Here is a 56308-nt window from a genome sequence, read left to right on the forward strand (position 1 = left end):
TGATGGGGCTTTTGCATTACAGCGCCAGCCGTCGTCGCTTTCGCCTGGCTCCTGGGGTTGTGCGGCTTGGATATGGTGCGCGCAGCGAAGCGCAGATCGTCGAGCTGACGCGCCCCTATCTGCAGGAGATTGCGGACAATTTCCGGGTTCACACCGCTCTTGCCGTAATCGACGGCACCGACGCGCTGCATCTGGAAGTGTGCCACAGCAGCGCCACGCTGGTCACGTTACGCCTGGAGGCCGGCTCGCGTATTCCGCTTGCCGCCTCGCCCATCGGCCACGCGCTGATTTCCTGTCTTGAAGAAACACAGCTCGGGCACCTGATGGCGGCTTTAGAGCGGCATCACGGTGGGGACTGGTCGCACCTGGCGCAGCATGTCGAGCAGGGGCTCTCGGAGATAGAGGAGCAGGGCTTTGCGCTGTCGCTGGGCAACTGGCATGAAGATGTGCATGGCGTGGCGGTGCCACTGCGACCTTCGGGCCAGCTGAACGCGATGTCTATCGCCTGCGGTGCGCCCCGCGCCCATACGCCACCATCGCGTCTCAGGGAGCTGGGGCAGGAACTCCTGCATCTGTCTGCTGCCTTATCGACCCGCGCCCAGAACACCCAGTTTCACCAGCACGCCGTCTGAGGCGAGGCCCTGCCGACGTCAGGCGTGTCCGCCTGACGCAGAAACCGATGCCGTTTCAGGAATCTTCCAGATAGCGCACGCCAAGCGTGGAGCATTTGCGCTGGATCAGCTCGACGGCCGCCAGAAGATCCTTGACCGCCGCTGTCGTGTCCTGGCTGGCGCTTGATCCGGTGGGAACGGCAAGCTCCAGCGCCAGAACGGCATTGCTGAGATGGAGCGGCGCGCCGAGCAAAAGCAGATCGCATTCGGGAAGCGGCGTCCGGAAGCACCCTGATGCACAGAAGAACGCAAAGCTCTCTTCGAGCGCCCTGGTTTCGACCTCGTTGTAGCCGCGCTCTGCAATCGGTTCGTCTGCTGCATTGTGCATGGTGAAGAGCAGGGCGTGTCCGCCCGCCGTGAATTGCAGGGGGTATGTCGAGCCCACATGGCATTCATGGGCATTCTGGCGGGTCGGGCCGCTGCAGGTGACCAGAAGAAGGGCTTCGTCACGGTCCGCCACCACGAGCGTTCCGATTCCGTCATGCTGGTCGGCAAGCGCCTGAAGAACGGGGCGGACGATGTCGGTAACGGGCGTATCGCCAAGAAATTTCTCTGAAAGGGTTCCAGCCATTCTGCCTGGCTGGAAGCGTTTGGCGAACCGTGCGGGTTCGACAAAACCGTGCATTTCCAGCGTTTTCAGAAGTTTGGCGGTCGTGTCGCTTCTCAGGGAAAGGCTCTGTGCCAATTCCTCACTGGTCATCGGACCTTCGTCGGAGAGACGGCGAACCAATTCCAGACCGTTCTGCAATGCGACTGTGCTGCTATTCCCGTCTTCTATCCGTGCTTTCACCGTATGCTTCGCCTTGATGTAGGGCCCCCACGCCTTTTTAAGTGAAAGATCGCCGGTATATCAATATGTTGAGGGCTTCTGACGGTGTGCCAGGCGGCATTCTCTCCAAAATGTGATCAAGGCTGGGGCAGGACTCCTTCCGGTGCATTCCGCTTGAAGGCGATGCGGAGGCAGCGCTATGTCTGCGCTGAGGGGCATATGGGCAAAGGAGGGGCATTTGACCGGAACGGTTTGGGAGCGGCTTGAAGGTTTCCGCTGCACGCTGGGCGAGGGGCCGACTTATGACCGGCACACGGACACGGTCTGGTGGTTCGACATACCCGGCAGGGTGTTGTTTGAGCATTGCTTTACAGGCGGCGTAACGCGCCGGCATGGCTTGCCCGAACTCTCCAGCGCGCTTGCGCGGATCGACAGCGAGCGGCAATTGCTGGTGACGGAGAGCGGTCTTTACCTGCGCAGCATCGCCGATGGCAGTCTCAGCCTGCACATGCCGCTGGAGGCAGATCAGCCGCAGACCCGCTCGAACGATGCCCGCGTGCATCCGTCCGGCGCCTTCTGGATCGGCACGATGGGCAAGGACGAGAAGGAAGGCGCGGGCTCGATCTACTGGTATCGCAAGGGCGCGCTGCGCCGCCTCTTTTCAGGCATCACGGTCAGCAACGCGATCTGCTTTTCGCCGGATGGCTGCCTGGGTTATTTCACGGATACGCCGACCCGGCAGATCATGCAGGTCGCGCTCGACGCGGGGACCGGTCTGCCCATTGGCGCGCCAACGCCATTCGGCGCACCTTTCGAGGACGGCATGCCCGATGGCGCGGTGGTGGATGCGCAGGGCAATCTCTGGGTGGCGTGCTGGGGCGGGCACGGGGTGCAGGTCTACGCGCCAGATGGCGCATTTCTTCGCAAGATCGCGCTGCCGGCCGCCCTGACCACCTGCCCGGCCTTTGTCGGGCCGGAGGCGGAGCGCCTTCTCGTGACATCGGCCTCGGTGAACATCGACCCTGAAAGCCCCGGCGCGGATGCGGCCGGGGGCGTGTTTCTTGTCGATCTGGGTATGCCGACGGGCAAGTTTGAACCCGACGTTCTGATCGGCTGACGCTGGTCTGACCGGCTGACGCCAGCGGGGGCTGAAGTTAGAGCATTCCCGCTTTTCCTGGGATTGCTTTAGTAGCCGCTGAGGCTTGGCAGCCAGGTCGACAGCGCCGGGATGAAGGTCAGCGATAGCAACACGATCAGATGCACGATCAGGAAGGGCGGCATCTCGCGGATCATGTCGCTGACCCGGATCTTCACCGCTGACGACACGACGAACAGCAACGCCCCGACCGGGGGCGTCAAAAGCCCCAGCGTCAGGTTGACGATCACCACGATGGCGAAGTGGATGGGGTCGATGCCCAGCGAATAGGCGATGGGGCTGAGGATTGGCACGAGGATCATGACGCCCGGAAGCGGGTCCATGAACAGGCCGAAAGCCAGGAGCAGCACGTTGACCGCCAGCAGGAACACGATGGGGCTGAGGTCCCATGCCACGATGGTGGCCGCGATGCTCTGCGGGATGCCCTCGATGATGATGATCCAGGCGAAAGCGCGGGCCGCTGCCAGGATGAGCAGAATGGCGACGGTGACGAGCGCGGAGCGATAGATGATGTCCGGCAGGTCGCGTATCCGCAGCGAGCGGTAGACGAACATGCCGCACAGAAGGGCGTAGAACACGGCCACAACCGAGGCTTCGGTGGGCGTGAACATGCCGCTGCGAATGCCGCCGATGATCAGCACGATCAGGAAGATTGCGGGCAGTGCCTGAAAGCTGGTGCGCAGCATCTCGCGCGCGGAGGGGCGCGGGGCGCTGCTCTTGAAGCCACGCTTGCGGCAGACATACCAGTTGGTCGCGGCCATCGCGAGCGAGATCACGACGCCGGGAATGAGGCCCGCCATGAACAGGGCGATCACGGAAACCCGCTCGTCCTGCATGGCGTAGAGGATCATGATGATCGATGGCGGGATGATGGGGCCGACCACCGAGGCCGACGCCGTGAGGGCGCTGGCATAGGACTTGTCGTACCCGTCCTTCTCCATCATGCGGATCATCATTGCGCCGGGGCCGGCGGCATCGGCGAGCGCGGAGCCGGAGATGCCGGCGAACATGGTGGACGACACCACATTGGCGTAGCCCAGCCCGCCACGCAGATGGCCGACAAACTGCGAGGCGAAACGCAGCAGGATCTGCGTCATCGCGCCGCTGGACATCAGCTCGGCCGCCAGAATGAAGAACGGCACCGCCATGAGCGGGAAACTGTCCAGCCCCGAGAACATCTCCTTGACGATGACGATCTGCGGATAGGTGCTGCCGAGGCTGATCGCGGCCCAGACGGCAAGCGCCAGCGCGAAGGCCACCGGCATGCCGATGATGAGAAGGAGGAAGAAGGATGCAAAGAGGATCAGCGCCACGGCCGTCTAGTCCCGGTTGGCTGCGATATGGGTGTCACCGCTCTCGGCGAGCGCGGCGGATGGGGTGTCGGTCTCGATGTCGACAAACCGGTTTTCCATCACGAAGGAGCGCGCGACCAGAAGCAGATGCACGATGAGCAGGCTGAAGCCGATCGGCATCGCGGCGTAGATGTAACGGAAGGAAACGCGGGTTGCCGGCGTGAGCTGAAAACGGGCGCGCTCCATGTAGTTCAGGCCCATCCAGATCATGAGCGAGAAGAAGGCCAGAAGCAGAAGCAGGATGAGAATGCGCACTGCGCGCTGGCCATACTTGCCGAGCATTTCCTGAAAATTGCTGATCGCCACATGGCCACCGGTGCGCAGGGCAAGGCCGGCGCCGATGAAGGTCATCCAGATCATCAGGTAGCGGGCGACTTCCTCGGACCAGGTGATCGAGTAATTCGTCAGGTAGCGCAGCGTAACATTGGCGAAGACGATGACCGCCATGGCGCCGAGAAGCAGCACCAGCGCCCACTTGTTGAGGGCAACAAAATATCGCTCGAACGTTTTCACCGATCTTCCCCGCCTGGCGGCCGGTTGCGCCGCAGCCCGTTGAACGGGCTTTGTTTAGCCCATCCCCACGAGCGGTGGGAACCGTCTGGCCCGAAAAATTACATTCTGAAACAGAATTCGGACGGCGACCACGGGGCCGCCGTCCGGACGTGATGGCGCGAAGCGCTTATTTCGTCGCGATGATCTGGTCGATCAGCGCTTTGTCATACTGTTCGTAGTACTGCTCATAGGCAGGCTGGACGGCCTGCTGGAAGGCGGCCTTCTGCTCGGCGGTGAGTTCGCCGACATCCATGCCTTCTTCCTTGAGCTGTGCGACGCCGGAGGTCTCGACATTGTCGACAAAGGCGCGCATCGCCTTTGCGGCTTCGGTCGCACCCGTCTGGAACGCCTGCTTGTCTTCGTCAGACATGCCTTCCCAGAGCTGCTTGGAGACGAGCAGCATGGCCGGCGAATAGACGTGACCGGAAAGCGTCAGATACTTCTGGACCTCGGAGAGGTTGGTCGACGTGATGACGGAGAGCGGGTTCTCCTGGCCGTCGATCGTGCCCTGCTGGAGGGAGCTGATGACTTCCGGCCATGCCATCGGGGTCGGCGCGGCGCCGAGCGTTTCGAAGGCGGTGATGTGGATCGGGTTTTCCATCGTGCGCAGCTTCAGGCCGGCGACGTCTTCGGGCTTGCCGATCGTGTTGCGGTTGTTGGTGATGTGGCGGAAGCCCTGCTCGCCCCATGCAAGCGCAACCAGGCCGACATCATCGAACTTGGCCAGGATGTTCTGGCCGATCTCGCCGTCGAGCACGTCGCGTGCGTGATTGAGATCACGGAACAGGAAGGGGATGTCAAACACGCCGGTCTCGGGCACGAAGTTGCTGAGCGTGCCGGAGGAGACGATGGTGGCTTCGATCGTGCCGATCTGCAGGCCTTCGATCACTTCGCGCTCACCGCCGAGGCCGGAGGAGGGGAAGTGACGGAAGGAATAGCGGCCATCAGTCTTGGCTTCGACTTCTTCCTGCCATTTGTCGGCGGCGACGCCGTAATGCGAGTTCGGCGCAAGCGCGTAGCCGAGCTTGATTTCCTGCTGAGCCTGCGCGGACTGCGCGCCAGCCAAAATGCCCAGTGCCGTAGCGAACGCTGCCGCAGACGCAAGATTTCTTGCGAAAAGTTTCATCACTCTCTCCCTTTATGGAATTTCATTGCGATTGTTTTCTCCCATTCGCCCAAAGGATCGGGCGTGTCAAACCCATTCGGTCCCCAATTATTCAATCTGACACTGTTCGCCGGGGCGGCGGGATTTGCGGAAATGGCCATGTCCCCCTTGCGATTGTCCGCGCCGCTGCATCGCCGGACCGAGCGCCGGCGGCGCTGTTCCGGGACCCGTCCTCAAGCGCCGTTTCAGGCGATGCGCCACCATCCGGGCCGAGGCTATGGGTGTTTGTGTGATATGAGAAATATATATATCGTATTGAATTAAGTTGCTTTGCAGATGAGAAGCGCATGGACATCCGCCAGATACGGCACTTTGTCAGCGTTGCCGAGGAACTGCATTTCGGTCGTGCCGCAGAACGTCTCGGCATGACCCAGCCACCTCTCAGCCAGAGCATTCAGGCGCTGGAGGCGGAGCTCGGCCTGCCGCTGTTCGAGCGCACGAGGCGCAGCGTGGCGCTGACGCCCGTGGCGCGCGAGTGGCTGCCGCATGCGCGGCGTGTGCTGGAGGAGGCCGGCGATTTGCCGCAGGTGGCGCAGCGTCTGTCGCGCGGCGAAATCGGCACGGTGCGGCTCTCCTTCATCAGTTTCGTCAGCTACAGTTTCCTGCCGGAGCTGGTCAGCCGCTTCAAGGCGCGGTTTCCCGAGGTGGAACTGGTTCTGAGCGAGGCCACGAGCGATGTGCAGATCGCCGAACTGCTCGACGGAACGCTGGATGCCGGCATCGTCATCACCCCGCCGCGCGGTGCGCTGCATTCGCCCCTGCGCTACCGCCCGGTGGAAAAGGACAGGCTGGTGGTCGCCGTGCCGGAGGAGTGGGTGATCTCCGGTCGCGTGCGGCCCCGTGGCGGCAAGCTGGACTTTGCAGCCCTGCGCGACCTTCCGGTCATTCTCTTTCCCCGGCATGGCGCGCCGGTGCTGCACGATCTCGTGACCCGCTATTATGCGGAGCGGGGCGCTGCGCCGCTTCCGGGGCAGCAGGCCATGCAGATGCAGACCATCATCAATCTGGTCTCCGGCGGGCTTGGCGTCGCCTTCGTGCCGAGCACGATGCGGCGAATGGTGCGACCGGGTGTTGCCTATTTCCGGCTTGCCGGCGTGCAGCCTGAAATCGAAATCGGTTTTGCGTGGCGAGAGGCCGGTGCCGGCGCGGCGCTGCAGCATCTGGCGGAAATCGTGGCCGAGATGTTTCCGGCACAATGAGCTTGCAAAAGCCCCGCCCTTCCTCAAGATCGCGCGCATGAAACAGAATTCTTCCGACAATCGCATGGGCCCTGGGGGCCCTGGGGGCCATGGGGGCCATGGGGGCTTTCGGGGCTTCGGCCGACCGGTCTGGTTCGTCGCCGCGTGGTTCGTTCTGGCGCTTGCGACCATTGCCGCGATTGCCGCCAATGAGCGCTGGCGGCTGCTCTCGGAACTCGATGATGAGAGTGCGGCGCTGCATCGCCTTGCCTCGCAGCGGGCCGGTCAGCACGACGCGCACATGACGGCGCTCTCGGCGGTGGCGCTTGCCGGCGGTGAAAGCGGGTTCGATCTCTTTCTCGACGTGGCCAATGCGCTCCGCCGGTTCTATCCACGCATTGAGGCTGTCGATCTCGTGCCCGTGGATGAGGACGGCAAAGGCGTGACGACCCGCGGCTCAGCCGATGCGGCGGTCGATGCGGCGATCCGCGCAGCGGTTCAGGCAACCGATGGGTCGCTGGTTCTGGGGCCAATGCCCGGCGGTGCGCCGGGGCACTATCTTCTGGTCAAGCGCAGCCCGAACAACGATGCGGCGATCTATGGTCTGGGTCTTGAGATCGACGCGCAGGGACTTCTGGAGAGTGATCGCGACTTTTGGCAGACCGCTTCGGCAAGCCAGTCGCTTGTCTTTCCCGATGGCGCGCTTCTGATCGGCGATGAAATCGTCGGGCCACCCGCTTTCGAGAGAACGCTGGGCAGCGCCTCGCAGCCGCTTGTGCTGCGCACGGCAGTCACCCAGCACATGGCGGCGCTGTTCCCCATGTCGAAGATCGTTCCGGCGCTGATCGTGATGTCGCTGCTGTTCCTGGCCGGTCTGGCGCTGTGGCAGCAATGGGCCGGGCGCATGCAGGCGGAACGTGCAGCGAAGCTCTCTGCGCGCGAGACGCGGCTGGCCCATGCGTCGCGGGTCAATTCGCTGGGCGAGATGGCAAGCGGCATCGCCCATGAGCTGACCCAGCCGCTCACCGCCATTCTGACCCAGGCGCAGGCAGGCCGCCGCCTGCTTGGCAAGGGCGATACGCAGGCCGTGGCGTCCGTGCTGGACGAACTTGTCGCGCAGGCACGGCGCGGCGCGGACATTCTCTCGCATCTGCGCCAGTGGATCCGTCCGCCGCGCGGTGAGACCGGCATGACCGACCTGAATGCGGCCATCGGCGGCGTTGAGGCGCTCCTTGCGCCCGAGGCGCGCAAGCGTTCGGTGAAGCTGAAGCTGGACCTTGCCGATGAGGCGCTGGCCGTGCGCGCCGACCGGACGGAGCTCGAACAGGTGATTTTCAATCTCGTGCGCAACGCCTTTGAGGCGCTGGAAGAAACGCAGGACGGGCAGGTGAGCGTCACAAGCCGTCGCGAGGCGGGGCTCGCCATTCTGGACGTGTATGACAATGGGCCGGGCGTGGATGAAGCGCTGGCGGGGCAGGTGTTCGAGCCTTTCGTGACCGGCAAGGAGCAGGGCACCGGGCTTGGCCTCTCGCTCTCGCAACGCATCGTCGAGCGCATGAATGGCGAGATCGAGCTATTGCCCTCGCAAGGAGGCGCCCGCTTTCAGGTGCGCCTCCCTCTGGCGAGCCAACGGCACGAGATCAAGCACGATGACGGGAGGGTTTCGGCATGAGTGGCAGGCCGGTCTATCTGGTGGATGACGACGAAGCCGTGCGTCGCGCTCTGGTGCTGCTTTTGAACACGGTCGACGTCGACGTGAAATCGTTTCCCGACCCCGAAAGTTTTCTGGCCGCGCTCGGCAAGCTGCCGCCCGGCTGCCTCATCTTCGACATTCGCATGCCCGTGATCTCGGGTCTGAAGCTTCAGGAGCGCCTGATCGCGCAGGGCATAGACTGGCCGACCGTGGTGATCAGCGGCCATGGTGATATCGAGGCCTGCCGCCGGGCTTTCCGCAATGGCGCGGTGGATTTTCTGAGCAAGCCCGTCGATGAGCAGGATCTGATCGACGCCATCCAGAAGGCGCAGGACATGCTGGACCGCTCTGAGCGGGAAGCGGCCGAACACGCCGAAACGGCGGATCTTCTGGCGAGCCTGACGGGCCGTGAAAGCGAGGTTCTGGAGCGCATTGCCGGCGGCTTCACCACCAAGGAGATTGCCGCTTCCATGGCCGTTTCGCCACGCACGGTGGAAAGCCATCGCGCTTCCATCGGCGCAAAGCTCGGCACGACATCGGCGGCGGAAATGACGCGGCTCTGGCTGCAGGCGAACAGGCATCCGTAGAACTACGGAGCCCCCCGCCAGCGCTACCGATGCGGTGGAGCGGGGCAGATTGCTAGAAACGGATCATCCAAACCCAAGGAGTTCCCGATGATCCGTTCGATTGTTCTTTCCGCCTCGCTTCTGGCCGCGACCGCCGTTTCGGCTCAGGACCTGCCCACCGCTCCCTACCTGCCGCTCGACATGGCGCAGAAGGCTGCTCAGGCTGCACTCGACGCCTGTGCCGCTGAAGGTTACGCGGTGAGCGTTGCCGTGGTGGAGCGCAGCGGCGCAACCAAGGTTCTCGTGAAAGCCGACAATTCCGGCCCGCACACGACCGGCAGCAGCGTCGGCAAGGCCTTCACCTCCGCAAGCCTTGGCCGCGACACGGCCGGTCTGGCCAACTTCATCGGTGAGAACCCGCAGAATGACGGCCTGCGCGACATGGATTCCCGTCTGGTGATCCAGGCCGGTGGTCTGCCGGTGCGCATCGGTGGCGCTCTGGTGGCGGGCATCGGTGTCGGCGGCGCGCCTTCGGGCGACATTGACGCCACCTGCGCCCGCGCCGGTCTCGACGCCATCGGCGCCGAATAATCACCCCTACGGGTTGAACAGATGAGGCGCGGCCTTTCGGTCGCGCCTCTCTTCGTTTCTGCCAGCTGGTTTATTGATGGAGCATCGGAATGATCCGAAAACCGGACTCCATTTTTCGGTCCGATGCTCTGGCCTATTTGGGCAGTCGCACGGTGAGCGCCGGATTGTGCGGGAAGAAGTTGTAGGGCTTCAGCGTGATGCCCTTCCACATGGTCGACATGACCGGCCAGTCCTCCATCTGCGGCACATGATGGAACCCCATCGTGTACCAGGTCACGATGTCGGTGTTGTCGATGCTGCGGTCCTGCTTCACCCACTCGGCGAGCGTGTCCGACCCGTCGCTCTGGAAAGCGTATTCGCCGCCGGCATAGCGTTCGTTTGCCGCATAGGGCGTGTTCCAGAACGTGTAGTCGATATAGGCGTTGCGCTTTGCGGGCGGATCGTTCTCCGTGTCCAGCGGGCTGTAGGCGACGCTGTTCTGCGGCAGGATCATGTAGCCCGGCGCATGGCCGACGCCGATTTTCCGGCCCATGTTCATGATGTGATACATGGCCGGCGTTGCCGGGTTCACGCGATAGCGCGCTTCCATTTCGGTCTTCGGCATTGTCGCCTCGGTCACCCACATGGAGCGGCGCGGCACGCCATCGGGCATGTCGCCCTTCACGAGGCCGGTGCGCATGAAGACATTGTCCTGACCGTCAATATCGAAATCGAGCCGGAAGTTGAAGAAGTGGTCGTGGTTGGGTGCAACCAGATTGGGCACGATCAGCGTGCCGTAGCGGGTTTCCTGTTCGGCGGTTGCATCCTCCATGGAGGTAGAGGCAACGCCCTTCACCGCATCGAGGCCGGTTGCGCCGACCATCACGCGGATGCGCCCGTTCTGCTCGAACACATAGTCGATGAGGTAGTCGTAATTGCCCACCTGTGAGGCGGAACGCACCACCAGCTCGCTTGCCGGGCGGCCTTCCGCCGGCACGGACTGTTCCTCGCTCTGGGCGAAGATCTCGTAATGCCGCCAGACGGGGTCGCCGATATTGCGTTCGAAGATGCATAACGCATCCGGAATTTCGATCGGGTTGCCCAGATCGTCATGCACGGTGGCGGGCAGGAAGCGCGCATAGGCGGGGCAGTCCACGCCCGCGCGCAGCGGGCTCAGGAAGATGCCGAAACCATATTCGCCGCTGTCCATATAGGTGCGCCAGTACCAGCCTTCGTCCGGGTCCATATAAGGCACGAAGACTTCCGACAGATGGGCCTGATAGAGCACAGAGCGCCAGTCGTCGCGGTCATTGACCTCGATGTTGGACAGAACCACGCCGGGGCGCTTGTCGACGCGCCAGCGGAAGCGCCAGATGTCCCAGTTCACCATGCTGCCGTCGATGGTGAAATTGGGATCGCCTTCCTGGCGAAGCGTGGCGGGATTGCTTTCGGGCCGCAGCGCGCCCGTGCGCGCCTCGACCTCATCTTCCATGTAACCCCAGGTATCCTGCGGCACCGGCACGACGCCATTGTCGATCACCTCGACCACGGATTTGCCGGCGAGATCGACCACGGCGTAAAGCCCCTCGATGGGCTTGGCGTAGAAGTTGGAGCCGGTCGGATTGACGTAGCAGGGCACCTTCATCAGGCGCTGGCCGGCTTCCGCCTCCATGTCGAACGAGCCGGCCGTGAGCGGCAGGCAGAACACGTCGCCGGGCTCCAGATCGCGCTTTGCGAGGGCGGCGACGAAGTTTTCGTCGGAAAGGGCCAGATCCATGGCCCCTATGAATTCTTCCAGAAGCACCATGTGCTGGCCGCCAATGGCGCCGAAATCGCTGATTTCTCCGGAAACGAGATTGACCTCGGCCTTGTAGGTCTCGTCGCCCGAGATGACATGGACGGTGGCGGCGCGTGGGCCTTCATCGCCTTCTTTCCAGGCAAGCACTTCGGCCTTTTCCGGTTCTTTCAGCTCGATCAGCGGAAAGCGGGCCTCGTCGGAAATCCGGTCATCGGATTTCATGATGGTGACGACCTCGGCGATCTCCTCTTTCGACAGGCCGTCCAGTGGGTGAGCCAGAGCGCCGCCGCATAAGACGGTGAGCGCCATGGCCGCGCAGGTGGCGGATAAGTGTCTCTTCATCGTGTCTCCTCCTCTTGAACCGTGCCGTTACATGATCAGGGTCTGGCCGACGGTGTTCTCCATCAGCCCTGCCTCGGCGAACTGCACGCCGACGCCGGATTGCTTGATGCCGCCAAAGGGGGCGTTGGGCTGGATCATGCCGTGCTTGTTGATCCATGCGGTGCCGCATTCGAGTTGCAGCGCCAGCGCCTTGGCGCGTTCGGTGTCCTGCGACCAGACGGAGCCGCCAAGCCCGTTCGGATTGTCGTTGGCCCGTGCAATCACGGCCTCCACATCCGTGTAGCGGATGACCGGCAGGACCGGGCCGAACTGCTCTTCATCGACAAGGCGCATGCCGTGTTCGGCATCGGCGACGATGGTGGCGGGATAGAAATAGCCCGGCCCGCCGGAGGGCGCGCCGCCAGTGAGAATGCGCGCGCCGGAAGCCCTTGCCTCCTCGACCAGCTCTTTCACGCGCTCGAACTGCATGGCGTTCTGCACCGGGCCGAGCGCGACGCCGTCCTGCCGTCCGTCGCCCATGGGAATGGCGGCGGCCAGCGCCGAGAGTGCATCGCAGACGGCGTCATAAATGCTGTCATGCACATAGAGCCGCTTGATACAGGCGCAGGTCTGGCCGTTGTTAAGGAACGCGCCCCAGAAGAGCCCTTCGGCAACCGCCTGCGGATCGACATCGGGCAGCACGATGGCTGCATCATTGCCGCCGAGTTCCAGCGTCAGGCGTTTTACCGTTTCGGCAGCCGAGGCCATGATCTTGCGGCCGGTGCCGGTGGAGCCGGTGAACACCATCTTGCCGATGCCGGGATGGGCGGACATGGCCGCGCCGATTTCATCTGCGCCACACACGATGTTGACCACGCCGGCCGGCAGCACCTGATTGATGATCTCGACGAAACGGATCGTGGCGAGCGGTGTGTTGGGCGAGGGCTTGATGACCACGCAATTGCCGGCGCGCACGGCGGGAATGATGTGCCAGACGGCGATCAGCACGGGAAAGTTCCACGGTGTGATGGAGCCAACCACGCCGATGGGCTTGCGGTGCACCTCCACGCGGCCCTCATTGTTGTCCTGCAGGACGGAGACCGGCAGTTCGAGGCCTGCCGTGTGCCGGGTCCATGCGGCGGCAGCCCCGATTTCCCATTGCGAGCCGAAACCGCCAATGGGCTTGCCCTGCTCAGCCGTCAGAAGGGGCGCAAGCTCCGGGATCGCCTGTTCGAGCCGGTCTGCGATCTTCAGGCAGGCTGCCTGACGGTCCGCATCGCTGGCAGCCGCCCATGCGGGAAAGGCTGCGCGGGCGGCGTCCACCGCCGCTTCGAGATCCTCAACCGTGCCAAGCGGCATCTGGCCGACCGGTGTTCCGGTTGCCGGATCAAGCACGGGCTGGCCTCCCGCGGTTGGCGCGGGGCGGCCATCGATGATGTTCTGGAACGCATCTGCGCCTGTGGCTGTCGCGGTGTCTGCCATCGTCTTCCTCCTCCGATAGCGCCGCCTTTCAGGCGGCATCAATCGGGCATAGTGGAAGCGGGCCGGCCACCGGTCTTGGACTATTGCGTCACGCTTTTGGCCGATGGCGTCGCCGCATGCAGGCGGTATTCGCCGGGCGGCACCCGGTAGCGGGCGCGGAACTGGCGGTTGAAATAGGACAGGTCGTTGAAGCCCGCGTCGAAAGCGATCGTCGAGATGCGGTCCGAGGTTCCCGCCGTCTCCTGCGCCATCAGCCGCTGGCACACATAGTCGAGCCGCGCGCCGATGAGACATTCCGACAGGGAGGAGCCGGCGGCCTGAAACCGGCGCTGCAGGGCGCGCAGGCTGACGCCCATGGCGGCTGCGACGTCTGCCGGCGTGCATTCGGGATCGCGGAAACGCTGCCGGATATAAGCCCGCGCCTTGGCCATGAGCAGTTCGTTGCTCGTCTCCGATGAGGGCAGGTCGCCTGCCTCCATGCCGCAGAGATAGGCCCCCATAAGGTTGAAGAAGGCCTCGCCGATGAAATGCTGTTGCGCGGCAGCTCCCTCGCCATCCACGATGCGGTCGATGGTGGCGCGCAGCGCCATGCCGATATCGGTGGAGCCGGGGATCGGACAGCCACCCAGCGCGCAGGTGCCGAAGCGATGGGCGAATTCGGCGCGGTTGAGGTGCACGGAATATTGCAGGCTGCCGCTGTCGCCATAGAGGAAGCGGGAGGGATAGGCGGAATCGATCATGATGAAGTCGCCGGGCGCAAGCCGTACATCGGCATCGCCCTGACGCATCACCGAATGGCCCGCCTTCTGCAGAACCAGAAACAGGTGCTCGGCGGAATCCTGCCTGATGCAGCGCCAGTCGCGGTTGATCCGGGCCGCACTGTTGCGCACCACGGCAACCGCCAGCGCCTGACGCTGTTTCAGTGTGATGATGCCGCGCATATCCCGTGCGCCGTCCGGCGGCGAAACCAGGAATTGCCCGCAAACATTGCGTACGCCAGCCTGGAAGGCGTCCAGCGGCGCCAGGCTGTTCGTCTCGTCAGACGGCATGTTTCTCCTCCCGCCGTCGCCTGCCATCGCATTGCGGGCAGGAAGCGGCGGGGGAAGCGTAGTCAGCTTTCAGCGGCTCGGCAAGGTGGGGTATGCACCGCCCCTGCCGTCCTCAGTTTTCCGCCGTGACGGTGTCTGCCTTGCGCACCGAGAACTGCCGGACGAAAACCGGTGCGGCGATGATGGCGCCGGCCAGCGTGGCGTAGAGATCCGGCGCGACGAACAGGATGGCGGAGAGCGCGAGCAGCAGCCGCTCATAGACGCGCAGCGGTGCAAACAGCCAGCTTGAGAACGCCGCCGACAGCATCCAGATGCCGAGCATCGCGCCGATGGTCGCCAGAAAGAACTCGTTCCAGGTAAAGCTGTCGGTGACCAGCAGCATGGAGGGCGAGAAGACGAAGACGAACGGCACCAGCGCCTTGCCCATGCCGAGCCGGAAGGCGGTGTTGCCGGCCTTGAAGGCGTTGGCCCCGGCGATGCCGGCTGCCGCATAGGCCGCCAGCGCCACCGGCGGGGTGATGTCTGCCAGAACGCCGAAATAGAACACGAAGAAATGCGCCACGATGGGCTCGACGCCGAGCAGGCTCAGAATGGGGGCCGCCACGGCGATCATGATCAGATAGTTCGCCGTGGTGGGGATGCCGCAGCCCATCAGAACGCAGACGATTGCGGTCATGATCAGGGTGAAGAGCAGGGTGAGCGTGCTCACGCTGAAGAGCTCGAACGGCAGGAAGGCGAGACTGTCGGCCACGCTCTGCGCCCAGCCGGCGGCAACGGATGTGACCATATAGGCGATCTTGAAGCCGACGCCGGTAAGCGTGACCACGCCGATGATGACGCCGACAAGGGCTGCGGCCGCCGTGACGGAGAGCGAGTATTTCGCACCGACAACGAACCCGTCCCACGTCTCGCGCACGCTTTCGCGGATCGCGGTCTTGATGTCGTGGCGGATGAAATTCTGGATGACGAGCACCAGAAGACAGGCGGAGATGCCCCAGAAGGCGGCGAGATAGGGCGTTTTGCCCGACAGGAGAATGGCCACCAGCACGAAGAGCGGCAGCGTGGTGAGCCAGCCGGCCTTGAAGACGGTCCAGGCGACGGGCAGCTCATCCCTGGTGAGGCCGCGCAGGCCGCGACGGCGGGCTTCCAGATGCACCTGCACCAGAACGCCGAAGAAGTGCATGAAGGCGGGCACGAGGGCAGCCGTCAGAATGGTGGTGAGCGGCACGCCCAGATATTCGATCATCAGGAAGGCGACGGCGCCCATGACCGGCGGGGTGATCTGACCGCCGGTGGAGCTTGCCGCTTCCACGGCGGCTGCGAAATGGCGCGGATAGCCGATGCGGATCATCGCCGGGATCGTCAGCGAGCCGGTGGTCACCGTATTGGCGATGGACGAGCCGGAGATCGAGCCGAGCATGGCGGAAGAAAGCACAGACACCTTGGCCGGGCCGCCGGAATAGCGTCCGGCAAGGGCCGAGGCGAGGTCGATGAAGAGCTGGCCGAGGCCGATGCGCGTCGCAAGAACGCCAAACAGCACGAAGTGGAACACATAGGTGGAGATGACGCCCAGCGCGGTTCCGTAAATGCCCTGGCTCGTCAGGTAGAGATGGTTGACGATGTTGCTCCAGCTCGCGCCCGGATGCGCCAGAATGCCGGGCATGGACTGGCCGAAATAGGCATAGGCGATGAAGAGCAGGGCGATGACCGGCAGGGGCCAGCCCATGGCGCGGCGCGTGGCCTCAAGCAGCACGACGATAAGCACCGTGCCCATGAACACGTCGATGGGCAGGGGATCGCCGACACGGAAGGCGAGATCGTTGAAGATCCACGGCACATAGAGCGCCGCCACTGCGCCCGCGATGGCGAGAACCCAGTCGATGACCGGCATGCCGAGCGGGTAGAGCAGGCCCTTACGCGGCTCGCGCGGCTGGTTCCAGGCGGCGAAGAAAACGAAGATCAGCGCCAGCGTGAAGGCCAGATGCACGCCGCGATGCGTGGTCGCCTGCGGAATGCCGAAACCGGCCGTGTAATAGTGATAGCAGGAGAGGACGAACAGCGCGCCGCCGGCGATCCAGCCGAGCAGTTCGGGCAGGGGTCTGAAACGGACTTCCGGATCATAGCGCTCTTCGAGCGCCTTCATCTGTTCTTCGGTCAGCGCTTCCGCGCGTTCGGATTCAGATGGATGGGCCATCCTGCAAAGCCTCTCTGGAAATCACGTTTGGTGCGCGCGTCGACGCCTGAAAAGACGGACCCGGCCCGTGGTGACAGGCCGAGTCCGTTTGCGTTGGCGATGCTTGCCGGCAGGGCTTAGTCGCCCAGCACACCCGCTTCGCGGTAGAACTTCTCGGCGCCCGGATGCAGCGGGATGCCGACGCCGTCAAGCGCGGTGTCGAGCGTGATCTGGCGGCCCTTCAGGTGGCCGGCGTCCAGAAGCTTGCGGCTGTTGTCGTTCCACAGCGCCTTGGTGATCTCGTAGACCATCTCTTCGGGCTGGTCTGCGCTGGTGATCCACTGTGCGCCGACGGAAAGCGTGGTGACGTCTTCACCCACGCCCTCATAGGTGCCGGCAGGAACCGTGTTGGCGGCAAAGAAGCCATGCTCGCCCGTCACCTTGGCTGCTTCGTCGCCGGAGATGGAGACGAGCGTGATGTCATGCTGGCTGGCGAGCTCGGCAATGGCGCCGGCGGGGAAACCGCCAACGAAGAAGAAGGCGTCCATTGCGCCGTCGCGCATGCGCTCGGCAGCCTGGTCGGGCTTCAGGTAATGGGCTTCCACGTCCTTCTCGGTAAGGCCGTAGGCATCGAGAATGATGCGGGCGTCAACCAGCGTGCCGGAGCCCGGCTCGTCGAGGGAGACGCGCTTGCCGGCCAGGTCATCGACGCTGTCGATGCCGCTGGACGCGCTGGCGACCAGGTGGATCGTCTCGGGATAGAGATTGGCGATGGCGCGCAGTTTTTCGACCGGATCACGCTCTTCCCAGATGCCCGTGCCGCTGTGCGCCCAGGTGGCGACATCCGACTGCGAGAAACCGGATTCCAGCGAACCGCCGGCAATGGCGTTCACATTGGCAACCGAACCATTGGCCGAAAGGGCGGTGGCGATCAGGCCGGGAACACCGCAGGAGCCGCCTTCCTCACAGGGGCGCGAGCCGGGCGGATTGGAGATGGCGTTGGCGATGAGGCCGCCGATCGGATAGTAGGTGCCGGCCGTGCCGCCGGTGCCGATGCGGAAAAACTGCGGCTGCTGGGCAAGCGCCACACCGCTCGCGGCGATGCCGCACAAGACTGCTCCAATAATCGCAAAACGCCGTCTGTTCACGGAAACCTCCCAAGAGATAAAAACAAGTAACGTAACGTGAGCTAGCATTCCTGCCGGTCAGCATCAATCTTTCAAGTGAGATGGTGGCAAGATACCATCACATTTATGCCTCAACTCTGTTATTCGGGTGCCTCGACAACGGAAAAACGGGCGCTTGGCAGATTAGCCAGCGCCGCTTGAAACGCTATTGGAGGCATCTTGGCCAAGTGCATTCACACCATGATCCGCGTTCTGGACGAGGCAAAATCGGTCGCTTTCTACAAGGAAGCGTTCGGCCTTAATATTGCGGACCGTCTCGATTTCGACAGCTTCACGCTGGTCTATCTGAGCAATGCGGAGACCGGCTTCGAGGTCGAGCTCACCATCAACAAGGATCAGACCGAGCCCTATGATCTGGGCAATGGTTATGGGCATCTGGCGGTTGTCGTCGATGATCTCGATGCCGAGCACGCCCGTTTCAAGGCGGCCGGTCTTGCGCCGCGCGACATTGTCGCCTTCGAGCGCGAGGGCACGCTTCTGGCGCGTTTCTTCTTCGTGCAGGACCCGGACGGCTACAAGATCGAAGTGCTGCAGAAGCACGGCCGCTTCCATTAACTGCCAGAGAAATTCCGGCAGAACCGGCAACCGGTTTTGCGTCTGGAATTTCTCGAGATCAGGGAAATGGAACGTTTCAGGCCCGTTTCACGACGAGGCTTGCATTGATGCCGCCGAAGGCGAAGGAGTTGCAGAGCGCAGCGTCCATCGTCGCCGGCCGGCGTTCATTGGGCACGGGGTCGAGCGGAATTTTCGGATCGGCCCCGAGCCAGTTGATCGTGGGGGGCGCGATCTGTTCGCGCAGGGCGGCGACGGTGACGATCAGCTCGATTGCGCCAGCCGCGCCGATGCAGTGCCCGTGAACGGGTTTGGTGGATGAGACCGGCAGGTCGGGAAGGCGTGCGCCGAACACGGTGCGCAGCGCCTCGGCTTCCGCAAGATCATTGTAGACCGTGCCCGTTCCATGGGCGTTCACATATCCGATGGCGTCGGGCGCGAGGTTGGCCGATTGCAGCGCCAGCTGCATGGCGCGGGCCGCGCCATCGGCATCGGGGCGCAGCATGTCGCGCGCATCGCTGGTGGTTCCATATCCGGCAAGCAGGGCGAGCGTTTCAGCGCCGCGCTCCCGCGCGCTTTCTTCAGCCTCAAGCACGAGAATGGCTGCGCCTTCGCCCAGCACCATGCCATCGCGGCGACGGGAAAAGGGGCGTGAAGCGACGGGCGTGAGAACGTGCAGCATTTCCCATGCGCGGAAAACGGCGGGCGTGAGCATGGCCTCCGATCCACCGACGATGACCCGGGCCAGCGCACCGGAACGGACTAGCTCGAAACCGAGGCCGATGGCCTGGGCCGATGAAGCGCAGGCGGTGGAGATGGTCAGTGCGGGGCCGGTCATGCCGTATTTCATCGAAAGAAGCGAGGCGGCGGCATTGGGCATGACTTTGGGCACGCTCATCGGCTCGGCGTCCACATCCTTCACATAGAATGCGCGGGCGTTGCGATCCGTGCTGACAGCGCCGCCAGCACCAGTGCCCAGCACAATGCCGCAGCGCTGGCCGAAGGCTTCGCCCGGCAGGTTCGCCTGACCGAACGCTTCCCGTGCCGCCAGAAGCGCCATGGCTGCAAAGCGGTCCGTGGTCGTGTTGGTGTGTTCCGCGATGCGCGCGTCCGTCGCCTCATCCAGCGCCGCAGCGATGTTGACGCGCGCCTTTTCCCGCCCCGGCAGATCGATGGTGCGAACGGCGGAGCGCCCGGCCGCTGCCGCGTTCCACAGCGTGTCCGCACCAATGCCCGCCGCCGTGACGGCGCCCATGCCGGTGATGGCAACCTGCCTTGTCATGTCAGCCGGCTTCGCTTGCGACGGGTTCCGCCAGCGCCTGATGCTCCATGATCCGGCTGGTGAGGAGGCCAAGCAGCTGATCGAGCGTTTCGACATCGGCGAAATCGCTGTCGACGGCGACATAGAGGTCGAAGGTTTCCTCGATGCTCATCAGAACAAGAACGAGATCGTGCGAGGCGATGCCGATCGTGTCGAGTGTGGCTTCGGGAATGAGGCGCTCCGGCGCGATCTCGCCCTCGCGGGCGATGATCCGTGTCAGTTCGGCCCTGATGGCGGTGCCTGTGTGCGGTGGTTTGCTCATGGTGCCTCGCGGGTCGTCTCAGCCAAGACTGTCTCTGCCCCAGATCACGCCGCCATCGGCCACAATGTCGGAGCCTGTGACGAAGGCGGATGCATCGGAAGCCAGGAAAAGCACGATCTCTGCGATGTCGCCGGGCTGGCCGAGATGCGGCAGCGCCTGACGGGAGACGAACACCTTGCCCAGCCCCTGCACGAAGCGCGCGCCGCGCGCCTCGCTTCCGGGAATGGCGGCGGCGTGAATGTCCGTCGACACGAAGCCCGGCGAGATCGAGTTCACGCGGATGCCATCCTTGCCGAATTCCGCCGCTGCGCAGCGTGTGAGATGCTGGAGCGCGGCCTTGCTGACCGAATAGGCGACGGATGATGCGCCGACACGGTGCCCGGCGATGGAGGCCATGTTGACGATGCTGCCGCCGGCCGGGCGCATCAGCGGCGCAAGCGCGGACATGGTGAGCCATGGCGCGCGCAGATGGACGGCGAGTGTGTGATCAAGCGCCTCGGGCGTGGTGTCTTCGACGCCCTGCGGGCTGCCCAGGCTGCCTGCATTGTTGACGAGGATATCCAGCCTCTCGAAGCGCTCGCGCACCGCTTTGGCGATGTGGTCGGCATGGTCCGGGGAAGCGGCGTCGGCGCGCAGAAAGGTTCCGCCCATGCGCTCCTGCGCCTGCCGGCCGCGGTCGGCATCGGTGCCGGTGAACAGCACGCTGGCCCCCGCCTCAAGCATGCGTTCGACCACAATGGCTCCGATGCCGCGCGTGCCGCCGGTGACGACGGCAAATTTGCCGTCGAGGTCGGCGAAGCTCGTCTTCTTGTCCGGCTTCATTGTGCTGCGGGCCGGCTTGGGTATGCGTGTGCTTCCTGTGTGGGCATTGCGCGCGTCGAAGCCTGTTCAGAACTGATAGTTCAGGCCAATCGTGACGTTGGGCGCGTTTTCTTTGTAGCCCGAGGGGCAGGAAAACCCGCCGGTGCAGAAATCGTAATCCTTCTCATTGGAGAAGCTGTAGACGAAACGACCGTCGAGCGACCAGTTGTCGGCAAACATGTATTCGACGCCCGCGCCCACAACGCCGCTGAGATGCGTTGCGCTGGAAGACGTGCCCACGGGGTCTGTGACCTTGACCCGCGCGACGCCGAGGCCGACCAGGCCATAGGGCATCCACTGGCCATAGGCGCGGCCGATCTTCACGCCGGTATAGGTGGCCCAGCGCGGATCGACGTCATAGGTGCCGAAGATCGGCACGTCTGCGTCTTCCTGCGGCTTGAGAAGCGGGACATTGGCGAAGACGCCGAGCACCCAGTTCTGGTCGACGGCAAAATTATAGCCGACTTCCACACCGCCAACCGCACCGCTCAGGTCCAGATCGTCGCCGCAAATGCCGTTGCAATACGTGTTCTCGATATTGCCCCAGTGATAGCCCAGCCATGCGCCGGCATAGAAACCCTGCCACTTCTCGGCTGGCGCTTCACCCGCCGAGGGAAAGGTGTCGGCGGCGTGGACACTGGTTGCGCCGACGGCGAGCAAAAGCGCAGTCGCGATGGTCAGTCGTTTCATGTACCCCCCCGGGGACCCCCTTGAACATTTTCCGGAGCCTTATCAAAAAACGGCCATGCAGGGTGTCTCACGGCTGTGCGCAGGGTCTCAAACGACACAAATGAACCGGCTTATCTGTCGGTTTCCTGATGGCGCTCCCGGAAATCCGAGGGGGTGAGGCCAGTGGCGGCGCGAAAGGCGCGGGCGAAGGCGGCGGCGTCGGCATAGCCGCAGCCATGGGCGATCTGCTTTACCGGCGTGTCGGGGCGATTGACGAGCTGTGTCGATGCAAGCTCGATGCGGGCGTTTCTGATGGCGTCGCCAACGGCCCGCCCATTGGCCGCGAAGACGCGGTAAAGGCGGGCCCGTGAGCAACCAATCGCGTCGGCGATTGCGGCTGCGGTGAGGTCGAGCTGGCTGGTTCTGGCGCGGATGTGGCGCAGCGCAGCGGTGAAGATCGCGCTGTCATGGGGCCTGTCCGGCTCCGCGTCCAGTGCGTCGCGTGTCCGGGAGAGTGCGCCGAGCGCGAGATCGGTGGCGACTTTCAGCGCCAGTTCGGCAGAGCGCCTGTCCATGCCGTCACCCTCACGGGCGATCATCTGCAAATGGGCTTCAAGAATGCGTGACAGGCCGTTTTGCGGAAGAAAGGCGAGGCCGTCTTTCAGGACGCCCGTTTCTTCTCCGGCAATGGCGGCAACCATGTCGCGCGGCAGCGTCATCCAGAGCGTTGCGTGTCCGTAGCTCTTCGTCCGAAAGGGTCTTGTGCCGTCCAGCGCGAGAAGTCCCGACGCGGCATCGACCACATGTCGGCGGTCGCCGGAGAGTTCAAGCTCGGCGCGGCCCGAAAGCGTGAGGTTGAGCAGCACGAAATCGCTTTCCGGCCTGGCGAAACGGGCATGGGTGTTGTCATTCGCGCCGAAGCCGAAAACGCATCCGTCCGGCGCCTGATAACGCATCAGCCTGGCCTTGAACTGGCGAATGCGGCTCTTGTCCGAAATGTCGAGTTCGACAAGGGGAAACAGGCTGCGCCAGAATTCGAAGCGCTGGTCGGGTCTCTGATCGAGGGTGGAGACGCTCGCAAAGGCGCTGCCGGGTGGTTGGTCGCCGGTTTCCTGCTCCCCTGTCATGCGCGCTCCCCCTGTCGGTAGTATTGCCTGCAGCCGACTACCTTGTTTCCCCTAGGAAAGGTGGAGGAGAGGCGGGTGTCAAGGTCGCGGATTTCACATGGTTTCCGGGGTTTTTTGATCTGTCTTTCTGTTTACATGTTTATAGGAAACATTTGAAGAAGACCTGGATTTTCAGGGTTTCTGGCCCTTCTTGAAAATAGAGACGCTGCCGTTTTTGAAGATCGTCTGTCGAAAAATACAAATTGTGCTTCCTCATGGTTCCGATCCGCTGCTAGCTTGCTTTGCCAATTAATAAAACTACGAGGATGCAATGAGATTGTCGGTTACGTATGCGTTGGCTGCGGCCTTGGCTATGGCGAGTGCGCCGCAGGCTCTGGCTGCGCCGCTTACGGAGGAACAGCGTGCGGAACTGGCCGGGCTGGTGCAGGACTACAGCCCGCGCATGAACGAGATCGCGACCCGGATGTGGGCCAATCCCGAGCTGGGATATCTCGAGGAGGAGACCTCCGGTCTGCTGATCGCGGAGCTGGAAGAAGCCGGCTTCGAAGTGGAGCGCAATGTCGGTGGCATTCCGACGGCTTTCATCGCCCGCAGCGGGTCCGATAGCGGCCCGGTGATCGCCATTCTGGCGGAGATGGATGCACTGCCGGGCATGTCGCAGGCGGCGGTGCCGCATGAGGAAGCGGCCGAGGGCGTTGAAAGCGGGCATGCCTGCGGCCATCACCTGTTCGGCGCGGGCTCGGTTGCGGCCGCCATTGCCGTTTCCAAATGGCTCAAGCAAAACGGTGTCGAAGGCCAGGTCCGGCTCTACGGTACACCGGCTGAGGAAGGCGGTTCGGGCAAGGTCTATATGGTGCGCGACGGCCTGTTTGACGATGTCGACGTGACGCTGCACTGGCACCCCTCCAGCACCAACCGCGCAGGGCAGGGCCGTTCGCTCGCCAATGTCAGCGCCAAGATCCGTTTCGAGGGCGAGTCCGCCCATGCGGCCATGTATCCCGAGCGGGGTCGTTCCGCACTCGACGGTGTCGAGGCCATGCATCACATGATCAACATGATGCGCGAGCACGTGCCGCAGGAAACCCGCATCCACTATGTGATCACCAATGGCGGCGCGGCCCCGAACGTGGTTCCGAATTCGGCGGAAAGCTATCTCTATGTGCGCCATCCCGATCCGGCCGTCGTGGCCGACGTGTTCGAGCGCATTCAGAAGGCTGCCGAAGGCGCAGCGCTTGGAACGGGCACGGAGTTCTCCGTCGAGCGTGTCGGCGGCGTCTACTCGGTTCTCCCCAATGACGTGCTCGGCAAGCTGATGGATCGCAATCTGCGCGCTGCCGCTCCGATCGCGTGGGACGCGGAGGAAACCGACTTCGCCACGAAGCTCCAGACCACGCTGCGCAAGAAGCCGGCCCTGAGCTCGGTGGCGGATGTGCAGGACTATTCCTTCGGCGGTCAGGGCTATTATTCCACCGATGTGGGCGATGTGAGCTGGGTTTCGCCGACCGTAGGCCTTGGAACGGCGACCTGGGTGCCGGGAACGGCCACGCATAGCTGGCAGGCCGTTGCGGCGGGTGGCATGTCCATCGGCCACAAGGGCACGCGCCTTGCCGCCGAAACGCTGGCGACGGCGGCGGCTGAACTGTTCCAGTCTCCCGACGTGATCGAGGCCGCGAAGGTCGAGTTCGAAAACGCGCGTGGCGAAGAATTCAGCTATTCGGCCCTGATCGGCGACCGCGAGCCGCCGCTGGATTACCGTCTGTCCAACTGATTGCCGGACCAATGCGTCGGCCCCACCCCCTCATGTGGGGCCGACGCGCCGGGCAACCTGAAAGGCCGGCTCAGGAGAGCCAGTTGAGATAGGGATCGACGCCGCCATTGCGGGCCGCGTGATAATCGTCGGCCCGTTCTTCCAGCTTTCCGGCCTCCGCGCAGACCTTTCCCAGAATTTCGGCAGCCAGTTCGGCCTGTCCCGGCTTCAGATTGCACGGATCGAGCTGGAAATAACCAAGCTCCACCTCGTGATTGCGCACGATGAGACGCGGTTCCTGCTCGCCCAGCGCGCGGGCGACTGTCGCTGCGCTCGCGCCAAGCTTTCGCGCATCGACATTGACCTGAAGACGCTCCAGCGGGTTGCCCGTGGGGTCCGGCACGATCACCGGGTCGATGCCGGGGAAGGCGGAGAGCGTTTTCTGCCAGAGCTCCAGCGCGGCGCGCTCCTGCCGGCGGATGCCCTCGTGATCGCGCTTCTGCCATTGTCTCAGAGCGGCAATGGCGCCGGCGATGCTTTCCTTGCCGACCTTCATCCCGCGCCCGATGCCCATGTTCTGAAGATAGGCGGCGCGCACCAGATCGCGCCGGCCCGCAATGAGGCCGGATGTGGGGCCGCCGAGGAATTTGTGGCCGGAATAGATCACGATGTCCGCACCCTGATCGATGAACCCGGTGAGGTCGTATTCCGAAGCGGCGTCTACGATGACGGGAACATTGGCGCGGTGGCAGATTTCTGCAAAGCGGGCGAACGGGATCTGCCCGTAATGGACCACATGGTGCGACACCACATAGAGGGCTGCCGCCGTCTTTTCGCTCAGCGCGCTTTCAAGCTGGTAGTCCATCACATGGGTCGACTGGCCGACGGGGCGCACGGTTGCGCCGGTCAGGTCCACGGCCTGCGAGACGGGTGCGCCATAGCCGCACAGATGACCAAGCTGAACGACGACTTCGTTCTTCTCGCCGGGATTTTTCGGAAGTGCTTCCACGCGGCCCGGGTTCAGGCCGGTCATGCTGGCGGCAATTGCAAGCGAGATGCCCGCACTTGCCGATGCCGTCACGCAGCCGGCTTCCGCGCCCGTCAGGTCGCAGATGGCACGGCTGGCATGCGCCTGCAACTCATGCATGTTGACGAATTCGCCCATGATGGCCGCCGTCTCGTCCTGCACGGCGGGGCTCGTGATCGAGCCGCCCAGGCTCGTCATGGTTCCCGATACATTGATCAGCCGGGAGCAATTGTGGGTGTCGTGCCAGGACCACATGCCGTCTGTCTCGCCTGCCATTTTCAAAAGTCCCTTACTCGTACAGCTCGAAGACCGCTTCGATTTCCACGGTGATGTTGTTTGGCAGCGAGCCTACGCCGAATGCGGAGCGGGCGTGAATGCCGTTTTCTCCAAAAATGTCGGCGAACAGGGTGGAAGCGCCATCGATGACATGCGGGTGCCGCTCGAAATCCGGCGTCGCGTTGACGAGCCCCAGAAGCTTGACGACGCCGCTGATGCGCTCAAGCCCGCCCAGATGATCGCGCAGCGTGGCGAGAATGTTGAGCGCCACGAGCTGCGCGTGTTCGCGGGCGGTGTCTGCGTCCACGTCTGCACCCACCTTGCCGCGCAGCAATGTGCCGTCCGGCAGAACGGGGCCCTGGCCGGAAACATAGGCGAGGCGGCCTGTCTGACGCACATTGCAGAATGCGCCGATGGGCGAGGGAGCGGCGGGCGGCAGCTCGATGCCGAGCGCCGCAAGCCGTGCGGAAGCGGGTTCTTTGAGATCAGGCTGTGGCATAGAGTTCTTCTGTTCGCTTGCAAAAGGAGTGGTGGCCGGGGCCGGTTTCGACGGGTGCGGGAACGCCTTCGGCGCAGATGTCGGCTGCATGCGGACACCGTGTGCGGAAGACGCACCCGGATGGGGGATCGAGCGGGCTTGGAATGTCTCCGCGAAGAATGGTGCGGCTGTGATCGCGCGCCGGGTCGGGCACGGGGATCGCCGAAAGAAGCGCGCGTGTATAGGGGTGGCGGGGATCGCTGTAGAGTGGCCGCGAGGGGCCTTTTTCCACCAGCCGTCCCAGATACATGACGATGATCTGGTCGCAGAGATATTCCACCACCGAAAGATCGTGCGCGATGAAGAGCATGGTGAGGTTGCGGCGCTCGCGCAGGTCGAGCAGCAGGTTCAGCACCTGCGCCTGAATGGAGACGTCGAGCGCCGAAACGCTTTCATCCGCGACGATGAATTCCGGCTCCAGTGCAAGGGCGCGGGCAATGCCGATGCGCTGGCGCTGGCCACCGGAAAACTCGTGCGGAAACTTGTTCATGTGATCGGCCTGAAGGCCGACCTCTTCCAGAAGTGCGGCAGCCTTGTCGCGCCGTGAGGCGCGGTTGCCGATGCCATGGGCGCGCAGGCCCTCGGTGATGATGTCGGCGACGCGCAGGCGTGGATTGAGCGAGGAAACCGGGTCCTGATAGATGATCTGCATGCGCCGGCGCGCATCGCGCAGCTCAGAGGCGCTGAGCGTGTTGAGATCCTGCCCGTCGAAGATGGTCTGGCCTTCGGTCGGTTCGACAAGGCGAAGCAGCGTACGGCCAAGTGTGGTCTTGCCAGAGCCGCTTTCGCCCACCAGACCCGTGATGGAACCGCGCGGTATGTCAAAGCTCGCGTCGCTCACGGCATGGATGGTGCCGCGCGGCGTGACGAAACGCTTGGACAGATTGCGGATCTGCAGAAGCGGTTCAGACATGGGTCACCTCCCGTCCGGCGTGGAAACAGGCAACACGGTGGTTGGGCGCAAAATCGCTGAGCGAAACCGGCTCGCGACAGGCTTCATCCGCCAGTCCGCAGCGCGGTGCGAAGGCGCAGCCTTCCGGCATGGCGTGTAATGGCGGAACCGTTCCGGGAATGGGCACGAGACGCTCGCCCTCCGGCCTGCCGGGCATCGGGATCGAGTGCAGCAGACCGCGCGTGTAAGGGTGGCTTGGCCGGGCGAACAGTTCCGAAGCGCCCGCCTGCTCGACGATGGCGCCGGCATACATGACCGCCACATCGTCGGCCATTTCCGCCACCACGCCCATGTCGTGGGTGATGAACAGGATCGACATGCCGAGTTCTTTTTGCAGGCGGCGCATCAGATCGAGGATCTGCGCCTGAATGGTCACGTCGAGCGCCGTGGTCGGCTCGTCGGCGATCAGCAGGGCGGGGTTGCAGACCATGGCCAGCGCGATCATCACGCGCTGGCGCATGCCGCCGGAAAGCTCGTGCGGATAATTGTCGATGCGGGATCCGGCGGCGGGAATTTCCACCAGCTCCAGCATTTCCAGAACCCGCTGGCGGCGCTGCCTGGCGTCGAGATCCGTGTGCAGGAGCAGCATCTCGCCGATCTGGTCGCCGATGGTGAACAGCGGATTGAGCGAGGACATGGGCTCCTGAAAGATCATGGCGATCTCCGCGCCGCGTCGTGCGCGCATCTCGCTTTTCGATGCTTTCGTGAGGTCCGAGACGCTGCCGTCCACCGCACGATAGTGGATCGCGCCACCCGTCACCGCGCCATTGGGCGGCAGAAGCCCCATAATGGCGAGCGAGGAGACGGATTTGCCCGAGCCGCTTTCGCCCACCAGCGCCAGCGTGCGGCCCGGGTGCAGCGTGAAGCTGACATCGCGCAGCGCCGTCACCGAAGAACGGCGGGCGCGGAAGGCGACCCGCAGATTGCGGACGTCGAGAACGGGTTCGTTCATGCGCTCCTCCTTGCAGCCGGCATGGCCGATGCGCCGATGACCGTGAGGCGCGGCTCGAACCGCTTTTCGAGTGTCAGATGCCCGCCGAGACTGTCGACGGCGTCGATGTTTGCGGCATCCACATCGAAGACCGTGAAATCGGCTTTCTGCCCCGGTGTCGCGCCGCCCGATGCGCCAAGGCCCAGAACGGAGCGGGGGCGTTCGGTCACGCCGGCGATGACCTCGTCGAAGGAAAGGCCGACGGCCAGCAGTTTCGACATGGTGGTGGCGAGGTCATAGACCGGCCCGTTCACATTGCGCAGATGCAGATCGGTGGAGATCGACCAGGGTTTCAGCCCGTTGGCGATGGCCTCGCGCGCGGTGTCGAAGCTGAACGAGGCGACGCCATGGCCGATATCCATGCGCACGCCGCTCCCCGCCAGTTGCTGCGCCTGCGCGAACAGCGCCTTCGTGTCGCGGATCGAGCCGGCCTTCTTGCCGTTGAAGCAGTGGGTGACGATGTCGCCGGGGGTGAGAATGTCGAACACTTCGTCGATCAGCGGTGGCGGTTCGCCGATATGAACCATGAGCGGCAGATCGAGAATTTCCGCGACCCGCTTGGCGATCTTTGCCGGTGTGATGCCCCATGCGCCGGAGATGACGCCGCTCGCCCGCACCTTGATGCCGCAGATGACATCGCGGTTCGCTTCGGCGACGGCCAGCGTGCGGTCCACATCGATGGAGCGCAGGTCGATCAGTTCCGGCACGCGGTTGCAGGCGACAAGCCCGATGGAGCCGATGTTGAGAAAGGCGCGAACCGTCTCCTGCTGCTGCTCGATCACATATTCGCGCAGGCCATGAAATGCGGCTTCGCCGGATGAGCCCGCATCCGCCATGGCGGTAACGCCGGTCTTGCGGCCGGCCTCGGAAGCGCGCACGGAAATATCCGTGCCGCCGTGCCAGACATGCACATGCAAATCGCACCAGCCGGGCGAAAGATATGCGCCTTTGCAGTCGATGGTTTCCGCGCCGGTGATCGGCGTACCGGCCACGAGCCCGTCATCGCCGACGAAGATTTCAGCCGGTGCGTTGTCGAGACCGACAGGACGGAAATTGGTAAGCCTGAGCGCCATGTCTCAAAGATCCTTGCTCAAACGGGGGTCGAGCGCGTCGCGCAGTCCATCGCCGATCAATTGCAGGGAGAGCACTGCGATGGAGATCGCGATGCCCGGGAAGAAGATCAGGAATGCCGCCTGATCGATATATTGCCGGCCCTCATTGATCATCGTGCCCCAGCTCGGCGTTGACGGATCGATGCCGACGCCGAGGAAGGAGAGCCCGGCCTCCGCCAGCATGGCGTAGGCGAAGATGAAGGTTGCCTGCACGATGATGGGCGACAGGATGTTACGCAGCACATGGGTGGTCATGATGAAGAAGGTGGAGGAGCCGAGCGAGACCGCCGCCTCCACATAGGGCAGTTCGCGGATCACCAGCGTTGAGGCGCGCACGATGCGCGCAATGCGCGGCGCGTAGACGATGGAGAGGGCGATCACCACATTGACGATGGAACCGCCGAGGATCGAGACCAGTGCGATGGCCAGAAGAATGTCCGGGAAGGCCATCATCGCATCGACGAGGCGCGACATTGGAGCGTCCAGCCGGCGGAAGAAGCCGGCCATCAGGCCGATCACGATGCCGATGACCGAAGAGACTGCGGCGACGCCAAGCCCGATGGAGAGCGACACGCGGCCCGCATAGAGAAGACGTGAGAACACGTCGCGGCCGAATGCGTCGGCGCCCAGAAGATAATCCGCGCCGGGCGCGGTGAGGCGTGCGCGCACCGACATTTTCGCCGGATCTGCGGGCGCGATGAGCGGGGCGAAGACGCACAGAAGGACCAGCACGACGAAGATGACGAGTGCGATGAGAACGGCGCGCCTTGAGAAGAGGGCGGTGAAGAATTTCGGTTGATCTGCGACAGCGGATGCAGCGGCCATGATGCCTTCTCCCTAGAGCGCCGTGCGTCCATTCGGACGCACAAAGGACGCTCTAACCTATTGAATCTACGCATCTTTCTATCCGGAAATCGTTTCCGTTTTCCGGGCCGATGCGCTAGTACCGAACACGCTTGTCGACGGTCAGATAGAGCAGGTCCGTGACAAGGTTGATGAGCACATAGAGCGACGCGACGACGATGAGCGCGCCCTGAATGACGGGGTAGTCGCGGCGCAGGACCGCGCTGACCACCAGGTTTCCCATGCCGGGAATGTTGAACACGCGCTCGGTGACCACCGCGCCGGAAACCAGAAGCGCGAAGGTGAGGCCGATGACCGTGATGATGGGAATGGCCGCATTCTTCAGCGCGTGGCGCAGCACGACGCGCGGTTCGCCCATGCCCTTGGAGCGGGCGGTGCGGATATAGTCCTCGCCCAGAATGTCGAGCATGGACGCGCGGGTGAAGCGCAGGATCAGCGCGGAATTGACGATGCCGAGCACGATGGAGGGCAGGATCAGATAGCCCATCCGCTCGATGAAGCTGGCGTCCGGCCCGCCATAGCCCGATGCGGGAAAGAGACCGAGATCGGTGGCCAGATAGCGCTGGAACATGAGGCCAGTCCAGAAGCTGGGAATGGAGGCGGCGAGCATGGCCGTGCTGATGGCGCTCTGGTCGAGAAACGAGCCCCGCCGATAGGCCGCGTAGATGCCGATGGGTGTTGCGATGACCAGCGCGAATACGAGAGAGAAAAGCGCGAGGAAGATGGTGGGCTCTGCCCGCGCCGCCAGCACCTGCGTGACCGGCTGGCGGAAGAACAGCGAGGTGCCGAGGTCGCCCTGGGCCGCGTTCACGACGAAGGTGAAATATTGCACCACGATCGGGCGGTCGAGGCCGAGTTCGGTGCGCAGCGCGGCTGTTTCTTCAGGCGTTGCCTCCGGCCCCAGCATCAGGGCGGCGGGATCACCCGGCGCAAGACGAACGATCAGGAAGGCAATCGTCAGTACGAGAAAGATGACGATGAACATTCCCAGGATGCGCTTGAGGATATAGCGCGCCATACGCGTTCTCCGAACTCATATCCAAAAAAGGGGCCGCCGGGAGCGAAGCGGCCCCTGAAGAGTGGCCGTTACTGGACCTGTGCGTTCCAGAAGAAGGGCCACGGAGAAGCCGGCACACCTTCAAGCCCCTTGCGGGTGCCCTGAAGCGCGTTGAATGCGCCGATCTTGATGAAGCCTACATCCTCGAAGACCTGCTTCTGCAGTTCGGCGAAGAGCTCCTTGCGCTTTGCAATGTCGGTCTCGCTGGTGAACGCGTCGAGGATCTTGTCCTTCTCCGGGTTCGACCAGCCAAGGCGGGACGACTTGTCATAGAGCGAGGTGAGCGCCGGCTCGGGCAGGAAGGGCGAATGGGTGATGTAGATGTCCCAGACGGCCGGATCGTCGCGGCGCTGGCCGAGCGTTGCCCAGTCGACCACGTCCATCTGGACTTTGAAGCCTGCCGATTCCAGCGCCATCTTGGCCACTTCGGCCATCTTGAAATGGAACTCATACTGGCGCGAGGTGAGGATGCGCAGCGGGGTGCCGTCATAGCCGGCTTCCTTGAGCAGCTCACCAGCCCTGGCCTGGTCGTTCTGGTTGAACAGTTCGGCCCCGGCTTCGGTGCGCCATGCCCAGCCTTCCGGGTAGAGCGGCCCGTCGGTGATGAAGAAATTGTCGTCGCCAAAGGCGGCAAACAGCATGTCATCGATGGGCAGCGCCGCCTGAACAGCCAGACGGATGTTCTTGTCCGTCAGGAGGCCATCCTTGTGGTTGACGGCGAAGATCGGCCAGCCGAACGGCTTGAGAAGCAGCGGGTCGGCCGTTTCGTTCTCTTCAAGGCGCTTGTAGCTTTCAGCCGGCAGGCCGTCGGCGAAGTCGAACTGGCCGGACAGAAGCCCTTCGACGCGGGTGTTCGGATCGGGAACCGGAATGAAGCGGATTTCATCGGCCAGCTGTTCGCGCTTGCCGGCAGCGCCGTCCGGCGCTTCGTCGCGCGAGGCGTAATCTTCAAAGCGCACGAGCTGGAGATGCTGGTCCGGCATGTGCTCGGCGATCTTGTAGGGGCCGGTGCCAACCACGGTTTCAATCGTGTCGGCGATGATCTCTTCCGGATAGACCGCGGCGGCGGAATTGGAGAAGGCCAGCAGCGACAGGAGCGGCGAATAGGGCTCCTTCATCGTGATGGTGATTTCGTAATCGCCGGTTGCTTCGACGGACGCCACCTTGTCGGCCACGCCCTTGCCGCGTGTGGCCACTTTCAGCCAGCGGTCGAGGGACGCCACGACGTCCTTTGCATCCATGCTGGAGCCGTCATGGAAGGTGACGCCTTCGCGGATGCCGATCTTGTAGGTGAGGCCGTCATCGCTGATTTCCGGCAGTTCGGTCGCCAGAAGCGGGGCGATGTTCCAGCCGGCATCGAACGTATAGAGCGTCTCGACGAAATGCTGGGTGACGATGGAGACCACGTCCTTGGTCGACATCATCGGGTCGAACGTGTCGGCCTCACCGATGATCGCGACGTCCAGCGTCTTGCCCTCGGCAAATGCCTGGCCTGCTGTAAGCGAGAGCGCGCTTCCGGCCAGAAGGGCGGCCAGAGGGGCGCTCAGAAGGGATGATTTCCCAGTGAATTTCCCAGTGAGCTTCAATCTCATTTTCTCCTCCATTATTATGTATTATATTTTACAATAACGGTATATGCGTGCTAAACATCCGTCAAGTCTGCGTGCGCCCTCTGCCCGTTGGGTGCGGGTGCGTGCTAAGGCGGCTGAATGGAAACGGCAGCGGGAGCGTCAGATGAGCGGTGAAGCGAGAAAGCGGGTTGGGGCCATCGACCGGACGCTTCAGATTCTGGACATTCTGACCGAGCGCCAGCAGCCGATGAGTACCTATGATCTGGCGCGCTCCACCGGTGCGCCGGCCTCGACCATCTACAAGATTGTCGATGAGCTTCTGGAGCGCTCCATGCTGTCGCGCAGCGGGGAGAATTCCGTCTGGCTCGGCCCGCGGCTGATGCGCTACGGCCTCACCTATCGTTCACGCATGGATGTGTTCAAGGAAGCCAAGCGCGAGATGGAAGCTTTGGCGGAAGAACTGGGCGAAACCATTCAGATCTGCGCGCGCGACGATGACATGATGACGGTGATCGGCATGTCGCGCGGTGAGGATCACTTCAATGTCGCGTCCGATGTGGGCACGCGTGTGCCGCTCAACTGGACGGCGTCGGGCCGTTTGCTGCTGGGCCATCTCGACGAGGCCGAGCGCGTGCGCATCTTCAGTGAAATCGCGCGGCCCTCCACCACCGGGCGCGCCGAGACCGATGCGGTTCTGCTTGCCGAACAGGCCGGGCGCGAATTCAGCGAGCGGCTCGCAGTCCAGATGAGCGCATCGGAATATGCCGTCGCCTGCATTGCCGCGCCGATCTGTGATGAGACGGGGGCCTGTGTGGCGACGATCTCCATCGTGCTGCCGGAGACCAAGGCGCGCGCCGAAACGCAGCGCCTGTCCGACGCCGTGCGCCAGTCGGCCCGCAACATCGAGACGGCCCTGGGGCGGCGCGCCAGCTAGGCTGAGCGGCCGAATAATCGTTTCCCAGCAAAATTGATTGTTGATTGCCGCAGCAGCGTCTGACGAGCCGCGCATTTATCCGCTAATCACCCGTTGAACTGTTAGCCGGGGCGCGCGTTTTCGCGCTTCCCCGGGCTTGTTGTGACGTGGGCTGAGATTTTCTCGATGGCCGGTCCGGGGCGTCGGGAGACGGAGCAGAAAACGACTTGTATCAATAATTAGAATTTCCCCTCCAGTCTCTGGTGCGCGTCGCTCTTCTATGCGTGTTGCAGAAATTAGTCGGCGTCATGTAATGCTCGATGAATATTCTGGTGTGTCTGTTTCTGTTGTGGCGGTCTACTTTTAATGTGCTGAATTCTTTTGAGAATTTTTCTCGCTTTTCATGACCTCCCAAAACGCTTTGGAAAATCCTGTGATGATCCGCGTCGCATTCACGACAGGCGCTGCCTTCCCGGCGTCGCTGGACAAGGTGTCTAAATTTTGAGAATATGCGTTGAAACGTCGCATTTTTATGCGTCTAATCGGTTCAGTTACCTCTGAAAGGTCTCAGATTGATAACAACCTCTGGTCTGACGAAGAGCTTCGATCTTGATGGTGGAAGCATCCTCGCACTGGCGCCTCTCGATCACCGGATTGAAAAGGGTGCATTTGTCTCCATCGTCGGGCCGTCCGGCTGTGGCAAGTCCACTTTCCTTCGTCTGATCGCGGGGCTGGAAGACGCTTCCGGCGGCACGATCGAACTCGATACGGGTTCGGCCAAACGCCCGGTCGGTTTCGTGTTTCAGGACGCCGTTCTGCTGCCGTGGAAGACCGTTCGCGACAACATCCGCTTTCCGCTCGACACCGCCGGTGTGCGCCGCGACGAGGGCAACCGGATCGTCAGTGAACTGATCGAACTGGTGGGGCTCTCCGGCTTTGAGGACGCGCTGCCCAAACAGCTTTCCGGCGGCATGCGCCAGCGTGCGGCCATTGCCCGGGCGCTGTCCGACGATCCGCCGATCCTTCTGATGGACGAGCCGTTCTCCGCCGTGGACCTTCTGACCCGCGAAACGCTGAACGACGAATTGCTGCGCATCTGGCAGCGCACGGGCAAGACCATTCTTCTGGTCACGCACAGCGTTGAAGAGGCGGCTTATCTCGGCAGCGAGGTCATGGTCATGTCGCCGCGTCCCGGTCGACTGAAGAAGACCTACACGGTGGATCTGCCGCATCCGCGCGGCGAGGCCACCAAGCTTGATCCCGCTTATCATCAGCTGGTCGCGGAACTGCGCCAGGACATGCGGGAAACGGAATGATGAGCCGCTTTCGTCCCGTTTTCGAATATGGTGTGGCGCTGGCGCTGCTGACCGTGGCCTGGTGGTACGCCAGCGGGCCGATGGGCATTCCCAAATATCTCCTGCCGTCGCCGCAAAGCACGGTTTCGACGCTCTGGGATTCGCTTCTGAGCGGCGAACTGTGGCCGCATCTCTGGTTCACCGTGCGCAACATCCTTCTGGGGCTCGGCATTGGCAGCGTGGCGGGCATCGCCGTCGCCTACCTGCTCTACAAGATGCCCCGGCTTTCGACCTTTCTGGATGGCCCTCTGGTCGTCTTCCAGACCGCGCCGAAGATTGCGCTTGCGCCGCTGTTCGTCGTCTGGTTCGGCCTTGGCCTCACGGCCAAGATCGTGCTCATCGTCTCGCTGGTTTTCTTCCCGGTTCTGATGGGCGCGCTTGCCGGCTTCCGCAGCATCGACAGCCGCATGCACGACCTTGCGAAGCTTCTGAAGCTGAACCCGTTCTCCCTGTTCTGGCGCATCGATCTGATGGCGGCGCTTCCGGGCATTTTCGTCGGTCTCAAGATCGGCGCGGTGCAGGCGCTCGTCGGCGCGATCCTTGCCGAGTGGATCTCCGGCAGCGACGGCCTCGGCTATCTGATGACCTTCGCCTCCGCCACCTACAAGACGCCGCTGCTGTTTGGCGCGGTGCTTCTGACTTCGCTTTTGGGCATCGCCCTTCACGGGCTTCTCGGTGTGATCGAGGGGCGTCTCTTGTCATGGAAGGTGCAGGATGGCCGATAGTTCAAAACCCACCGCACGCCTGCCATTTTCCGGCGGTCGTCCGCCGCATCTTCCCTGTCGGCCGGGCGATGTGGCCGAAGATGTTCTGGTGCCGGGTGATCCCGACCGTGTTGCGCTGCTGCGCGACATGCTCACCGATGTGCAGGATTTCGGCCGCAAGCGCGAGTTTGCGCTTGTAACGGGAACGTTTGAAGGCCGGCGTCTGACCATCTGTTCCAGCGGCATTGGCGGTCCGTCGACCGAGATCGCCATGGTTGAGCTCGCCATGCTGGGCGCAAAGCGTCTCATCCGCATCGGCGGGTGCTCCGCGCTGGTGCCGGAAATTCCAACGGGCGATTACATCGTGCCGCACACGGCGACCGGCCTGACCGGCGTTGCAGCGCTCTATGCCGAACACGGTTACACGCCGGAGGCCGATCCCGCACTCGCGTCTGCGCTGGAAGAAAGTGCTGCGGCGCTGGGGCTTGGCGCGCACCGGGGCATGATCGCCTCGACCGACAGTTATTACCTCGGGCAGGACCGGCCGCTCAGGCTTGATGCGGTCGACAGCCCGGACGCTGGATATCTGGACCGTTTCCTTGCCGAGGGGGCCATCGGAGTGGAAATGGAATCGCAGGTGATCCTGGCCGTTGGCCGGGCTCTTGGCCTCAGGGCGGCCTGCCTCTTGGGTGTGCACGGCAATCGCGCCACCGACAATTGGCTTGTCGATTATGAAAACACGCAGCGAAACCTGCTCCGCATTGCGGGCCGGGCTCTCGCGCATGATGCGTCCCAATAGGAGAGAACAATGAATGTGATGCTGAAAACCGGCGTAGCCACGCTTGCCCTTATTGCTTCGGGTGTTGCTGCACTTGCTGCCGACAAGGTGGTCATGCAGATCGACGGCGCTGCAGTGCCTTTCTATTCGCCGCTTTATGCCGGTGTTGAAAACGGCTTCTTCGCCGATCAGGACATCGAGGTTGAATTCATCTATGCCGGCGCGTCCGACATCCTGACCAACATTGCCGCCGGCAATGTGGATTTCGGCTTCCCGAACGGCGACGCCGTTGTGGCGGCTGCGGCCAACGGCCTGCCGGTGAAAGTGGTTCACACCACCTACCAGCGCGGCATTGGCGCATTGCTGGCAAAGGCTGAAACCGGCATCGAAACCTATGCGGACCTGAAGGGCAAGACGGTCGCCGTCACCTCGCTCGGCTCGCCCAACTACCTGCAGCTTCAGGTCGGCCTCCAGGATGCGGGCCTCTCGCTCGACGACATCAAGCTTGAAGTCGTTTCCACGGGTGCAATCGTTCAGGCGCTGCAGAGCGACCAGGTCGACGCCATCGTGTTCTCCGAGCTGCGCAAGTACAATCTGGAAGGCGCCGGCGTCGATGTCACGATGATCCTGTCCAACGATTTCCTGCCGTCCTTCGGCAATGTCGTTGTCACCTCCAGCCGCCTGCTCGAGGAAAATCCGGATCTCGTGAAGCGCTTCACCAATGCCGTCACCGCATCCTATGAGTGGGTGATCGACGGTCACGTGGACGATGCTCTCGAAATCTCGTTCGAGAAGTACACGCCGACCTGGGCCGACCAGAAGGAGCTTCTCTCCACGGCATTCAAGAACAGCTTCGTCGCCTCCGTCTGGCAGAGCGACCTGACCAGGGAAAAGGGCCTCGGCGCTGCCGATCTCGACGCCTGGCAGGCCAATGCCGACATTCTGGCGAAGTATGAAGTCGTCGACGAAGCGCCGAAGGCTGCCGACTTCGTGGTCGATCCTTCCTCGATCGGCGAATAAGCCATGCTGAAGCGCGGGATCGCGGGCCTGGTTCTCATCGTCGCCCTCTGGGGCGGCGGTGTGTTCCTCTTCAATGTGCCCGATTATCTGTTGCCAAGCCCGGCAGCCGTCATGGAGCGGATGGTGTTTCTCTACAAGAACGCCAATCTTCTGGGGCATGTCTATGTGACATTGATCGAGATCTTCTGGGGCTTCCTGCTCGGCGCTCTGGCCGGTGTCGCGGCCGCATTGCTGTTTGCCCGCTTTCCCGTTGCCGAGCGGATGTCCACGCCGCTCATTCTGCTTCTGCAGACCGCGCCCAAGATCGCCATCGCGCCATTGCTTTTGCTCTGGCTCGGTCTTGGGCCGGCTCCCAAAGTGGTGCTGATCGCCATCGTCACCTTCTTCCCGGTGATGACGGGCATGCTTTCGGGCCTGCGCTTCGTCAACAAATCCTATCTGGATCTGGCGCGCGTGCTGAAGCTCTCGCCCCTGCAGCGCTTCCTGCATATCGAACTGCCTTCGGCGCTGCCGACGCTCTTTGCCGGCGCAACGGTGGCGACCACGCTTGCCATGACGGCTGCCGTGATCGGCGAGCTGATGGGCGCAAATGAGGGCGTGGGCTACCTCCTTTCCTCTGGACAGGAGAACGCCGACACGGCCACAGTGATCGGCATGGTGCTGCTCCTCTCCCTCATGGGCTGGAGCTTTTATGAAATATTCGAAGCGTTGCGGCGTCGTATGGAGGCGCGCTTCGCGGAAGGGTGACGAATGTCTGTGAACGGTCGTGTCTTCCTGTGCGTTCTGGATTCGGTGGGCATAGGCGGCGCACCGGATGCCGAGCGGTTCGGCGATGCCGGTTCCAACACGGTTCTGCACATCGCCGAAGCCTGCGCCGCAGGCCGGGCGGAAGAGGGGCGCTCCGGCGCGCTTCATCTGCCCAATCTTTCCGCGCTTGGCCTTGGAGCCGCGCTCGAACTGGCCTGTGGCCAGTCCGCGCCGGGGCTTTCCGCACCCGAGGCCCATGCTTCCTGGGCCACGCTTCAGGAAGAAAGTGCCGGCAAGGACACCCAGACCGGACACTGGGAGCTGGCAGGCCTGCCGCTCACCAGGGACTGGCACTATTTCCCACACGAAGTTCCGGCCTTTCCGGAAGAGGCGATGGCGCGGCTGCGGCGCGCAGGCGGGCTGGAACGCACGCTTTTCAATGCGCATGGTTCGGGCTCGGATGTGCTGGAGCGCTTTGGCGCGGAGCACATGGAGACCGGCGCGCCGATCGTCTACACCTCGGCTGACAGCGTGGTGCAAATCGCCGCGCATGAGGAGACATTCGGCCTCGAACGGCTGTTACGTCTGTGTGAGGCGGCAGCCGGGATTTTCCATCCGATGAATGTGGGCCGCATCATTGCGCGGCCTTTCGTCGGGGACGCGGAGAGCGGCTTCACCCGCACCGCCAACCGGCGCGATTTCGCCATTCCGCCTCCCGGCGACACGATCTGCGACCGCGTGGTGGCCGCTGGCCGCACCGTGCATGCCGTGGGCAAGATCGGTGATATCTTCGCCGGCAAGGGCATTTCCCGCGTGCTGAAGGGGCCGAACGACGACGCGTTGTTCGACCGGCTTCTGGAGACGGTCGAAAATGCCGCCGATGGCGATCTTGTCTTTGCCAATTTCGTCGAGTTCGACAGTCATTACGGCCATCGCCGCGATGTGGCGGGATATGCGCGGGCGCTGGAGTGGTTTGATCGCCGTCTCGCCGGGCTTCTGCCGAAACTGCGCCCCGGCGACCTGCTCATGCTGACCGCCGATCACGGCAACGACCCGACCTGGACAGGCACGGACCACACGCGCGAGCGGGTTCCGCTGCTTCTCGCCGGCGATGCGAGGCCATGGCAGGGAAGCGCCGGCGTGCTGCCGTTCACGCAGGCTGCGGCGATTGTCGCCGAGCATCTGCAGATCGATCCGGACAACGGGGACTGACGCGCCGCGCCGGGGCCGTACCTCCAGTCCGCATGCAGGCGGATTTAGAGTATTGTTTTTACGCAATTCCGGACGGAAAACCGGTCCCCACTTTTCCTGGAATTGCTCTAGAGGATTGGCCCCACAATCGCGAGTGCGTTCTGCTTGAGCCGCTGGAGCATGCTCCAGCCGCGCACCTCTTCGAGCGTGATTGGCCGGCTCTGGGCGAGATACTCCTCCTGCCGCGCGCGCATTGCGGCGGTGGTCTGCGGGTCGTGCAGCAGGATGTTGTTTTCGTAATTCAGGTCGAAGCTGCGCCGGTCCATATTGGCCGAGCCGATCAGCGTCACGTCTCCATCCACGGTCAGCGACTTCGTATGCAGAAGGCCGGGCTTGAACTCATGCACTTTGACGCCCGCTTCCAGCAGGCTTTCATAATGGCTGCGGCAGGTCGCGCCGACGGCGAAATCGTCGTTGCGGGCGGGGAAGATGATGGTGACATCGACGCCGCGATTGCCGGCGGCGCAGATCGCAGCCTGAAGCGCCTGTGTCGGCACATAATAGGGGGTGGTGATGAACACGCTGCGCCTCGCCGAATAAATCAGGCTCTCGAACATTTCGGGCATGGCGGAGGCGCGGAAGGTCGGGCCGGTCGCCACCACCTGCGCGAAGAAGCCGCCTTTCGGCGCTTCCACGGGCTCTTTCAGAATATCGGTGATGTCGTCGCCGCCATTGCCCATCCAGTCGCTGGCGAACAGGTGCTGGTTCTGGCGCACCACAGGCCCGGTGAAGCGCATGACGGCATCGAACCATGGCGCGAATTTCGCCTTGGGCAGAAATGCGGGATCGGCGCAGTTCTGGCTGCCGCAATAGGTGATGGCGTTGTCGATGACGAGCACTTTGCGGTGATTGCGCAGATCGATGCGGCCATCGAGAATGCGCAGGAAGGGATTGCCCACGGGCAGGGCGGTGCGCGTTTGCACGCCGGCCTCCGAGAGCTTGCGCCAGAGCGGCGTCTTCACCAGGGCGCGTGAGCCGATGTCGTCGACCATGGCGCGGCAGGTGACGCCGCGCGCGGCGGCGCGCATCAGCGCATCGGCGATCTTGTTGCCATTGCCATCATCCAGCCAGATGTAGAAGACGAGGTGCACGTGATCGCGGGCCGCGTCGATATCGGCCACCATCGAATCAATCGCAGCATCCGAATCCTTCATCAGCTTTGCATGGTTGCCGCTGACCGGCTCATAGCCGGAGATGGAGCGCCCGACCCGGAACAGGGCTTCGTCCCATGCTGAAAGCGGTGTCCGGGCTTCTGCGTTCTGCGTCTGGGGGCGCGGCAGGTCGTTGAAGGCGCTGGTCAGCCTCTTGATGCGCTTGCGGCCAACGCTGGTCTGGCCGAGCAGCAGATAGGCGAGTGCTCCGAGATATGGAAGCGTCATGACCACGACGAGCCACGCCATGCGCGATTCCGGCTGTCTGTTGCGGCGCAGCAGGATGTGGAGCGTCGCAGTGGTGACGATGGTGATATGGACAAGGACAGCCAGCATTCTCGAAACCTTCAGCTAAATCACGGTCAGCATGGCATAAGCCGGCTGCCGGACAAGCGTCGGGTTGCATGAATTCGCGCTGGCTGCAAGGCGTCTGGCCGTCTGCCGTGCGGGCGCTTGGCCAGTGCCGGTTTCACAGGGGAATTTTCGGGAGCGCGATTTTCCTGATCCGGAAAACACAAAAGCCGCGGATGACCGCGGCTTTTTGAGTTTCGGAAACTGGAGCGGGCGATGAGATTCGAACTCACGACCCCAACCTTGGCAAGGTTGTGCTCTACCCCTGAGCTACGCCCGCTCGCTTCGTCGCTTCCGACGATGGGCTTATAGTCTGATCCCGCTCGCAGATGCAACAGGAAATCGACAGTGATGTTGCGTTTTTTTAAAAACGCCTTCGCAGGCGCAAAAAAGTCGGCGGTGGAGGAACCTTCAATGTCGCTCAAGGGCTTGCATTTGCTGGCTTTCAGCGGCTAGTTCGCTCTGAAGACGCCGTTGTTGAAAAGGGGTGAAACCGTGCCGAAAACTCCCGAAAACCTGCTCGAATATCTCGAAACGCTGGGAATCGACGCGAAAACCCATCGGCACCCGCCGCTTTTCACCGTTGCAGATTCCCAGTCGCTGCGCGGGGAGATTGAGGGCGGGCACACGAAGAACCTCTTTCTGAAAGACAAGAAGGATAATTTCTTTCTTGTGACCGTCGACGAGGATGCGCAGGTCGATCTGAAGACGATTCACCACAAGATCGGCGCTGCCAGCCGCGTTTCCTTCGGCAAGCCTGACAGGCTGATGGAATTTCTCGGCGTGGAGCCGGGGTCGGTGACGGTTTTTGGCGTGATCAATGATGAAGAGCACAGCGTAAAGGTGGTGCTCGACGCGGATTTGATGGAAAATGATCTCATCAACGCGCACCCGCTCACCAATGAGGCGACCACATCCATCCGGCGTGACGACCTGATGCGCTTTCTGGAAGCGGTCGCGCATGAGCCGCTCGTCTTGAAAGTGACCGAGTGATCGCCACATTTGGAGCGACGAAACGATTTCTATCGGCCGGCCGGGCGCTGCACGGACAGCGAGCCGGACCGCAAGCAGGAAGAGGCTTTTATGAACAACGGTGACAATCCTTACGGGAAGTCCGGCGGTTATGGCGCAGCCGGTGGGGACTACACCACCAATGTGGATTTCGGCGGCGGCGCAGCGCCCGCATCCGCTCCCGAGCCGGCTTCGCAGACCTTCACGCTGTCGGATGAGCCCCAGCTCGCAGCGGCCGATCTGATCAAGGACACGACTACGGCCGCTTTCACGGCTGACGTGATCCAGGAATCGCGCAATCAGCCGGTTCTGGTGGATTTCTGGGCGCCCTGGTGCGGCCCCTGCAAGCAGCTCACCCCGATCATTGAAAATGCGGTGCGCGCGGCGGGCGGCAAGGTCAAGCTGGTGAAGATGAACATCGACGAGCACCCCGCGGTTGCCGGCCAGCTCGGCGTGCAGTCCATCCCCGCCGTCTTTGCCTTCAAGGACGGGCAGCCGGTTGACGGGTTCATGGGCGCATTGCCTGAAAGCCAGGTGAAGGCGTTCATCGACAAGCTCACCGCCGGCGCGGGCAATGACGAGATCGCCGGAGCGCTCGAGGCCGCCAAAGAGGCTGTCGCCAATGGCGACCAGCAGATGGCTGCGCAGATCTATTCTGCGATCCTTCAGCGCGAGCCGGAGAATGTGGACGCCATTGGCGGTCTTGCCGATCTGCTTTTCGAAGCGGGTCAGACGGAGCAGGCCGCACAGGTGCTTGCGCAGGTTCCTGAAAAGCAGAAAGATGCAGCGCCCATCGCCGCCGTGCAGGCCAAGATGGCGCTTGCCGAGCAGGTGGCCGATCTGGGCGACGCAGCCGCGCTGGAGCAGCGGCTTGCCGCCGACCCGAACGACCATCAGGCCCGCTTCGACCTGGCGCTTCTGCAGAATGCGAAGGACGACCGGACCGCGGCGGCGGAAAGCCTGCTGGCCATCGTGCGGGCGGACCGCGAGTGGCAGGAAGACGGCGCGCGCGCCCAGCTTCTCAAATTCTTCGAGGCCTGGGGCGCAACCGATCCGGCAACGCTTTCGGCGCGGCGCAAGCTGTCGTCGCTTCTGTTCTCATAAGCTGCCCGATTATTTGCCTATTGGCGAGGCTGCTCCAGATATCGGGTAAACATCGGGAGACGTCGTGTGAAGGCAGGTAATTTTTCGTATCGCAGCGGCCGCGATATCGACAGTGTGATCCCCGTGTTTCCATTGTCGGCGGCCCTGCTTCTGCCGGGTGGACGATTACCGCTCAACATTTTCGAGCCGCGCTACCTGGCCATGACGGACCATGCGCTGTCCGGTGGGCGGCTCATCGGCATGGTGCAGCCGCGCCTTGATGGTGCGACGCGGCCCGATGGCGAACCGGCGCTCTGCGATGTGGGGTGTGTCGGGCGGCTGGGTTCCGTTTCCGAGACGGGAGACGGGCGCTATCTGATCACCCTGATCGGCATTTGCCGGTTCCGGCTGCTTGAGGAACTGAGCGTCAAGACGCCGTTCCGCCAGTGCCGCATCCTGCCCTTCGAAAGCGATCTGCATGACGATCCGGAAGAGCCGGAGGTGGACCGTGCGGCGCTGTTGCGGGCGTTTCGCGCCTATCTGGAGGCCAATGATCTCGAGGCCGACTGGGACAGTGTTCATCAGGCCGAGGATGCGAGCCTCGTCAACGCCCTGTCGATGATGGTGCCTTATGGTCCGGCGGAAAAGCAGGCGCTTCTGGAAGCGCCTGATCTGAAGACGCGGGCCGACACGCTGATCGCCATTACGGAGATTGTGCTGGCACAGGGTGAGGGCGACGCCACGCACCGGCTTCAGTGACGGGATCTCGAGGGAAAAGACGATGAATGATGAGAAACGGGGCGGTCAGGCGGTCTCTGCGGTCGCACCGATGGATGGCAAGCTGCTTGAGCTTCTGGTCTGTCCGCTGACCAAGGGCCCGCTGCGCTGGGACCGGGAGAATGGCGAACTGGTCTCGAAGAGTGCCAAGCTCGCCTATCCCGTGCGTGACGGTATTCCGATCATGCTGCCTTCCGAGGCGCGGCCCCTCGATTAGAACATCCACCGTATTAGAGCGGTAAAATGCTCTGAGGCCGCGCCCGGAGTCTTCTACTCGCGGAAGCTTTCGCGCGGTGTCGCCGCTTGCCGGCTGCGCGCGGCGCGCAGCGTGGGCAGGGCCAGCATCAGCAGCACGAATGCGCCGGTTGCAAGCTTCAGGTCGGGTGGGGGCATGCCTGCCGCCAGACACAGCGAGACGAGCTGGTAGTAGACCATCGCGCCCGCGAAGGGTGCGAGGAGCTGCCGCCACACGGTCGCCTTGCCGACGATTGCCTCGCCGATCATCAGCGCCGCAAGGCCGTTGATGAGGATGCCGAGGCCCATGTTCACATCGGCGAAGCCCTGCGACTGCACCATCAGCGCGCCGCTGAAGGCCGAGAACGCGCCGGCGAGGCCGATGCCGCCAATGGTTGCCGCCCAGACATTGATGCCCTGTGCTTCCGCCATCACCGGGTTTGCGCCCACGGCGCGCACTGCCGTGCCCTTCTCCGTCGTGAAGAAGAAGTTGAGCGCCAGGAAGATCACCAGCGTGATGAGGCCGACGGCGATGATCTTGGCGAGCGGGAAGCCCGGCTGTACGAACGGCACCCAGTCGAAGATGGTTTCCGTGCCGAACACCGAGAGGTTCGAGCGCCCCATGATGCGCAGGTTCACGCTGTAGAGCATGGTCATCACCAGGATGCCGGCCAGTAGCGTGTGGATGCGGAAGCGCAGATGGATGAAGGCGGTGCAGCAGCCGGCGATGAAGCCGGTGAGCAGGGCCAGTCCGATGGCCGTGAGCGGGCCGAGGCCGGACGCAAGCGCCAGGCCGCAGACGCAGCCGCCCAGCGGAAATGCGCCCTCGCTGGTGAGATCCGGAAAGCTCAGCATGCGGAAGGGGATCATGATGCCGGCGACGACGAAGCCGAGGATCAGGCTTTGCGCGAGCGTTACGGGGATGAGTGCGACGAAGCTCGTCAGAGTGGTTTGCAGAAAATCGATCATCGGGGTCAGCTCGCGAGCAACATGCTGTCGGTCTTGATGGCGAAATGGCCGACCAGGTCGGCCACGGTCACATTGGCCTTTTCTTCTCCGCCGATTTCCAGATGCACGCGGCCGGCATTGAGCATGATGACGCGATGGCCGTAATCGACGGCGTGCTGCATGTTGTGCGTCACCATAAGCGTGGTGAGCTTCAGCGCGTCCACCGCGCGCACGGTCGCTTCCATCACGATGTCAGCGGTGCGCGGGTCGAGAGCGGCTGTGTGCTCGTCGAGCAGCAGGAGGTCGGGCGAGCCGCCCACCGCCATGATGAGCGACAGCGACTGGCGCTGGCCACCGGACAGAAGGTCGACGCGTGTTTCCAGCCGCTCTTCAAGGCCGAGGCCCAGAATGGCGAGCCTGTCGCGGTAATCGGCAAGGCGCTTGGCGTTGAGCCCGTGGCGCAGCGTGCGCTTCTTGCTGCGCAGCTCTGCAAGCAGCATGTTTTCCGCCACCGTCATGCTTGCGGCGGTGCCGAGCATGGGGTCCTGAAACACGCGGGCAATGCGGGTTGCGCGCTTGTGCACGGGCAGGGCCGTGATGTCGTCGCCATTGATGAGGATCTGGCCTGAATCAAGCGAGAGCGACCCGGAAATGGCATTGAGCATGCTGCTCTTGCCCGCTCCGTTGGAGCCGATCACGACGCCGAATTCGCCAGTTTTCAGGGTGAGGTCGAGCCCGTTGAGGGCGATCTTTTCGTCGGGTTGTCCCCGGTAGAACACTTTGCGTGCGGCACGAACTTCAAGCACCGGCACCTCCCTTAAAGCTGACGCGGCGTCCCGAAAAAGGGGGGAGACGCCGCGTCTGGTCTCTTGCCGTATCAGTCGACGATGCAGTTGCAGTCGGCGAACTCTTCGGGGATCTCGAGGCCGAAGGCCGCCATGGCCTTTTTCGAGATGCGCGGCGAGTGATCTTCATAGGCCGGGTTCATCGGCGGGATCGACTTGGGGTCCGTGCCGTCGAGGATCTGCAGCGCGATCTTGCCGGCGTTGAGGCCGACCTGCTGGTAGTTCACGGCAAAGCTTGCCGGAACCACGCCATCGGAAACGGCGCCATCATCGGAATTGATGATCGGGATGCCGGCCTGTCGGGCGGCAGCCGAAACGGCGGCGATGGCCGGCTGCAACAGGTTGGAGGCGGGCGTGTAGATCACGTCGGCCTTGCCGGCCAGCGACGCGACGCGCTGCTGAATGTCGTTCACATTGTCGACGCCCACGGCCACGACCTCGAAGCCGGCGGCGGGAGCGGCTTCCTGAACCTTTTCAAGCAGCGCCACGTCGTTGGCCTCGCCCGGATTGTAGGGCTGGCCGATGCGCTTTGCGTCCGGAACGAGCTTCTTGGCAAACTCCATGACGGCGGCGACATCCTGCAGGTCGGTCGCGCCGGTCATGCCTTCATCGCCGGCTTCCCAGGAGGGGACGAGCTTGGCGGCCACCGGATCGGTGACGGCGGAAAAGACGATCGGTATGCCGGAACCGGCAAGCGCCTTCTTGGCGATCTGCGAGACCGGCGTCGTCACCGTGTACATGAGCACCGGACCCTCGGCCTGCAGCTTGGCGATCATCTGCGGCACGAGCGATGCATCGAAATTGGTGTGGCTCTCGGAGTAGACAACGTCCTTGCCTTCCTCGTAGCCGCCGGCGGCCATGGCGTCTTTAAAACCCTGGATCGCGGTGTTGAGCTGCGGATGCTCGCCGAAATTGGCGATGCCGATGCGGATCGGCTCGGCGCTTGCCGCGCCAAGACCCAGAGCCATAGCGCCGGCGGCAACAACGCCGCGCAGCCATAAGCGTGATTTTACAGTCATGTCATTCCTCCCGTGGGGGCCCGAGGGGCCTGAAACATGAGGATGGCCTCCACGCCATATCTCATGTCAAACATCAAATCAGAGGTCGCCGGTTTGCCCGCATCAACCTCTGTCGGATGGGCTTTGCATGCTGGATGCGTCTCCTCCCCATCCGAATGCGTAGGGCATCATATCGCGGGCGCTATGCCTGTCAAACGCTATATATAATCGTTGAACACCCCTTGAATTATATATACTTTTGTTCTGAGGAGGAGCCATTTTGCATCATACGGTCGTGGACGATGACGCGCCTTTGACGAAGACGGAGGCAGCCTATCACCATTTGCGCCGCGACATTCTCGCGACGCGCCTGATGCCGGGGCAGCCGCTGCGGATTGCGGCGCTGCGCGATGCCTATGGCTTTGGCTGGACGCCGCTGCGCGAGGCGCTTTCACGGCTGGAGGCCGAGCGTCTCGTCACTGCGGAGAGCAATCGTGGATTTGCCGTTGCGCCCGTTTCGCGCGCGGAGCTTGAAGACCTCTCCAAGGCGCGGCTTGCGGTGGAAACCACGCTTTTGGAGGAATCCATTCGCAAGGGCGACGCCGACTGGGAGGCTGCCGTCGTCACGGCGCATTATCGTCTTTCTCGCTGCCAGATACCGGCCGAGGGGCTTTCCGACGACGCCTTGCATGAATGGGTGGAGCGGCATCAGGCCTTTCACGAGGCGCTGCTTTCTGCGGCGGACGCCACCTGGCTAAAGCACTTCTACACCCAGATCTGGGGGCAGCTCTGCCGGCATCACATCTTTCTGACGGTCACGCCGACGCTGCGCGCGGCGGCGGGTGCGGAGGATGGCCATGAGGCGGCCATTGCCGCGCTCGATGCGGCCATGTCCCTTGACCAGCACACGCAACTCATGGAGCTTGCCCTGGACAGAAATCTGGAGGGGGTGCTGGCGCTGATGAAAGAGCATGTGGGGCTGACCGTCGACGTGTTCACGCTTGCCGATCTTGATGGAGCAACGGCTGGAGACCACGGAAAACAGGCATGAAAACGCCTGTATCGCGTGCGTTTTTGACCGGGGTCGCCTTATGCGCCGCCGCCGGTGAAGCGCTGGCCCATGCCTCCGAGCGCGGCCATGTTCTGCTTCTGCCGACCGACTATTACCTGTTCGGCGGCATGCTCTCCGTTGCGCTGAGCTTTCTGGTTCTGGTCTTTCTGCCGGTGCATGGTTTCGAGCGGCTTTCGGCAAGAAGGGTTGCGCTGTTTCCGATGCCGCTGGACGGGCGTGCGCTTTTAAGCACGCTCTCATTCCTCGCGCTTGCAGGTCTTGTGTTTGCCGGGTTTCATGGCAGCCGCGATCCGCTTTCCAACCCGCTGCCGCTGGTGATCTGGACGCTTCTGTGGGTCGGCGTGACCATTGTGCAGGGCGTTCTTGGCAATCTCTGGGACTGGATCAACCCCTGGTATGGGCCGTGGCGCATGCTGGTGCGTGCGGGTGTTCCGAAAGACGGGTTCTGGCGTCTGCCCGCCTGGCTGGGGATGTGGCCGGCCTTTGTGACGCTGTTCGGCTTTGCCTGGTTCGAGCTTGTTTATCTTGCGCCTTCCGATCCTGAAAGGCTTGCGATTGCCGTCTCGCTCTACTGGGGCTTCACCTTTGCGGGCATGGTCCTGTTCGGGCATGAGCGCTGGAGCGACCGGGTGGAGTTTCTGTCGCTGTTCTTCACCATGCTTTCGCGCCTTTCCTTCTTTGCGCTGGAGGCTGGCGACAGGGGGCGGCGGCTGGTGATCGGCCTGCCGGGCTACAAGCTTGGAGAGGCCGCGGCGCTGCCGCTTTCCGGCATCGCCTTTCTGCTTCTGGCCTTAAGTTCGGTATCCTTCGACGGGCTCACGCACACATTCTTCTGGCTCGATCTCATCGGCATCAACCCGCTGGAATTCCCCGGCCGTTCGGCGGTTGTCGGGGCGAACTCGCTGGGGCTCGCCCTGATGTTCGTGCTTCTGTTTTCCGCCTTCATGGGCGCGGTCTGGCTGGGTTGCCGGTTTGTGGGGGAGGCGGATGTCGTGAAGACGGGCGGTCTTCTGGCCTGGTCGATCATTCCCATCGCGCTCGCCTATCATTTCTCGCATTATCTGGTGGGGTTCACCATCAACAGCCAGTATGCGCTTGCCGCGCTCTCCGACCCGTTGATGCAGGGCTGGAACCTGTTCGGCACGGCGGGCATGCATGTGCAGGCCGGCGCGACGCTCGGCGCGCGGTCTGCGTGGCTGATCTGGAACGCGCAGGCGGTGGCGATCATTGGCGGGCATGTGCTGGCCGTTGTCCTGTCGCATCTGATCGCCTATCGGCATTTCGGCTCTGCGCGGGTGGCGACCATCAGCCAGATTCCGCTTGCCGCGCTGATGGTCGGTTACACCGTTTTTGGCCTCTGGCTGCTCTCCGCGCCCACCGTGGGCTGAGAAAGCGGATTAAAATTTCTTGATCCCGGCATTTGCGTTACGGCTGTTTCTGCCGGGCGGGCCTTCTTGGTAACTCTTTGTTTCTTCGTCACTTTGTCCCCCGTCTGCAATTCCGCTGCGTCTTAAAATGCTTTAAAAGACAGGCGCGTTTCCCTTGGGGCATGTCCTGTTGCCAAGGGATTGGATTGGTGATTTAGTTTGTACACAAGTGATTTTTTCAACGCTGGAAAATGCTTCCAACCGTTGGAAATGCTCGGTCAAACGATCACAACAATGGGGAACCGGCATGAGTGAAAATCGCAAGTCTCTGGTTAATTTAAACAGCGGTCTCAGCCGCAGGTCGGCGCTCAAGGGCCTCGGCGCTGCGGCCGGTCTCATCGCCGCGCCCGGCTTCGTGCGTTACGGGCAGGCGCAGTCTTCCGAGCCCATCAAGATCGGTTTCCAGTGCCACCGCACGGGCATCGGCGCGGCCTATGGCCGTTGGTACGATCGCGTCACGGCGGCGGCGGCCAAGCGCATCAACGATGCCGGCGGCATCAACGGGCGGCCGCTCGAAATCGTGATCGAGGATGACGGCACGGACCCGAAGCGCGGTGCCGAGGTGGTCGAGAAATTCGCCAACCAGCACAAGGTCGATCTGGTTTACGGAACGCTGTTCAGCCACGTGGTCGTCGGTTCGGCTCCGGCGGCGGGCGAGCTGAAAATTCCCTATTACGTGGTCAGCGAGGGCTATCACGTCGCATCCGGCAAGCTGAACCGCTACTGCGTGCAGCCGGGCATCACCGATGTGAAGTCGCAGGCCCGCTCCATGGCGCCGTGGATCGCCGACAATCTCGGCAAGAAGGTCACGCTGGTCTATCCGGACTATGCGTTCGGACATGACCACCGCGACTTCTTCACCCCGGCCATCGAGGCGCAGGGCGGGCAGGTGGTGGCCAAGGTGCCGATCCCGCCGACGGAGACCTCGTTCACGCGCTATTTCCCGCAGATCCCGCGCGACACGGACGTGATTTATCACGTCATGGTCGGCCCGGCCGTGCTCACCTTCGTGAAGGAAATGGGCGAGTTCTTCGGCTCCGGCGGGCCGCAGCTCTTCGGCTTCATCGACTCGCTCGAGGCCGTCGATATCGCAAGCCCGGGTCTGGAATTCCTTGAAGGAAGCCATTTCTGGGAAGGCATGCCGCGCTACGCGCAGCCGGATCAGCCTGACTATGTCACCGCCTATCGCGAGACGGTGGGCATCGACGACAATGGCGCGAGCGTGAATGACGGCAAGGACATCTCCACCGCCGCTCACATGTTCGGTTGCTGGGAGACGCTCAACGTCATCAAGGCCGCGATGGAAGCCTGCGATTACAAGGGGCCGGATGACCGCGCCGCCATGATCGAGGCCACCGAGGCGATGACCGGGATGGACGCCGGCCCGGACCATCCGCAGGGCAAGAAGCTGTTCAACGGCAAGATCCACCAGGTCTTCGGCGAGCAGAGCATCAGCCAGGTGAAGGACGGGAAGCTCGAAGTGGTGCACCGCACCTCCATCGAGGACGGCGCTTACGAGCCCGAGGCCGACTACACGGCGATGTCGTTCTAAGACATCAAGGCGGGCGGTGTTTGCCCCTCACCCTTGCCCTCTCCCCCGCATGCGGGGAGAGGGAACGTCAGCGTTGCGGCTTTTCCCATGGGACGGTTCGGCGGCGTGTCTTCGGCTCCTTTCATGAAAGTGCGTTTGTGAATGGCCTTCGGTCCGTATTTTCTTCTCGCCACGCTTGAAGGGCTGGTGACGGCGGCTGTGCTGGCGCTGATGGCGCTCGGCCTGTCACTGGTCTTTGGCGTCATGCGGGTGGTGAACGTCGCCCATGGCGAGTTCTACATGCTGGGCGCGGTGCTCGCCTGGTGGTTCGCATCGCTGTTCGGCGGTCATCCGGCGATCGGTTTTCTCGTGGCGCTGGTGCTGAGCCCGCTTGTGGTGGCTGCCATCGCCTTTGTTGCCGAGCGGCTGGTCTTGAGCCGGCTCAAATATGAGCCGGAGGCGACCATCGTCGCCACGATCGGCCTGATGTACATCATACAGCAGCTTGCCCTGACTTTTTACGGGCCGGAGGCGCGGCCGGTCGAAGCGCCGTTCAATTACCGCATGCAGCTGCCCTGGTTTGGCTATTCTGCCTACAAACTCGCGGTGATCGGCTTCTCCATCCTGATGATGCTGGCGACATGGTTCGTGCTGACGCGCACGAAGATCGGCCTCGTCATGCGCGCCACCCAGTTCGACCGTGAGACGGCGCAGGCCTTCGGCATTCCGGTCGGGCGCGTCTATGCCGGCGTGTTTGCGCTGGGGGCGGGGCTTGCCGCCGTGGCGGCCGTGCTGATCGTGCCGATCCAGCAGGCGCATTACCTGATGGGTCACGATCCGCTGCTTCTGTCGTTCATCGTTGTGATCATCGGCGGTCTGGGCTCGTTGCGCGGCACGGTTCTGGCGGCAGTTCTGATCGGCCTGTCGGATGGCATCATCTCGATGTTCTTCTCGCCGACGCTCGCCAAGATGCTGGCGACGCTGGCGGTCGCGATGATCCTGGTGTTTCGCCCGCAGGGCCTTTTCGGAGAGGCCGCGCGATGACCAGACTGACCCCTTCTGCAAAGACCATTGCCCTTCATGTCGGCGTGGTCCTCCTGCTTCTGGCGCTCAACTTTCTGCTGCCGGAATATCATCGCGGCGTGTTTGCACGCGTTCTGGTGCTGGCCGTTTTCGCCATGGGCTACAATCTGGCCTTTGGCTACACGGGACTGCTCAGCCTCGGCCACGCCATGTTCTTCGCCGCCGGGCTCTACGGGGCGGGGCTGACGATCTACCATCTGGAATGGAGCGTCTGGCCGGCCTTCGGGACGGGGCTTGCCGCCGGTGCGGCGCTGGCGCTGGTCGTCGGCTTTCTGGCGCTGCGCACAACCGGCGTCGCGTTCATGATCGTCACGCTGATGTTCGCGCAGGTCTTCTATCTGATGACCCTTTACTTCACGACCTATACGCGCGGCGAGGAAGGGCTCGTTCTGCCGCAGGCCTCGCGCGTTCTGGAATTTCCCGGCGGGGCGCTCGATCTCTCCGATCCCTCCACCCGCTATCTCGTCGCGCTTTCGCTTTTCACGCTGGTTCTGGGAGCGATCCTGTTTCTGGTGCGCGCGCCCTATGGCCGCTCGCTGATCGCCATTCGCGAGAACGAGGAGCGCATGCGCATGCTGGGCTATGACGTGTTTGCCAACAAGCTCATGTCGATGGTGCTTTCGGGCATTTTCTGCGCCGCCTCGGGCGCTGCCTATGCGGTGCTGTTCGGCTATGTCGGGTCTGGCTTTGCGGCGATCCAGTATTCCATTCTGCCGCTGCTCTGGGTGCTGGTCGGCGGTGCTGCGACGACGCTTGGCCCGCTCATAGGCACGCTGTTCATGTTCTATGTCATCGACACTGCGTCGAGCTACACCACCGCGCATCTGCTGGTGGTCGGCCTGGTGCTGATCGGCGTCATTCTGTTCTTCCCCAAAGGCATCACCGGTACGGTGCGTGAAAGGTGGTTGCCATGGCTGCCGTGAGCCCGCTTCTTGAAACCATGGGGCTTGCACGCGCCTTCGGCGGCCTGCGCGCGGTCGATGGTGTCGACTTCGCGCTGCCCGAGGGAGAGACCCATGCCATCATCGGCCCGAACGGGGCCGGCAAGACGACCTTTGTGAGCCTGATCTGCGGGCGTGTCGCGCCGACGGAAGGACGCGTGGTTTTCGACGGGCAGGACATTTCGCAGATGCCGGCCCACAAGCGGGTGCGCGCCGGCATCGCCTACACGTTCCAGATCACCAGCGTGTTCGCCAATCTGACGGCCTTCGACAATGTGGCGCTGGCGGTTCAGCGGCAGTTGATCGATGACCACGCGCGGGGGCTTTCAGCGCGCGCGCTCACCGAACACGGCATGGACGCGCTGGAGAAGGTGGGCCTTGCGGAGCACGCGCAAAAGGTGGCCGGCAATCTGTCTTACGGGCATCAGCGGCTGCTTGAAGTGGCGATGGGGCTGGCGCTGCGGCCGCGTCTCCTGATCCTCGATGAACCCACGCAGGGTCTCTCCGACAGCGAGATCGAGAATTTCATCGCGCTGGTGCGCCAGATCGGCGAGGAGGCGACGGTGCTTCTGATTGAACACAACATGGATGTGGTCATGGCGCTTGCCGAGCGCATCACGGTGATGGAGCAGGGGCGCATTCTTGCGCAGGGCGCGCCTGCCGAGATCCGCGCCAACCAGGCCGTCCAGCGGGCCTATCTCGGAGGTTGAGATGACGGCTGCCCTGAAAATGGAAAATGTCGACAGCGCCTATGGCCATGTGCAGGTGCTGCGCGGTTTCGATCTGGAGTTACGCTCCGGCGAGGTGCTTTGCCTGCTTGGCCGCAATGGCGCAGGCAAGACCACAGCGCTGAAGACGATCATGGGTCTGGTGCCGGCAACGGCGGGCCGCATTCTGCTTGGCGATGTGGAGTTGAACAGCCTCGCGCCGCACGAGGTGCCGAAAGCCGGCGTTGCCTATGTGCCGCAGGGGCGTCGGCTGTTTTCGGAACTGACCGTGGGCGAAAACATCGAGATCGGGCTGATGACACGCGGCAAGGGCGCTGCCACGCGTGACAGCGTGCTCGATCTCTTCCCGGTTTTGCGCGAGCGGCTGAAGCAGCGCTCCGGCACACTTTCGGGCGGCGAGCAGCAAATGCTGGCCATGGCGCGCGCACTCTGCCTTGAGCCGCAGGTGCTGCTTCTGGATGAGCCGACAGAGGGGCTCATGCCCTCGATGATCGCGCGCATTCGCGAAACGGTGGCGGGGCTGCGCGAGCGCGGCGTTTCCACCATCCTTGTCGAGCAACGGGTTGATGCGGTTCTGCCCGTGGCGGATCGCGTTGCCTTCATCGAGAACGGCCGCAACCGCGAGACGGTGGATGTGGAGCGCCTGCGGGAAGACCCGGACATGGTGCACCGTTATGTAGGAGTGGGGTGACGCGGGACGTTGGTCCCGGGCGCCCTCGCCCTTCGACAAGCTCAGGATGAGGGCTACTTTAGCGCTGTCGCAATGTGGGTGGATGACAGGCGCAGCGCTTCAATAGCCCTCATCCTGAGCTTGTCGAAGGGCGAGGGCGCTTGACTCCGCGGCTCGCATGAAATGCAATCAGAGGATGTATTTCTTCTGGCGGGAAGCGCGATGGAAGCCACGGTCTATATCCTGCGATGCGCAGACGGCTCTTATTACACCGGATTGACCAAGCAGCCGGTTGAAGCGCGTGTGTGGGAGCACAATGCGGGCATTCTTGAGTGTTACACCAAGCCTCGCCGTCCGGTGGAGCTGGTGTTTACCGAAACCTATGATCGCATTCTCGACGCCATTGCCCGGGAACGGCAGATAAAGGGCTGGTCGCGCGCCAAGAAGGAAGCGCTGATGGCACTCGACTATGAAGCGCTGCCGGACCTGTCGCGGAACGGGCAGGGGGGTGGTGCCTGGCACCCTCGCCCTTCGACAGGCTCAGGATGAGGGTTACTTTGGCGCAGATCTTCGTTTCCCGGATCACCGGTTCATGGGGACAGTGTTTTTATTTCTCTCTGTTTTCCCAATTTATGCGGGCTTCAGATGCTGCCATCTGACCGCCAAAGGCTGTGGCATTGTCGGAGAATTTGGTTGAAGACATGCCCCTGCGCCCTGCGCTCCAACAGCCCTCATCCTGAGCCTGTCGAAGGGCGAGGGCGCTTGGCATCCTGACTTGGCTCCTAACCCGCCCCCCTGTCTCACACCAGCGTAACGCCGGCCTCTTTCATCTTCTCGGTCATCGCCGCCAGCGAGCCGCCAAGGTCGATGGCGCGGCAGCCTTCGAGGATGACGGTGGCATCAAAACCCTGACGGCGGGCGTCGATGGCTGAATAGGCGACGCAGAAATCCGTCGCCAGACCGGCGAGCGTTACCCGGGTGATGCCGCGTTCGCGCAGATAGCCCGACAGGCCGGTCGGTGTTTCGTGATCATTCTCGAAAAAGGCCGAATAGCTGTCGATCGACTTGCGGAAGCCCTTGCGAATGACAAGCTCGGCCCTGTCCCATGAAAGCCCGTCATGGAAGGCCGCGCCCTTCGTGCCCTGAACGCAGTGGTCGGGCCACAGCGTCTGGGTGCCATAGGGCATTTCGATTGTCTCAAACGGGGCTTTGCCCGGATGCGAGGAGGCGAAGCTGGAATGGCCCGCCGGGTGCCAGTCCTGCGTCAGAACCACGTGGTCGAAGCGCTCGATCAGCCCGTTTATGACCGGTACAACCTCGTCGCCCCCGGCCACGGCAAGTGCTCCGCCGGGGCAGAAATCGTTCTGCACATCGATCACGATCAGCGCCTCGTCGGCCATGCCCTGTCTCCTTCTCGCATGAAATCGCCGGGAAGGTGGACCGAATGTTCCCCTTTGACAAGCGTGCAGAGGAGCGTATCATTCGTGTACAAATGAATTTAAGCCCCGCCGTCAGAGCAGCAAAAAGGGCTTGGGAACGACATCGCGATTGGCAGGCAGGCGCAGCATGGACTATGCCAGACCGACCGAACTGGAGGAAGCGCTGGGGCTCTTATGCTCAAGGCGTTGGACGATTCTTGCCGGCGGCACGGATTTCTATCCCGCCCTCGGCGCAGGCCCGCTGAAGAGCGATGTGCTCGACATCAACGGCTTGTCGGCCCTTGAAGGCATTCACGAAACCGCGACGCATATCGTCATCGGCGCGCGCACGAGCTGGAGCGCGGTGATCGATGCGCCGCTGCCGCCCGGCTTCGACATGCTCAAGCTTGCCGCCCGTGAAGTCGGCTCGGTGCAGATCCAGAATGCCGGCACGGTGGCCGGCAATCTGTGCAATGCTTCGCCGGCGGCCGATGGGGTGCCGCCGCTTCTGGCGCTTGATGCAGAGGTGGAGCTGCGGTCTGCGGAGGGTGTTCGGTATCTGCCGCTTGCGGCCTTCATTCTCGGCAATCGCAAGACGGCGCGTGCGCCCAATGAACTGCTTACGGCGATCCGTGTGCCAAGGGCCTCGGCGCGCGGGAACTC

At 63.0% G+C, this 56308-nt stretch carries 55 protein-coding genes and 1 tRNA gene (2 of these 56 running past the window's edge); 28 read left to right on the forward strand and 28 right to left on the reverse strand.

Annotated features, from left to right (window positions below; translation table 11 throughout):
• On the forward strand, positions 1-632 hold the 3' portion of the coding sequence (locus tag ACRTG1_RS18940; protein ID WP_206546150.1) for an IclR family transcriptional regulator. It extends 187 nt beyond the left edge of the window; the window shows 632 of its 819 coding nt (coding positions 188-819); its start codon lies beyond the left edge, outside the window; it ends in the stop codon at positions 630-632.
• Between the two features lie 55 nt (positions 633-687).
• Here the strand turns inward: ACRTG1_RS18940 and ACRTG1_RS18945 are convergent, their stop codons facing one another.
• Positions 688-1461, reverse strand: coding sequence for a MarR family transcriptional regulator (locus tag ACRTG1_RS18945; protein ID WP_432516830.1), 774 nt, complete (start codon positions 1459-1461; stop codon positions 688-690).
• A gap of 217 nt (positions 1462-1678) precedes the next feature.
• On the opposite strand from ACRTG1_RS18945, the gene ACRTG1_RS18950 reads away from it, so the two are divergent.
• Positions 1679-2557 carry an SMP-30/gluconolactonase/LRE family protein gene (locus ACRTG1_RS18950; protein ID WP_432516831.1) on the forward strand — a complete coding sequence of 293 codons (879 nt, stop codon included), beginning with the start codon at positions 1679-1681 and terminating at the stop codon, positions 2555-2557.
• A 68-nt stretch (positions 2558-2625) separates the two neighbouring features.
• Here the strand turns inward: ACRTG1_RS18950 and ACRTG1_RS18955 are convergent, their stop codons facing one another.
• The 3 genes from ACRTG1_RS18955 to ACRTG1_RS18965 all read right to left on the reverse strand — a co-directional run bounded on the left by ACRTG1_RS18955 (position 2626) and on the right by ACRTG1_RS18965 (position 5626).
• Positions 2626-3909 (reverse strand): TRAP transporter large permease, encoded by a 1284-nt coding sequence (locus ACRTG1_RS18955; protein ID WP_113153208.1) that lies wholly within the window; start codon positions 3907-3909, stop codon positions 2626-2628.
• A 6-nt stretch (positions 3910-3915) separates the two neighbouring features.
• Complete coding sequence (locus ACRTG1_RS18960; RefSeq protein ID WP_206553887.1) at positions 3916-4461, reverse strand: TRAP transporter small permease; 546 nt, start codon at positions 4459-4461, stop codon at positions 3916-3918.
• A 166-nt stretch (positions 4462-4627) separates the two neighbouring features.
• Positions 4628-5626, reverse strand: coding sequence for a TRAP transporter substrate-binding protein (locus ACRTG1_RS18965; protein ID WP_206546154.1), 999 nt, complete (start codon positions 5624-5626; stop codon positions 4628-4630).
• A 326-nt stretch (positions 5627-5952) separates the two neighbouring features.
• Here ACRTG1_RS18965 and ACRTG1_RS18970 point away from each other — a divergent pair, with 326 nt between their 5' ends.
• From ACRTG1_RS18970 to ACRTG1_RS18985, 4 genes are all read left to right on the forward strand, one after another.
• Positions 5953-6864, forward strand: coding sequence for a LysR family transcriptional regulator (locus ACRTG1_RS18970; protein WP_206994899.1), 912 nt, complete (start codon positions 5953-5955; stop codon positions 6862-6864).
• 37 nt (positions 6865-6901) lie between these two features.
• A complete protein-coding gene (locus ACRTG1_RS18975) occupies positions 6902-8515 on the forward strand; it encodes a sensor histidine kinase (protein WP_432516832.1) in 1614 nt (537 codons plus the stop codon).
• Entirely contained in the window at positions 8512-9123 is a 612-nt protein-coding gene (locus ACRTG1_RS18980; protein WP_299939133.1) for a response regulator transcription factor, read from the forward strand. Before ACRTG1_RS18975 ends, ACRTG1_RS18980 begins: the two co-directional genes overlap by 4 nt.
• A gap of 87 nt (positions 9124-9210) precedes the next feature.
• Positions 9211-9693 (forward strand): GlcG/HbpS family heme-binding protein, encoded by a 483-nt coding sequence (locus ACRTG1_RS18985; protein ID WP_090328370.1) that lies wholly within the window; start codon positions 9211-9213, stop codon positions 9691-9693.
• Positions 9694-9826: 133 nt separating this feature from the next.
• On the opposite strand, the gene ACRTG1_RS18990 is transcribed toward ACRTG1_RS18985, so the two are convergent.
• From ACRTG1_RS18990 to ACRTG1_RS19010, 5 genes are all read right to left on the reverse strand, one after another.
• Positions 9827-11812: a tyramine oxidase gene (locus ACRTG1_RS18990; protein ID WP_432516833.1), complete on the reverse strand. Its 1986-nt coding sequence runs from the start codon at positions 11810-11812 to the stop codon at positions 9827-9829.
• A gap of 27 nt (positions 11813-11839) precedes the next feature.
• On the reverse strand, positions 11840-13273 hold the full coding sequence (locus ACRTG1_RS18995) for an aldehyde dehydrogenase family protein (RefSeq protein WP_432516834.1): 1434 nt from the start codon (positions 13271-13273) through the stop codon (positions 11840-11842).
• Between the two features lie 80 nt (positions 13274-13353).
• Positions 13354-14322: a helix-turn-helix domain-containing protein gene (locus ACRTG1_RS19000; RefSeq protein WP_206553883.1), complete on the reverse strand. Its 969-nt coding sequence runs from the start codon at positions 14320-14322 to the stop codon at positions 13354-13356.
• Positions 14323-14434: 112 nt separating this feature from the next.
• Entirely contained in the window at positions 14435-16516 is a 2082-nt protein-coding gene (locus tag ACRTG1_RS19005; protein ID WP_432516835.1) for a TRAP transporter permease, read from the reverse strand.
• Positions 16517-16632: 116 nt separating this feature from the next.
• On the reverse strand, positions 16633-17643 hold the full coding sequence (locus ACRTG1_RS19010) for a TAXI family TRAP transporter solute-binding subunit (RefSeq protein WP_206546160.1): 1011 nt from the start codon (positions 17641-17643) through the stop codon (positions 16633-16635).
• A 198-nt stretch (positions 17644-17841) separates the two neighbouring features.
• Here ACRTG1_RS19010 and ACRTG1_RS19015 point away from each other — a divergent pair, with 198 nt between their 5' ends.
• A complete protein-coding gene (locus ACRTG1_RS19015; RefSeq protein WP_432516836.1) occupies positions 17842-18237 on the forward strand; it encodes a VOC family protein in 396 nt (131 codons plus the stop codon).
• A 76-nt stretch (positions 18238-18313) separates the two neighbouring features.
• Here the strand turns inward: ACRTG1_RS19015 and ACRTG1_RS19020 are convergent, their stop codons facing one another.
• The 5 genes from ACRTG1_RS19020 to ACRTG1_RS19040 form a co-directional block, all read right to left on the reverse strand.
• Entirely contained in the window at positions 18314-19516 is a 1203-nt protein-coding gene (locus ACRTG1_RS19020; RefSeq protein WP_432516837.1) for a beta-ketoacyl-[acyl-carrier-protein] synthase family protein, read from the reverse strand.
• A 1-nt stretch (position 19517) separates the two neighbouring features.
• Complete coding sequence (locus ACRTG1_RS19025; RefSeq protein ID WP_432516838.1) at positions 19518-19817, reverse strand: hypothetical protein; 300 nt, start codon at positions 19815-19817, stop codon at positions 19518-19520.
• An 18-nt stretch (positions 19818-19835) separates the two neighbouring features.
• Positions 19836-20639, reverse strand: coding sequence for an SDR family NAD(P)-dependent oxidoreductase (locus ACRTG1_RS19030; RefSeq protein WP_432516839.1), 804 nt, complete (start codon positions 20637-20639; stop codon positions 19836-19838).
• A 66-nt stretch (positions 20640-20705) separates the two neighbouring features.
• Positions 20706-21368: an outer membrane protein gene (locus ACRTG1_RS19035; RefSeq protein ID WP_299939141.1), complete on the reverse strand. Its 663-nt coding sequence runs from the start codon at positions 21366-21368 to the stop codon at positions 20706-20708.
• 110 nt (positions 21369-21478) lie between these two features.
• Entirely contained in the window at positions 21479-22474 is a 996-nt protein-coding gene (locus ACRTG1_RS19040; RefSeq protein WP_432516840.1) for an AraC family transcriptional regulator, read from the reverse strand.
• Between the two features lie 352 nt (positions 22475-22826).
• Between ACRTG1_RS19040 and ACRTG1_RS19045 the strand changes: the two genes are divergently transcribed.
• Positions 22827-24242, forward strand: a complete 1416-nt coding sequence (locus tag ACRTG1_RS19045) for an amidohydrolase (RefSeq protein ID WP_224924966.1) — start codon at positions 22827-22829, stop codon at positions 24240-24242.
• Between the two features lie 70 nt (positions 24243-24312).
• Here the strand turns inward: ACRTG1_RS19045 and ACRTG1_RS19050 are convergent, their stop codons facing one another.
• The 8 genes from ACRTG1_RS19050 to ACRTG1_RS19085 form a co-directional block, all read right to left on the reverse strand.
• Positions 24313-25524, reverse strand: coding sequence for an aminotransferase class V-fold PLP-dependent enzyme (locus ACRTG1_RS19050; RefSeq protein ID WP_432516841.1), 1212 nt, complete (start codon positions 25522-25524; stop codon positions 24313-24315).
• A 13-nt stretch (positions 25525-25537) separates the two neighbouring features.
• Positions 25538-26023, reverse strand: coding sequence for a RidA family protein (locus tag ACRTG1_RS19055; protein WP_113153191.1), 486 nt, complete (start codon positions 26021-26023; stop codon positions 25538-25540).
• Positions 26010-26975, reverse strand: a complete 966-nt coding sequence (locus tag ACRTG1_RS19060; protein WP_113153190.1) for an ABC transporter ATP-binding protein — start codon at positions 26973-26975, stop codon at positions 26010-26012. Before ACRTG1_RS19060 ends, ACRTG1_RS19055 begins: the two co-directional genes overlap by 14 nt.
• Positions 26968-27966 (reverse strand): ABC transporter ATP-binding protein, encoded by a 999-nt coding sequence (locus ACRTG1_RS19065; protein WP_432516842.1) that lies wholly within the window; start codon positions 27964-27966, stop codon positions 26968-26970. The genes ACRTG1_RS19060 and ACRTG1_RS19065 overlap by 8 nt, the downstream gene beginning before the upstream one ends.
• Positions 27963-29078, reverse strand: coding sequence for an amidohydrolase/deacetylase family metallohydrolase (locus ACRTG1_RS19070; RefSeq protein ID WP_297562234.1), 1116 nt, complete (start codon positions 29076-29078; stop codon positions 27963-27965). The genes ACRTG1_RS19065 and ACRTG1_RS19070 overlap by 4 nt, the downstream gene beginning before the upstream one ends.
• Before the next feature lie 3 nt (positions 29079-29081).
• Complete coding sequence (locus ACRTG1_RS19075) at positions 29082-29942, reverse strand: ABC transporter permease (protein WP_432516843.1); 861 nt, start codon at positions 29940-29942, stop codon at positions 29082-29084.
• A gap of 115 nt (positions 29943-30057) precedes the next feature.
• On the reverse strand, positions 30058-30999 hold the full coding sequence (locus ACRTG1_RS19080; RefSeq protein WP_206546171.1) for an ABC transporter permease: 942 nt from the start codon (positions 30997-30999) through the stop codon (positions 30058-30060).
• A 68-nt stretch (positions 31000-31067) separates the two neighbouring features.
• Positions 31068-32630 carry an ABC transporter substrate-binding protein gene (locus ACRTG1_RS19085; protein WP_432516844.1) on the reverse strand — a complete coding sequence of 521 codons (1563 nt, stop codon included), beginning with the start codon at positions 32628-32630 and terminating at the stop codon, positions 31068-31070.
• Between the two features lie 142 nt (positions 32631-32772).
• On the opposite strand from ACRTG1_RS19085, the gene ACRTG1_RS19090 reads away from it, so the two are divergent.
• From ACRTG1_RS19090 to ACRTG1_RS19120, 7 genes are all read left to right on the forward strand, one after another.
• The gene (locus ACRTG1_RS19090; protein ID WP_113153185.1) at positions 32773-33543 is read left to right on the forward strand and encodes an IclR family transcriptional regulator; all 771 of its coding nucleotides are present in this window, start codon (positions 32773-32775) and stop codon (positions 33541-33543) included.
• A 551-nt stretch (positions 33544-34094) separates the two neighbouring features.
• On the forward strand, positions 34095-34838 hold the full coding sequence (locus ACRTG1_RS19095; protein WP_113153184.1) for an ABC transporter ATP-binding protein: 744 nt from the start codon (positions 34095-34097) through the stop codon (positions 34836-34838).
• On the forward strand, positions 34838-35602 hold the full coding sequence (locus ACRTG1_RS19100; RefSeq protein ID WP_224873445.1) for an ABC transporter permease: 765 nt from the start codon (positions 34838-34840) through the stop codon (positions 35600-35602). Before ACRTG1_RS19095 ends, ACRTG1_RS19100 begins: the two co-directional genes overlap by 1 nt.
• Positions 35592-36380: a nucleoside phosphorylase gene (locus ACRTG1_RS19105; protein ID WP_317089393.1), complete on the forward strand. Its 789-nt coding sequence runs from the start codon at positions 35592-35594 to the stop codon at positions 36378-36380. Before ACRTG1_RS19100 ends, ACRTG1_RS19105 begins: the two co-directional genes overlap by 11 nt.
• A 9-nt stretch (positions 36381-36389) precedes the next feature.
• Positions 36390-37379, forward strand: coding sequence for an ABC transporter substrate-binding protein (locus ACRTG1_RS19110; protein WP_113153182.1), 990 nt, complete (start codon positions 36390-36392; stop codon positions 37377-37379).
• A gap of 3 nt (positions 37380-37382) precedes the next feature.
• Complete coding sequence (locus tag ACRTG1_RS19115) at positions 37383-38126, forward strand: ABC transporter permease (RefSeq protein ID WP_113153181.1); 744 nt, start codon at positions 37383-37385, stop codon at positions 38124-38126.
• A gap of 3 nt (positions 38127-38129) precedes the next feature.
• The gene (locus tag ACRTG1_RS19120) at positions 38130-39338 is read left to right on the forward strand and encodes a phosphopentomutase (RefSeq protein ID WP_432516845.1); all 1209 of its coding nucleotides are present in this window, start codon (positions 38130-38132) and stop codon (positions 39336-39338) included.
• 107 nt (positions 39339-39445) lie between these two features.
• On the opposite strand, the gene cls is transcribed toward ACRTG1_RS19120, so the two are convergent.
• Both cls and ACRTG1_RS19130 read right to left on the reverse strand, forming a co-directional pair.
• Entirely contained in the window at positions 39446-40864 is a 1419-nt protein-coding gene (gene cls / locus ACRTG1_RS19125; protein WP_432516846.1) for a cardiolipin synthase, read from the reverse strand.
• A 220-nt stretch (positions 40865-41084) separates the two neighbouring features.
• Positions 41085-41159: transfer RNA gene (locus ACRTG1_RS19130), tRNA-Gly, on the reverse strand.
• 215 nt (positions 41160-41374) lie between these two features.
• On the opposite strand from ACRTG1_RS19130, the gene ACRTG1_RS19135 reads away from it, so the two are divergent.
• From ACRTG1_RS19135 to ACRTG1_RS19150, 4 genes are all read left to right on the forward strand, one after another.
• On the forward strand, positions 41375-41872 hold the full coding sequence (locus tag ACRTG1_RS19135; RefSeq protein ID WP_113153178.1) for a prolyl-tRNA synthetase associated domain-containing protein: 498 nt from the start codon (positions 41375-41377) through the stop codon (positions 41870-41872).
• Positions 41873-41962: 90 nt separating this feature from the next.
• Positions 41963-42994, forward strand: a complete 1032-nt coding sequence (gene trxA, locus ACRTG1_RS19140) for a thioredoxin (protein WP_206994882.1) — start codon at positions 41963-41965, stop codon at positions 42992-42994.
• A 66-nt stretch (positions 42995-43060) separates the two neighbouring features.
• Positions 43061-43732: an LON peptidase substrate-binding domain-containing protein gene (locus ACRTG1_RS19145; protein WP_206546177.1), complete on the forward strand. Its 672-nt coding sequence runs from the start codon at positions 43061-43063 to the stop codon at positions 43730-43732.
• 22 nt (positions 43733-43754) lie between these two features.
• On the forward strand, positions 43755-43967 hold the full coding sequence (locus ACRTG1_RS19150; RefSeq protein ID WP_394374072.1) for a Trm112 family protein: 213 nt from the start codon (positions 43755-43757) through the stop codon (positions 43965-43967).
• Between the two features lie 53 nt (positions 43968-44020).
• Here the strand turns inward: ACRTG1_RS19150 and ACRTG1_RS19155 are convergent, their stop codons facing one another.
• From ACRTG1_RS19155 to ACRTG1_RS19165, 3 genes are all read right to left on the reverse strand, one after another.
• Positions 44021-44950: an ABC transporter permease gene (locus ACRTG1_RS19155; protein ID WP_206546247.1), complete on the reverse strand. Its 930-nt coding sequence runs from the start codon at positions 44948-44950 to the stop codon at positions 44021-44023.
• A gap of 8 nt (positions 44951-44958) precedes the next feature.
• A complete protein-coding gene (locus ACRTG1_RS19160) occupies positions 44959-45738 on the reverse strand; it encodes an ABC transporter ATP-binding protein (RefSeq protein WP_206546178.1) in 780 nt (259 codons plus the stop codon).
• Between the two features lie 71 nt (positions 45739-45809).
• Entirely contained in the window at positions 45810-46796 is a 987-nt protein-coding gene (locus tag ACRTG1_RS19165) for an ABC transporter substrate-binding protein (protein WP_206546179.1), read from the reverse strand.
• 259 nt (positions 46797-47055) lie between these two features.
• Between ACRTG1_RS19165 and ACRTG1_RS19170 the strand changes: the two genes are divergently transcribed.
• The 8 genes from ACRTG1_RS19170 (at position 47056) to ACRTG1_RS19205 (ending at position 54776) form a co-directional block, all read left to right on the forward strand.
• Positions 47056-47826 carry a GntR family transcriptional regulator gene (locus tag ACRTG1_RS19170; protein ID WP_113153173.1) on the forward strand — a complete coding sequence of 257 codons (771 nt, stop codon included), beginning with the start codon at positions 47056-47058 and terminating at the stop codon, positions 47824-47826.
• Positions 47823-49235, forward strand: coding sequence for a hypothetical protein (locus ACRTG1_RS19175; protein ID WP_432516847.1), 1413 nt, complete (start codon positions 47823-47825; stop codon positions 49233-49235). The genes ACRTG1_RS19170 and ACRTG1_RS19175 overlap by 4 nt, the downstream gene beginning before the upstream one ends.
• Positions 49236-49521: 286 nt before the next feature.
• The gene (locus ACRTG1_RS19180; RefSeq protein ID WP_113153171.1) at positions 49522-50826 is read left to right on the forward strand and encodes an ABC transporter substrate-binding protein; all 1305 of its coding nucleotides are present in this window, start codon (positions 49522-49524) and stop codon (positions 50824-50826) included.
• A gap of 141 nt (positions 50827-50967) precedes the next feature.
• Positions 50968-51849, forward strand: coding sequence for a branched-chain amino acid ABC transporter permease (locus ACRTG1_RS19185; protein ID WP_113153170.1), 882 nt, complete (start codon positions 50968-50970; stop codon positions 51847-51849).
• A complete protein-coding gene (locus ACRTG1_RS19190; protein WP_113153169.1) occupies positions 51846-52811 on the forward strand; it encodes a branched-chain amino acid ABC transporter permease in 966 nt (321 codons plus the stop codon). The genes ACRTG1_RS19185 and ACRTG1_RS19190 overlap by 4 nt, the downstream gene beginning before the upstream one ends.
• Positions 52799-53539 carry an ABC transporter ATP-binding protein gene (locus ACRTG1_RS19195; protein WP_432516848.1) on the forward strand — a complete coding sequence of 247 codons (741 nt, stop codon included), beginning with the start codon at positions 52799-52801 and terminating at the stop codon, positions 53537-53539. The genes ACRTG1_RS19190 and ACRTG1_RS19195 overlap by 13 nt, the downstream gene beginning before the upstream one ends.
• Before the next feature lies 1 nt (position 53540).
• On the forward strand, positions 53541-54248 hold the full coding sequence (locus tag ACRTG1_RS19200) for an ABC transporter ATP-binding protein (protein WP_206548346.1): 708 nt from the start codon (positions 53541-53543) through the stop codon (positions 54246-54248).
• 201 nt (positions 54249-54449) lie between these two features.
• Positions 54450-54776 carry a GIY-YIG nuclease family protein gene (locus ACRTG1_RS19205; protein WP_432516849.1) on the forward strand — a complete coding sequence of 109 codons (327 nt, stop codon included), beginning with the start codon at positions 54450-54452 and terminating at the stop codon, positions 54774-54776.
• A 251-nt stretch (positions 54777-55027) separates the two neighbouring features.
• Here ACRTG1_RS19205 and pncA read toward each other — a convergent pair whose 3' ends face one another.
• On the reverse strand, positions 55028-55627 hold the full coding sequence (pncA, locus tag ACRTG1_RS19210) for a bifunctional nicotinamidase/pyrazinamidase (RefSeq protein ID WP_432516850.1): 600 nt from the start codon (positions 55625-55627) through the stop codon (positions 55028-55030).
• Positions 55628-55793: 166 nt separating this feature from the next.
• Between pncA and ACRTG1_RS19215 the strand changes: the two genes are divergently transcribed.
• Positions 55794-56308 carry the 5' portion of an FAD binding domain-containing protein gene (locus ACRTG1_RS19215; RefSeq protein WP_432516851.1) on the forward strand. The gene runs 352 nt beyond the window's last position, so 515 of the gene's 867 nt are visible here — the first part of the coding sequence; the start codon lies at positions 55794-55796; the stop codon falls past the right edge of the window.

The sequence above is a fragment of the Nitratireductor sp. PBL-C9 genome (assembly GCF_050877045.1).
GTDB lineage: Bacteria > Pseudomonadota > Alphaproteobacteria > Rhizobiales > Rhizobiaceae > Nitratireductor > Nitratireductor aquimarinus.

Bases quoted from the DNA above. Each gene is read 5' to 3' on its own strand.
- ACRTG1_RS19055 (WP_113153191.1), bottom strand. From the start codon at position 26,023: ATGCCACAGCCTGATCTCAAAGAACCCGCTTCCGCACGGCTTGCGGCG.
- ACRTG1_RS19030 (WP_432516839.1), bottom strand. From the start codon at position 20,639: ATGAAGCCGGACAAGAAGACGAGCTTCGCCGACCTCGACGGCAAATTT.
- ACRTG1_RS18985 (WP_090328370.1), top strand. From the start codon at position 9,211: ATGATCCGTTCGATTGTTCTTTCCGCCTCGCTTCTGGCCGCGACCGCC.
- ACRTG1_RS19110 (WP_113153182.1), top strand. From the start codon at position 36,390: ATGAATGTGATGCTGAAAACCGGCGTAGCCACGCTTGCCCTTATTGCT.
- ACRTG1_RS19050 (WP_432516841.1), bottom strand. From the start codon at position 25,524: ATGGCAGGCGAGACAGACGGCATGTGGTCCTGGCACGACACCCACAAT.
- trxA (WP_206994882.1), top strand. From the start codon at position 41,963: ATGAACAACGGTGACAATCCTTACGGGAAGTCCGGCGGTTATGGCGCA.
- ACRTG1_RS19065 (WP_432516842.1), bottom strand. From the start codon at position 27,966: ATGAACGAACCCGTTCTCGACGTCCGCAATCTGCGGGTCGCCTTCCGC.
- ACRTG1_RS19185 (WP_113153170.1), top strand. From the start codon at position 50,968: ATGGCCTTCGGTCCGTATTTTCTTCTCGCCACGCTTGAAGGGCTGGTG.
- ACRTG1_RS19115 (WP_113153181.1), top strand. From the start codon at position 37,383: ATGCTGAAGCGCGGGATCGCGGGCCTGGTTCTCATCGTCGCCCTCTGG.
- ACRTG1_RS19205 (WP_432516849.1), top strand. From the start codon at position 54,450: ATGGAAGCCACGGTCTATATCCTGCGATGCGCAGACGGCTCTTATTAC.
- ACRTG1_RS19005 (WP_432516835.1), bottom strand. From the start codon at position 16,516: ATGGCCCATCCATCTGAATCCGAACGCGCGGAAGCGCTGACCGAAGAA.
- ACRTG1_RS19035 (WP_299939141.1), bottom strand. From the start codon at position 21,368: ATGAAACGACTGACCATCGCGACTGCGCTTTTGCTCGCCGTCGGCGCA.
- ACRTG1_RS19025 (WP_432516838.1), bottom strand. From the start codon at position 19,817: ATGAGCAAACCACCGCACACAGGCACCGCCATCAGGGCCGAACTGACA.
- ACRTG1_RS19105 (WP_317089393.1), top strand. From the start codon at position 35,592: ATGGCCGATAGTTCAAAACCCACCGCACGCCTGCCATTTTCCGGCGGT.
- ACRTG1_RS19165 (WP_206546179.1), bottom strand. From the start codon at position 46,796: ATGACTGTAAAATCACGCTTATGGCTGCGCGGCGTTGTTGCCGCCGGC.
- ACRTG1_RS19200 (WP_206548346.1), top strand. From the start codon at position 53,541: ATGACGGCTGCCCTGAAAATGGAAAATGTCGACAGCGCCTATGGCCAT.
- ACRTG1_RS18965 (WP_206546154.1), bottom strand. From the start codon at position 5,626: ATGAAACTTTTCGCAAGAAATCTTGCGTCTGCGGCAGCGTTCGCTACG.
- ACRTG1_RS19120 (WP_432516845.1), top strand. From the start codon at position 38,130: ATGTCTGTGAACGGTCGTGTCTTCCTGTGCGTTCTGGATTCGGTGGGC.
- ACRTG1_RS18990 (WP_432516833.1), bottom strand. From the start codon at position 11,812: ATGAAGAGACACTTATCCGCCACCTGCGCGGCCATGGCGCTCACCGTC.
- ACRTG1_RS19085 (WP_432516844.1), bottom strand. From the start codon at position 32,630: ATGAGATTGAAGCTCACTGGGAAATTCACTGGGAAATCATCCCTTCTG.
- ACRTG1_RS19000 (WP_206553883.1), bottom strand. From the start codon at position 14,322: ATGCCGTCTGACGAGACGAACAGCCTGGCGCCGCTGGACGCCTTCCAG.
- ACRTG1_RS19150 (WP_394374072.1), top strand. From the start codon at position 43,755: ATGAATGATGAGAAACGGGGCGGTCAGGCGGTCTCTGCGGTCGCACCG.
- ACRTG1_RS19070 (WP_297562234.1), bottom strand. From the start codon at position 29,078: ATGGCGCTCAGGCTTACCAATTTCCGTCCTGTCGGTCTCGACAACGCA.
- ACRTG1_RS18995 (WP_432516834.1), bottom strand. From the start codon at position 13,273: ATGGCAGACACCGCGACAGCCACAGGCGCAGATGCGTTCCAGAACATC.
- pncA (WP_432516850.1), bottom strand. From the start codon at position 55,627: ATGGCCGACGAGGCGCTGATCGTGATCGATGTGCAGAACGATTTCTGC.
- ACRTG1_RS19040 (WP_432516840.1), bottom strand. From the start codon at position 22,474: ATGACAGGGGAGCAGGAAACCGGCGACCAACCACCCGGCAGCGCCTTT.
- ACRTG1_RS19100 (WP_224873445.1), top strand. From the start codon at position 34,838: ATGAGCCGCTTTCGTCCCGTTTTCGAATATGGTGTGGCGCTGGCGCTG.
- ACRTG1_RS19045 (WP_224924966.1), top strand. From the start codon at position 22,827: ATGGCGAGTGCGCCGCAGGCTCTGGCTGCGCCGCTTACGGAGGAACAG.
- ACRTG1_RS19180 (WP_113153171.1), top strand. From the start codon at position 49,522: ATGAGTGAAAATCGCAAGTCTCTGGTTAATTTAAACAGCGGTCTCAGC.
- ACRTG1_RS19075 (WP_432516843.1), bottom strand. From the start codon at position 29,942: ATGGCCGCTGCATCCGCTGTCGCAGATCAACCGAAATTCTTCACCGCC.
- ACRTG1_RS19195 (WP_432516848.1), top strand. From the start codon at position 52,799: ATGGCTGCCGTGAGCCCGCTTCTTGAAACCATGGGGCTTGCACGCGCC.
- ACRTG1_RS18980 (WP_299939133.1), top strand. From the start codon at position 8,512: ATGAGTGGCAGGCCGGTCTATCTGGTGGATGACGACGAAGCCGTGCGT.
- ACRTG1_RS18970 (WP_206994899.1), top strand. From the start codon at position 5,953: ATGGACATCCGCCAGATACGGCACTTTGTCAGCGTTGCCGAGGAACTG.
- ACRTG1_RS19190 (WP_113153169.1), top strand. From the start codon at position 51,846: ATGACCAGACTGACCCCTTCTGCAAAGACCATTGCCCTTCATGTCGGC.
- ACRTG1_RS18975 (WP_432516832.1), top strand. From the start codon at position 6,902: ATGAAACAGAATTCTTCCGACAATCGCATGGGCCCTGGGGGCCCTGGG.
- cls (WP_432516846.1), bottom strand. From the start codon at position 40,864: ATGCTGGCTGTCCTTGTCCATATCACCATCGTCACCACTGCGACGCTC.
- ACRTG1_RS19080 (WP_206546171.1), bottom strand. From the start codon at position 30,999: ATGGCGCGCTATATCCTCAAGCGCATCCTGGGAATGTTCATCGTCATC.
- ACRTG1_RS19090 (WP_113153185.1), top strand. From the start codon at position 32,773: ATGAGCGGTGAAGCGAGAAAGCGGGTTGGGGCCATCGACCGGACGCTT.
- ACRTG1_RS19060 (WP_113153190.1), bottom strand. From the start codon at position 26,975: ATGTCTGAACCGCTTCTGCAGATCCGCAATCTGTCCAAGCGTTTCGTC.
- ACRTG1_RS19175 (WP_432516847.1), top strand. From the start codon at position 47,823: ATGAAAACGCCTGTATCGCGTGCGTTTTTGACCGGGGTCGCCTTATGC.
- ACRTG1_RS19020 (WP_432516837.1), bottom strand. From the start codon at position 19,516: ATGACAAGGCAGGTTGCCATCACCGGCATGGGCGCCGTCACGGCGGCG.